At 68.9% G+C, this 54,644-nt stretch carries 64 protein-coding genes (2 of these 64 only partly in view); 43 read left to right on the forward strand and 21 right to left on the reverse strand.

Translation table 11 applies throughout. From position 1 onward, the window contains the following. The 11 genes from ACIRRA_RS19275 to ACIRRA_RS19325 form a co-directional block, all read left to right on the forward strand. A protein-coding gene (locus ACIRRA_RS19275; protein WP_402769560.1) for an NAD(P)H-dependent flavin oxidoreductase crosses the window boundary here: on the forward strand, window positions 1–44 show its end. 916 nt of this gene lie to the left of the window's left edge; only the last 44 of its 960 coding nucleotides appear in the window; the start codon falls outside the window, past its left edge; it ends in the stop codon at window positions 42–44. Window positions 45–171: 127 nt separating this feature from the next. Then, window positions 172–1,401, forward strand: a complete 1,230-nt coding sequence (gene serB / locus ACIRRA_RS19280; protein WP_402769563.1) for a phosphoserine phosphatase SerB — start codon at window positions 172–174, stop codon at window positions 1,399–1,401. A 210-nt stretch (window positions 1,402–1,611) separates the two neighbouring features. Beyond that, window positions 1,612–2,088 (forward strand): protease inhibitor I42 family protein, encoded by a 477-nt coding sequence (locus ACIRRA_RS19285; protein ID WP_402769566.1) that lies wholly within the window; start codon window positions 1,612–1,614, stop codon window positions 2,086–2,088. Window positions 2,089–2,112: 24 nt separating this feature from the next. After that, a complete protein-coding gene (locus tag ACIRRA_RS19290) occupies window positions 2,113–2,856 on the forward strand; it encodes a peptidyl-tRNA hydrolase (RefSeq protein ID WP_402769569.1) in 744 nt (247 codons plus the stop codon). A 123-nt stretch (window positions 2,857–2,979) separates the two neighbouring features. Continuing rightward, window positions 2,980–3,201 carry a hypothetical protein gene (locus tag ACIRRA_RS19295; RefSeq protein ID WP_402769572.1) on the forward strand — a complete coding sequence of 74 codons (222 nt, stop codon included), beginning with the start codon at window positions 2,980–2,982 and terminating at the stop codon, window positions 3,199–3,201. Window positions 3,202–3,226: 25 nt separating this feature from the next. Then, entirely contained in the window at window positions 3,227–4,060 is an 834-nt protein-coding gene (locus ACIRRA_RS19300) for an ABC transporter ATP-binding protein (protein WP_402769575.1), read from the forward strand. 107 nt (window positions 4,061–4,167) lie between these two features. Beyond that, window positions 4,168–4,614, forward strand: coding sequence for a MoaF-related domain-containing protein (locus ACIRRA_RS19305; protein ID WP_402769578.1), 447 nt, complete (start codon window positions 4,168–4,170; stop codon window positions 4,612–4,614). 46 nt (window positions 4,615–4,660) lie between these two features. After that, window positions 4,661–5,515, forward strand: a complete 855-nt coding sequence (locus ACIRRA_RS19310) for an NUDIX hydrolase (protein WP_402769580.1) — start codon at window positions 4,661–4,663, stop codon at window positions 5,513–5,515. Between the two features lie 55 nt (window positions 5,516–5,570). Beyond that, entirely contained in the window at window positions 5,571–6,338 is a 768-nt protein-coding gene (locus tag ACIRRA_RS19315; protein WP_402769583.1) for an enoyl-CoA hydratase-related protein, read from the forward strand. A gap of 47 nt (window positions 6,339–6,385) precedes the next feature. After that, window positions 6,386–7,363, forward strand: coding sequence for a class I SAM-dependent methyltransferase (locus ACIRRA_RS19320; protein ID WP_402769586.1), 978 nt, complete (start codon window positions 6,386–6,388; stop codon window positions 7,361–7,363). A gap of 18 nt (window positions 7,364–7,381) precedes the next feature. Further along, window positions 7,382–8,545: a class I SAM-dependent methyltransferase gene (locus ACIRRA_RS19325; protein ID WP_402769589.1), complete on the forward strand. Its 1,164-nt coding sequence runs from the start codon at window positions 7,382–7,384 to the stop codon at window positions 8,543–8,545. A gap of 81 nt (window positions 8,546–8,626) precedes the next feature. Here the strand turns inward: ACIRRA_RS19325 and ACIRRA_RS19330 are convergent, their stop codons facing one another. Both ACIRRA_RS19330 and ACIRRA_RS19335 read right to left on the reverse strand, forming a co-directional pair. Beyond that, complete coding sequence (locus tag ACIRRA_RS19330) at window positions 8,627–9,025, reverse strand: PPOX class F420-dependent oxidoreductase (protein WP_402769592.1); 399 nt, start codon at window positions 9,023–9,025, stop codon at window positions 8,627–8,629. An 11-nt stretch (window positions 9,026–9,036) separates the two neighbouring features. After that, window positions 9,037–10,083 carry an SMP-30/gluconolactonase/LRE family protein gene (locus tag ACIRRA_RS19335; RefSeq protein ID WP_402769595.1) on the reverse strand — a complete coding sequence of 349 codons (1,047 nt, stop codon included), beginning with the start codon at window positions 10,081–10,083 and terminating at the stop codon, window positions 9,037–9,039. A 125-nt stretch (window positions 10,084–10,208) separates the two neighbouring features. On the opposite strand from ACIRRA_RS19335, the gene ACIRRA_RS19340 reads away from it, so the two are divergent. Beyond that, window positions 10,209–10,643, forward strand: a complete 435-nt coding sequence (locus ACIRRA_RS19340) for a MarR family winged helix-turn-helix transcriptional regulator (protein WP_402769859.1) — start codon at window positions 10,209–10,211, stop codon at window positions 10,641–10,643. A gap of 2 nt (window positions 10,644–10,645) precedes the next feature. Here the strand turns inward: ACIRRA_RS19340 and ACIRRA_RS19345 are convergent, their stop codons facing one another. Next, entirely contained in the window at window positions 10,646–11,107 is a 462-nt protein-coding gene (locus ACIRRA_RS19345) for a MarR family winged helix-turn-helix transcriptional regulator (RefSeq protein WP_402769598.1), read from the reverse strand. 68 nt (window positions 11,108–11,175) lie between these two features. Here ACIRRA_RS19345 and ACIRRA_RS19350 point away from each other — a divergent pair, with 68 nt between their 5' ends. Then, complete coding sequence (locus ACIRRA_RS19350) at window positions 11,176–11,610, forward strand: hypothetical protein (RefSeq protein ID WP_402769601.1); 435 nt, start codon at window positions 11,176–11,178, stop codon at window positions 11,608–11,610. A gap of 223 nt (window positions 11,611–11,833) precedes the next feature. On the opposite strand, the gene ACIRRA_RS19355 is transcribed toward ACIRRA_RS19350, so the two are convergent. Next, window positions 11,834–13,105 (reverse strand): PQQ-binding-like beta-propeller repeat protein, encoded by a 1,272-nt coding sequence (locus tag ACIRRA_RS19355; RefSeq protein ID WP_402769604.1) that lies wholly within the window; start codon window positions 13,103–13,105, stop codon window positions 11,834–11,836. Between the two features lie 205 nt (window positions 13,106–13,310). Between ACIRRA_RS19355 and ACIRRA_RS19360 the strand changes: the two genes are divergently transcribed. From ACIRRA_RS19360 to ACIRRA_RS19370, 3 genes are all read left to right on the forward strand, one after another. Next, a complete protein-coding gene (locus ACIRRA_RS19360) occupies window positions 13,311–14,057 on the forward strand; it encodes an acyltransferase (protein ID WP_356997480.1) in 747 nt (248 codons plus the stop codon). A 69-nt stretch (window positions 14,058–14,126) separates the two neighbouring features. Beyond that, the gene (locus ACIRRA_RS19365; RefSeq protein WP_402769607.1) at window positions 14,127–14,666 is read left to right on the forward strand and encodes a DUF1697 domain-containing protein; all 540 of its coding nucleotides are present in this window, start codon (window positions 14,127–14,129) and stop codon (window positions 14,664–14,666) included. A gap of 135 nt (window positions 14,667–14,801) precedes the next feature. Next, on the forward strand, window positions 14,802–15,236 hold the full coding sequence (locus ACIRRA_RS19370; protein WP_402769610.1) for a cupin: 435 nt from the start codon (window positions 14,802–14,804) through the stop codon (window positions 15,234–15,236). Between the two features lie 96 nt (window positions 15,237–15,332). Here the strand turns inward: ACIRRA_RS19370 and ACIRRA_RS19375 are convergent, their stop codons facing one another. From ACIRRA_RS19375 to ACIRRA_RS19385, 3 genes are read right to left on the reverse strand one after another with little or no spacing between them, the layout of a single operon-like run. Then, on the reverse strand, window positions 15,333–16,595 hold the full coding sequence (locus ACIRRA_RS19375) for a glycosyltransferase family 4 protein (RefSeq protein WP_402769613.1): 1,263 nt from the start codon (window positions 16,593–16,595) through the stop codon (window positions 15,333–15,335). Beyond that, a complete protein-coding gene (locus ACIRRA_RS19380; RefSeq protein ID WP_402769616.1) occupies window positions 16,592–18,145 on the reverse strand; it encodes a 1,4-alpha-glucan branching protein domain-containing protein in 1,554 nt (517 codons plus the stop codon). The genes ACIRRA_RS19375 and ACIRRA_RS19380 overlap by 4 nt, the downstream gene beginning before the upstream one ends. Beyond that, window positions 18,142–18,924: a class I SAM-dependent methyltransferase gene (locus ACIRRA_RS19385; protein ID WP_402769619.1), complete on the reverse strand. Its 783-nt coding sequence runs from the start codon at window positions 18,922–18,924 to the stop codon at window positions 18,142–18,144. Before ACIRRA_RS19385 ends, ACIRRA_RS19380 begins: the two co-directional genes overlap by 4 nt. 191 nt (window positions 18,925–19,115) lie before the next feature. On the opposite strand from ACIRRA_RS19385, the gene ACIRRA_RS19390 reads away from it, so the two are divergent. The 3 genes from ACIRRA_RS19390 (at window position 19,116) to ACIRRA_RS19400 (ending at window position 21,752) form a co-directional block, all read left to right on the forward strand. Then, complete coding sequence (locus ACIRRA_RS19390; RefSeq protein ID WP_326309084.1) at window positions 19,116–19,901, forward strand: electron transfer flavoprotein subunit beta/FixA family protein; 786 nt, start codon at window positions 19,116–19,118, stop codon at window positions 19,899–19,901. A gap of 37 nt (window positions 19,902–19,938) precedes the next feature. Next, window positions 19,939–20,898: an electron transfer flavoprotein subunit alpha/FixB family protein gene (locus ACIRRA_RS19395; protein ID WP_402769622.1), complete on the forward strand. Its 960-nt coding sequence runs from the start codon at window positions 19,939–19,941 to the stop codon at window positions 20,896–20,898. 371 nt (window positions 20,899–21,269) lie between these two features. Next, entirely contained in the window at window positions 21,270–21,752 is a 483-nt protein-coding gene (locus ACIRRA_RS19400; protein WP_402769625.1) for a hypothetical protein, read from the forward strand. A 13-nt stretch (window positions 21,753–21,765) separates the two neighbouring features. Here the strand turns inward: ACIRRA_RS19400 and ACIRRA_RS19405 are convergent, their stop codons facing one another. Continuing rightward, complete coding sequence (locus ACIRRA_RS19405) at window positions 21,766–23,094, reverse strand: FAD-dependent monooxygenase (RefSeq protein ID WP_402769627.1); 1,329 nt, start codon at window positions 23,092–23,094, stop codon at window positions 21,766–21,768. Window positions 23,095–23,141: 47 nt separating this feature from the next. Between ACIRRA_RS19405 and ACIRRA_RS19410 the strand changes: the two genes are divergently transcribed. After that, window positions 23,142–23,669: a CGNR zinc finger domain-containing protein gene (locus tag ACIRRA_RS19410; RefSeq protein ID WP_379437735.1), complete on the forward strand. Its 528-nt coding sequence runs from the start codon at window positions 23,142–23,144 to the stop codon at window positions 23,667–23,669. Then, window positions 23,669–24,610, forward strand: coding sequence for an aminoglycoside phosphotransferase family protein (locus ACIRRA_RS19415; RefSeq protein ID WP_402769630.1), 942 nt, complete (start codon window positions 23,669–23,671; stop codon window positions 24,608–24,610). The genes ACIRRA_RS19410 and ACIRRA_RS19415 overlap by 1 nt, the downstream gene beginning before the upstream one ends. A gap of 16 nt (window positions 24,611–24,626) precedes the next feature. On the opposite strand, the gene ACIRRA_RS19420 is transcribed toward ACIRRA_RS19415, so the two are convergent. Then, on the reverse strand, window positions 24,627–25,067 hold the full coding sequence (locus tag ACIRRA_RS19420; protein WP_402769633.1) for a DUF1707 domain-containing protein: 441 nt from the start codon (window positions 25,065–25,067) through the stop codon (window positions 24,627–24,629). Window positions 25,068–25,141: 74 nt separating this feature from the next. Then, window positions 25,142–25,753, reverse strand: a complete 612-nt coding sequence (locus tag ACIRRA_RS19425) for a TetR/AcrR family transcriptional regulator (protein ID WP_402769636.1) — start codon at window positions 25,751–25,753, stop codon at window positions 25,142–25,144. 76 nt (window positions 25,754–25,829) lie between these two features. Between ACIRRA_RS19425 and ACIRRA_RS19430 the strand changes: the two genes are divergently transcribed. Then, window positions 25,830–26,615, forward strand: coding sequence for an SDR family NAD(P)-dependent oxidoreductase (locus ACIRRA_RS19430; protein ID WP_402769639.1), 786 nt, complete (start codon window positions 25,830–25,832; stop codon window positions 26,613–26,615). Beyond that, complete coding sequence (locus ACIRRA_RS19435) at window positions 26,612–27,103, forward strand: SRPBCC family protein (RefSeq protein ID WP_402769642.1); 492 nt, start codon at window positions 26,612–26,614, stop codon at window positions 27,101–27,103. The genes ACIRRA_RS19430 and ACIRRA_RS19435 overlap by 4 nt, the downstream gene beginning before the upstream one ends. Window positions 27,104–27,113: 10 nt before the next feature. On the opposite strand, the gene ACIRRA_RS19440 is transcribed toward ACIRRA_RS19435, so the two are convergent. Next, the gene (locus ACIRRA_RS19440) at window positions 27,114–27,974 is read right to left on the reverse strand and encodes a LysR family transcriptional regulator (protein WP_402769862.1); all 861 of its coding nucleotides are present in this window, start codon (window positions 27,972–27,974) and stop codon (window positions 27,114–27,116) included. A gap of 112 nt (window positions 27,975–28,086) precedes the next feature. Here ACIRRA_RS19440 and ACIRRA_RS19445 point away from each other — a divergent pair, with 112 nt between their 5' ends. The 12 genes from ACIRRA_RS19445 (at window position 28,087) to ACIRRA_RS19500 (ending at window position 38,874) form a co-directional block, all read left to right on the forward strand. Continuing rightward, window positions 28,087–29,382 (forward strand): NAD(P)/FAD-dependent oxidoreductase, encoded by a 1,296-nt coding sequence (locus tag ACIRRA_RS19445; RefSeq protein ID WP_402769645.1) that lies wholly within the window; start codon window positions 28,087–28,089, stop codon window positions 29,380–29,382. Window positions 29,383–29,459: 77 nt separating this feature from the next. Then, on the forward strand, window positions 29,460–30,077 hold the full coding sequence (locus ACIRRA_RS19450; RefSeq protein WP_402769647.1) for a PadR family transcriptional regulator: 618 nt from the start codon (window positions 29,460–29,462) through the stop codon (window positions 30,075–30,077). Window positions 30,078–30,155: 78 nt separating this feature from the next. Continuing rightward, complete coding sequence (locus tag ACIRRA_RS19455) at window positions 30,156–31,178, forward strand: ATP-binding cassette domain-containing protein (protein ID WP_402769650.1); 1,023 nt, start codon at window positions 30,156–30,158, stop codon at window positions 31,176–31,178. Further along, on the forward strand, window positions 31,175–31,936 hold the full coding sequence (locus tag ACIRRA_RS19460; protein ID WP_402769653.1) for an ABC transporter permease: 762 nt from the start codon (window positions 31,175–31,177) through the stop codon (window positions 31,934–31,936). Before ACIRRA_RS19455 ends, ACIRRA_RS19460 begins: the two co-directional genes overlap by 4 nt. A gap of 70 nt (window positions 31,937–32,006) precedes the next feature. Further along, entirely contained in the window at window positions 32,007–32,696 is a 690-nt protein-coding gene (locus ACIRRA_RS19465) for an SDR family NAD(P)-dependent oxidoreductase (protein ID WP_402769656.1), read from the forward strand. Beyond that, window positions 32,693–33,739 carry an S-adenosylmethionine:tRNA ribosyltransferase-isomerase gene (locus tag ACIRRA_RS19470; RefSeq protein WP_402769659.1) on the forward strand — a complete coding sequence of 349 codons (1,047 nt, stop codon included), beginning with the start codon at window positions 32,693–32,695 and terminating at the stop codon, window positions 33,737–33,739. Before ACIRRA_RS19465 ends, ACIRRA_RS19470 begins: the two co-directional genes overlap by 4 nt. Window positions 33,740–34,047: 308 nt before the next feature. Further along, window positions 34,048–34,896 carry a GNAT family N-acyltransferase gene (locus ACIRRA_RS19475; protein WP_356997507.1) on the forward strand — a complete coding sequence of 283 codons (849 nt, stop codon included), beginning with the start codon at window positions 34,048–34,050 and terminating at the stop codon, window positions 34,894–34,896. Window positions 34,897–34,902: 6 nt separating this feature from the next. After that, window positions 34,903–35,856: a lysophospholipid acyltransferase family protein gene (locus ACIRRA_RS19480; protein WP_402769662.1), complete on the forward strand. Its 954-nt coding sequence runs from the start codon at window positions 34,903–34,905 to the stop codon at window positions 35,854–35,856. 75 nt (window positions 35,857–35,931) lie between these two features. Continuing rightward, entirely contained in the window at window positions 35,932–36,558 is a 627-nt protein-coding gene (locus tag ACIRRA_RS19485; RefSeq protein WP_402769665.1) for a VOC family protein, read from the forward strand. Window positions 36,559–36,804: 246 nt separating this feature from the next. Further along, the gene (locus ACIRRA_RS19490; RefSeq protein WP_402769667.1) at window positions 36,805–37,863 is read left to right on the forward strand and encodes a hypothetical protein; all 1,059 of its coding nucleotides are present in this window, start codon (window positions 36,805–36,807) and stop codon (window positions 37,861–37,863) included. After that, the gene (locus tag ACIRRA_RS19495) at window positions 37,860–38,504 is read left to right on the forward strand and encodes a class F sortase (protein WP_402769670.1); all 645 of its coding nucleotides are present in this window, start codon (window positions 37,860–37,862) and stop codon (window positions 38,502–38,504) included. The genes ACIRRA_RS19490 and ACIRRA_RS19495 overlap by 4 nt, the downstream gene beginning before the upstream one ends. 229 nt (window positions 38,505–38,733) lie before the next feature. Continuing rightward, window positions 38,734–38,874 (forward strand): hypothetical protein, encoded by a 141-nt coding sequence (locus ACIRRA_RS19500; protein WP_402769673.1) that lies wholly within the window; start codon window positions 38,734–38,736, stop codon window positions 38,872–38,874. Between the two features lie 64 nt (window positions 38,875–38,938). On the opposite strand, the gene ACIRRA_RS19505 is transcribed toward ACIRRA_RS19500, so the two are convergent. Continuing rightward, entirely contained in the window at window positions 38,939–39,403 is a 465-nt protein-coding gene (locus tag ACIRRA_RS19505) for a phage tail protein (RefSeq protein WP_402769676.1), read from the reverse strand. A gap of 188 nt (window positions 39,404–39,591) precedes the next feature. Then, window positions 39,592–40,215 (reverse strand): TetR/AcrR family transcriptional regulator, encoded by a 624-nt coding sequence (locus ACIRRA_RS19510; protein ID WP_402769679.1) that lies wholly within the window; start codon window positions 40,213–40,215, stop codon window positions 39,592–39,594. A 162-nt stretch (window positions 40,216–40,377) separates the two neighbouring features. Between ACIRRA_RS19510 and ACIRRA_RS19515 the strand changes: the two genes are divergently transcribed. Continuing rightward, entirely contained in the window at window positions 40,378–40,557 is a 180-nt protein-coding gene (locus tag ACIRRA_RS19515; protein WP_402769682.1) for a hypothetical protein, read from the forward strand. A gap of 24 nt (window positions 40,558–40,581) precedes the next feature. On the opposite strand, the gene ACIRRA_RS19520 is transcribed toward ACIRRA_RS19515, so the two are convergent. The 4 genes from ACIRRA_RS19520 to ACIRRA_RS19535 all read right to left on the reverse strand — a co-directional run bounded on the left by ACIRRA_RS19520 (window position 40,582) and on the right by ACIRRA_RS19535 (window position 43,858). Beyond that, window positions 40,582–40,773, reverse strand: a complete 192-nt coding sequence (locus tag ACIRRA_RS19520) for a hypothetical protein (RefSeq protein ID WP_402769685.1) — start codon at window positions 40,771–40,773, stop codon at window positions 40,582–40,584. Window positions 40,774–41,037: 264 nt separating this feature from the next. Beyond that, entirely contained in the window at window positions 41,038–41,907 is an 870-nt protein-coding gene (locus ACIRRA_RS19525; RefSeq protein WP_402769688.1) for a helix-turn-helix domain-containing protein, read from the reverse strand. Window positions 41,908–42,994: 1,087 nt separating this feature from the next. Then, complete coding sequence (locus ACIRRA_RS19530) at window positions 42,995–43,288, reverse strand: hypothetical protein (protein WP_402769690.1); 294 nt, start codon at window positions 43,286–43,288, stop codon at window positions 42,995–42,997. Between the two features lie 33 nt (window positions 43,289–43,321). Beyond that, window positions 43,322–43,858, reverse strand: a complete 537-nt coding sequence (locus ACIRRA_RS19535; protein WP_402769693.1) for a hypothetical protein — start codon at window positions 43,856–43,858, stop codon at window positions 43,322–43,324. A gap of 107 nt (window positions 43,859–43,965) precedes the next feature. Here ACIRRA_RS19535 and ACIRRA_RS19540 point away from each other — a divergent pair, with 107 nt between their 5' ends. The 6 genes from ACIRRA_RS19540 to ACIRRA_RS19565 all read left to right on the forward strand — a co-directional run bounded on the left by ACIRRA_RS19540 (window position 43,966) and on the right by ACIRRA_RS19565 (window position 50,743). Continuing rightward, window positions 43,966–44,763, forward strand: a complete 798-nt coding sequence (locus tag ACIRRA_RS19540) for a murein transglycosylase (protein ID WP_402769695.1) — start codon at window positions 43,966–43,968, stop codon at window positions 44,761–44,763. Between the two features lie 81 nt (window positions 44,764–44,844). After that, window positions 44,845–46,497, forward strand: coding sequence for an alkaline phosphatase family protein (locus tag ACIRRA_RS19545; protein ID WP_402769698.1), 1,653 nt, complete (start codon window positions 44,845–44,847; stop codon window positions 46,495–46,497). Between the two features lie 288 nt (window positions 46,498–46,785). Then, complete coding sequence (locus ACIRRA_RS19550) at window positions 46,786–48,006, forward strand: cysteine desulfurase family protein (protein ID WP_402769701.1); 1,221 nt, start codon at window positions 46,786–46,788, stop codon at window positions 48,004–48,006. Beyond that, entirely contained in the window at window positions 48,007–49,128 is a 1,122-nt protein-coding gene (gene mnmA, locus ACIRRA_RS19555) for a tRNA 2-thiouridine(34) synthase MnmA (protein WP_356997537.1), read from the forward strand. 35 nt (window positions 49,129–49,163) lie between these two features. Continuing rightward, a complete protein-coding gene (locus ACIRRA_RS19560) occupies window positions 49,164–49,619 on the forward strand; it encodes a hypothetical protein (RefSeq protein ID WP_402769704.1) in 456 nt (151 codons plus the stop codon). 80 nt (window positions 49,620–49,699) lie between these two features. After that, complete coding sequence (locus ACIRRA_RS19565) at window positions 49,700–50,743, forward strand: methionine synthase (RefSeq protein ID WP_402769707.1); 1,044 nt, start codon at window positions 49,700–49,702, stop codon at window positions 50,741–50,743. A gap of 43 nt (window positions 50,744–50,786) precedes the next feature. Here the strand turns inward: ACIRRA_RS19565 and ACIRRA_RS19570 are convergent, their stop codons facing one another. Beyond that, complete coding sequence (locus ACIRRA_RS19570) at window positions 50,787–51,341, reverse strand: TetR/AcrR family transcriptional regulator (RefSeq protein WP_402769710.1); 555 nt, start codon at window positions 51,339–51,341, stop codon at window positions 50,787–50,789. Window positions 51,342–51,485: 144 nt separating this feature from the next. On the opposite strand from ACIRRA_RS19570, the gene ACIRRA_RS19575 reads away from it, so the two are divergent. Further along, on the forward strand, window positions 51,486–52,334 hold the full coding sequence (locus ACIRRA_RS19575) for an SAM-dependent methyltransferase (protein ID WP_402769713.1): 849 nt from the start codon (window positions 51,486–51,488) through the stop codon (window positions 52,332–52,334). A 61-nt stretch (window positions 52,335–52,395) separates the two neighbouring features. Here ACIRRA_RS19575 and ACIRRA_RS19580 read toward each other — a convergent pair whose 3' ends face one another. From ACIRRA_RS19580 to ACIRRA_RS19590, 3 genes are all read right to left on the reverse strand, one after another. Further along, window positions 52,396–52,809 (reverse strand): hypothetical protein, encoded by a 414-nt coding sequence (locus ACIRRA_RS19580; protein WP_402769716.1) that lies wholly within the window; start codon window positions 52,807–52,809, stop codon window positions 52,396–52,398. A 62-nt stretch (window positions 52,810–52,871) separates the two neighbouring features. Beyond that, a complete protein-coding gene (locus tag ACIRRA_RS19585; protein ID WP_402769719.1) occupies window positions 52,872–54,113 on the reverse strand; it encodes an ATP/GTP-binding protein in 1,242 nt (413 codons plus the stop codon). Between the two features lie 158 nt (window positions 54,114–54,271). Then, a protein-coding gene (locus ACIRRA_RS19590) for a PPOX class F420-dependent oxidoreductase (protein WP_356997546.1) crosses the window boundary here: on the reverse strand, window positions 54,272–54,644 show its 3' portion. Its footprint extends 47 nt past the window's final position; the window shows 373 of its 420 coding nt (coding positions 48–420); the start codon falls outside the window, past its right edge; its stop codon occupies window positions 54,272–54,274.

Consider the following 54,644-nt stretch of genomic DNA (forward strand, 5'->3'; position numbering starts at 1 on the left):
TGACCGAAATGTGTTCGGGCGCCGCACGCCTGCTCGGTCGCTGACCTCGGACGGCGTGATGCCCGCCACCGTCGGCGGCGGTCGGCGCTGTCCCGTTCGCGCCGACCTGACAGAATGAGCTGCCGCCGCATGTCGGGCGGGACAGGCAGTCGCATGGAACGGAGTTATCGATTGAGCGCGTCTGACACGACGGTTCTGGTCACGGTCACCGGACCCGACAAGCCGGGCGTCACATCGGTACTTCTGGCTGCTCTGGCCAATCGCGCGGTCAGCCTGCTGGATGTGGAGCAGGTCGTGATTCGCGGTCGGCTCACCCTGGGCGTGCTGGTGTCGTGTCCCACCGATCCCGAGGCGCTGCAGGATCAGCTCGAGGACGCCATGGCCTCCATCGGCATGGATGTCGATGTGGAGATCGGGGCGAGCGCCGTCTCGGGCGCGAAGCTGTCCACCCACGCGGTCGTGGTGCTGGGTTCGCCGGTCACCGCGCGCGCTTTCAGCGCCATCGCGCGCAAGCTGGCCGCGCAGCGGGTCAACATCGACTCCATTCGCGGCATCGCCGACTATCCGGTCACCGGCCTGGAACTCATGGTCACCGTCCCCACCGCCGACGCGGACACCGAGACCGAGCTGCGCACCGCGCTGGCCGCGGTCGCCGCCAAGGAGAGCGTGGATGTCGCCGTCGAGAAGGCGGGCCTGGCGCGACGGGCCAAGCGGCTCATCGTGTTCGACGTGGACTCCACCCTCATCCAGGGCGAGGTCATCGAGATGCTGGCCGCGCACGCCGGTGTCGAGGAGGAGGTCCGCAAGGTCACCGAGGCGGCCATGCGCGGCGAGATCGACTTCTCCGAATCCCTGCGTCAGCGGGTGGCAACCCTGGCCGGGCTGGACGCCTCGGTCATCGACGAGGTCGCCGAGCGGATCGAGCTCACCCCCGGCGCCCGCACCACCATTCGCACCCTGCGCCGCCTGGGTTTCCGCTGCGGCGTGGTGTCCGGCGGTTTCCGTCAGGTCATCGAGCCGCTGGCGCACGAGCTGGAACTGGACTTCGTCCAGGCCAACACCCTCGAGATCCGCGACGGCAAGCTGACCGGCGCGGTGGTCGGGGAGATCGTGGACCGGGAGGCGAAAGCCGTTGCGCTGCGCCGATTCGCGGCCGAGACCGGGGTGGCCATGGATCAGACCGTCGCGGTCGGCGACGGCGCCAATGACATCGACATGCTCAATGCCGCCGGGCTGGGCATCGCGTTCAATGCCAAGCCCGCGCTGCGTGAGGTCGCCGACGCGGCGCTGTCGCATCCGTTCCTGGACGCGGTGCTGTTCATCCTGGGCGTCACCCGCGACGAGGTCGAGGCGGCCGATGCCCGCGACGGCGGTATCCGCCGGGTGCCGCTGCCTCGCTGAGGCGTGTGGCCGCTGCCTCGTTGAGGCGTGTGGCCGCTGCCTCGTTGAGGCGTGTGGCCGCTGCCTCGTTGAGGCGTGTGGCCGCTGCCTCGCTGAGGCATGTGGCCCCTGCCTCGCAGGGCAGGCAACGCGTCCAATTCGGTTGCGGCACTCGCAGCTACGCTCTCGGTACCGTGGTCGGGGAGTCCGGCCATGATCGAAGGAGAATCCGTGCGCGTGCGAATGCCGCTGGCAGTGGTGATGGCCGGGCTGGCGCTGGCCGGCTGCGGCACCTCGGCCGATCCGAACGAGGCGAAGCCGGTGTCGGCCACCAGCGTCGCGGTCACCACCGCGGTGCAGGCGACCCCGTCCGAGCACGCGGCGGTGCAGGTCGGCGCGGACTCCGACGGCAAGGATGTGAGCCTCGCGGTCGGTCAGGGCCTGATCATCACCCTCGAGGCCAACCCGACCACCGGGTACGCCTGGGAGCTGGGAGGCCTGGACCAGAACGTGGTGAAGCAGAACGGCTCGCCGGAATACGAACAGGACCCGAAACCGTCCGGCATGGTCGGGGTCGGCGGTAGATCGGTGGCGAATTTCGTGGCGGTCGCGGCGGGTTCCACCCGATTGAGCCTGGAATACAAGCGAGCCTGGGAACAGGGTGTGGAGCCCGCCAAGACCTTCACCCTGAACCTGACAGTTCATTAGCGGAACAGTTGTGTAGGAGTGGTTGTGTCGAGCGTCGGATCCACCATCGATGCCGGTTTCGTGGCCAGGCACGCGGAATTGGCGCGGGGATACGGCGGCGGAGGCGATCCGGCGGACCCGGCGCTCGTGCAGGCCATGCAGATGGTGCTGCACATTCCGAAGAACGATCCGCCGGCGCGCAGCGCACTTCTGGCAGCCGCCGCCTCGGCGGTGGTGGCGCTGTGCCTCGACGAGCGGGTCGGGCCCGATGGGGAGTGGGAGGAGCGCTATCTGACCTGGAAACACTCGCGTATTCGCAAGGTAGCGCGGCGGGCGCGCGGGGCGCAGTGGCTGGCGGCGCAGGAAGTCGACGGTGTCACAGTCGAATTCGCGGGTGCGCAGGCGCGGGCGCTGGTGCCGGGACCGGTCGGCGAGGTGGATCCGCGCATCCGGCGTCTGCAGATCAGCGGCACCGAGCTGCCGGTGGCGCAGGAGATCGCAATCGATCCGGAGTGTCCGGTGCTATGGGTGAACGCGGAACTGGGTATGACTGTAGGGAAGGCCGCGGCACAGGTAGGGCATGCCAGTATGTTGCTGGCAGGCGCTCTGCCGGTGCAGCGGGCGTATGCGTGGGCCGCACAGGGATTCCGGTGCACCGTCGCGGGGGCCGATCCGGGCCGCTGGGCGGAATTGCAGCGGCGGGTGGCCGAGGGCAGCGCGGTGGCGGTGCGCGATGCCGGTTTCACCGAGGTGGCACCGGGGTCGACGACCGTGATCGCGGTGGCGTAGTGCGAATGTCGCACTAGCGAAACCGGATGGTCGGCGCACTGACCCATATGGGCAGTGCATATCGACTTCCCCGGACGGGTCGGCAAGGATCGATTCACGTTTCCTCGAAAGGAAACCACCGAAATGACAACACTGCTGGTTGTTCTCATCGTGTGGGCGGCGCTCTCGGTCCCGGCGGCACTCGTTCTGGCGCGCATGTTCCGGTCCACGCGGGCGGACGCGCGGGACCGCGGGTTGGCGGGCCCGGAGCGCGAACCATCGGAATTCGACGGCGGCGCACACGAAATCGCTTATCGCCATCGCAATTCCGGAGAGGACACGCACCGAGTTTTCCCACCACGTTGACGATCGTCCAGGGCGGTGGGCCAAGATGGACCCCGTGCCGCAACCGGATCCCGATCTGCTCATCGATTTCAGCGACGTCACCGTCCGACGTTCCGGACATACCCTGGTCGGTCCGGTCACCTGGCAGGTGGAATTGGACGAACGCTGGGTCGTGCTCGGCCCCAACGGCGCCGGCAAGACCTCGCTGCTGCGCATGGCCGCCGCCGAGATGCACCCCACCTCCGGGGTCGCCAACCTGCTCGGCGAGACCCTGGGCCGGGTCGACATCAACGAGCTACGCCCGCGCATCGGCCTGTCCTCGGCCGCCATCGCCAGCCGGGTGCCACTCGACGAGAAGGTCGCCGACCTGGTGGTCTCGGCCGGCTACGCGGTGATGGGCCGCTGGCGGGAGAGCTACGACGACATGGACACCGACCGGGCAGTGGACATTCTGGAAAGCCTGGGCGCGGAACACCTTTCCGATCGCACCTACGGGACGCTGTCGGAGGGGGAGCGCAAGCGGGTGCTCATCGCCCGCGCGCTCATGACCGATCCGGAACTGCTGTTGCTCGACGAACCGGCCGCCGGGCTGGATCTGGGCGGGCGTGAGGAGCTGGTCGAACGGCTCGGCGATCTGGCCGCCGATCCGGACGCGCCCGCCACCGTGCTGGTCACCCACCATGTGGAGGAGATTCCGCCGGGCTTCACCCACGGCATGCTCCTCAATGAGGGCAGTGTGGTCGCGCAGGGTCTGCTCACCGATGTGCTGACCTCCGAGAACCTGAGTGACGCGTTCCGTCAGTCGATTCAGCTGGACCGCATCGAGGGCCGCTACTTCGCACGCCGCAGTCAGCGCTTCGGACGGCACCGCAACCGCTGAAAGCCGCCTCCCGCAACCTGTCTCGCGAACCGCGGCGCGCTGCCATTGCGTCCACGGCCATCACGGGGCAAACTATCCGCAACTGCCGCGGATGGAGGGAGCTGGCTGTGGGCCGGAGTATCGGCGCCATTACGATTCTGGCCATCGCGGTTGTCGCCACCGGCTGCGTGGCCGATCCACCGGCCGCCCAGCGGGTTTCGAATTCGCATGCGGCGGAAACCCTCGGCAGGGCCACGGTCCCGTCGGACCTGGATGGTAGGACGGTGCAGCTCAGCTATGACAGCGGCGCGGGCGGCACCATCGTCTTCTCGGCGGACGGGCGTACCCTGACCTACACCACCGCCGACACCGGACACGGGTCGAGCACGCCGGTCGCGGTCGCATCCATCGAGGCTGGCATCTTCCTGGTTACCTGGACCGACGACACGGGCGCGGTGGTCAGCCAGGTGCAGGACTATCGGACCGGCAAGGTGGAGGGCACCTGGACCCGGCGCGATGGCGCCGGTCGGGCCGTCATCGAAACCCGCACCGGATCAGTCCATCCGACAGACTGACCGGCGAACCCGCAGCGCGCGGTATCGCTTAGCCGGGGCAACGGTTATGGTGCGAAAGGTGAGCGAAGCAATGGCCCAGTCCGAATCCCAGCCCGCGGCCGCGCCCGTCAAGGACGCGTCCACGGTCATGCTGGTGCGCGACGGTGCGCACGGGCCCGAGGTGTTCCTGCAGCGTCGAGTGGGTGGCATGGCCTTCGCGGCCGGCATGACCGTCTTCCCCGGTGGTGGCGTCGACCCCTCCGACGCGTCCATCGCACTGGACTGGGCTGGACCCGAACCCGCCTGGTGGGCCGAGCGATTCGGCATCGACGCCGGCCGCGCCCAGGCGCTGGTCTGCGCGGCGGTGCGCGAGACCTTCGAGGAGTGCGGGGTGCTGCTGGCGGGACCGACCGCCGACAGCGTCGTCAGCGACACCGCGGTCTACGCCGAGGCGCGCGTGCAGCTGGAACGCCGCGAACTGTCCTTCGCCGAATTCCTCACCCGCGAGAACCTGGTGCTGCGCGCCGACCTGCTGCGCCCGTGGGACAACTGGATCACCCCGGTGATCGAGCCGCGCCGCTACGACACCCGCTTCTTCGTCGCGGTGCTGCCCGAGGGCCAGCTCGCGGACGGCGCCACCTCCGAGGCCGAGGTGGTCGCCTGGTGCACCCCCGCCGAGGCCATCGACCGCTGGCGCGAGGGTGTGGACGTGCTGCTGCCGCCCACCTGGACCCAGCTCGCGGTGCTGAACGAATTCGCCTCCACCGCCGAGATTCTCGCGGCCACCCGGGACATCACCCCGATCATGCCGGTGTACGACCCGTCGGGCGGCGGTCCGGCGCTGGCGTTCCCGCACGCCGACCGCTACTTCGCTGAGCTGCCCGACAATTCGCGCATCCGTGGTTCGCAGCGACCCGAGTAGCGCCCGCCCGGGCGGGGCATCCCCGTGCCCGGGGCCCGAAGTAGGGTGATCGGCTGTGGCCGAATTCGTGACCGTGGACCGGGGTGTGGCAGAGCATGTCGCCGTGCTCCGCATCGCACGCCCGCCGATGAATCTGATCGATCTCCAGGTGGCGCTGGAGGTGGCGGCCGCAGCGGAGGAGATCGCGGCCGACGCGTCGATCGCGGCCGTGGTGGTCTACGGCGACGAGCGGGTGTTCTCCGCAGGTGACGAACTGGCCGAACTGGCCCGGCTCACCCCCGAGCAGGCGCAGGCCATGGCCGCCGATTTCCAGTCGGCGCTGAGCTGCCTGGCCCGGGTGCCGCAGCCGACCGTGGCCGCCATCAGCGGATACGCCCTCGGCGCGGGGCTGGAGTTGGCCCTGGCCGCCGACCGCCGCATCATCGGCGACAATGTGAAACTGGGCCTGCCGCAGATCAAGGCCGGGCTGATCCCGCTGGCCGGTATCCGCCGGTTGAGCCTGCTGATCGGTCCTTCACACGCCAAGGATCTGGTGTACAGCGGCCGGTTCGTGGATCCGGAGGAGGCCGCGGCGCTCGGCCTGGTCGACGAGGTGGTCGCGCCCGACGAGGTGTTCGCCGCCGCCCTGCGGTGGGCCGAGCAGTTCACCGATGGTCCGCGCGCGGCCCTGGCCGCCGCCAAGCGGGTGTTCGAGGCGGGCACGCACGGCCACGATCGGGCGCGTCGCGAGTGGACCGATCTGTTCGGCACCGAAGACCAGCAGGTTGGAACACGTTCTTATTTGGTCGACGGTCCGGATGCGACCCGGTTCACCGGGCGTTGAGCAGCCCGATAACACCGTTCACCGGGGTATTCATTAGGCTGCCCTGCATGACAGTTGGTCCTGAAGACCCCGCGCCGAACCCGCACGCCACCGAGGCGGAGGTCCAGGCCGCGTATAGCGACAACAAGCTCGCCCAGGTCCTGTATCACGACTGGGAAGCCGAGACCTACGACGACAAGTGGTCCATCTCCTACGACGAACGCTGCATCGAGTACGCCCGCGGCCGCTTCGACGCCGTCGCCCCGAGCGCCGAGCTGCCCTACGACCGGGCCCTCGAACTCGGCTGCGGCACCGGCTTCTTCCTGCTGAATCTGATGCAGGCGGGCGTCGCCAAGCGCGGCTCGGTCACCGATCTGTCCCCGGGCATGGTCAAGGTCGCCACCCGCAACGGCCAGAACCTGGGCCTGGACGTGGACGGCCGGGTCGCGGACGCCGAGACCATCCCCTACGAGGACGACACCTTCGACCTCGTCGTGGGCCACGCGGTGTTGCACCACATCCCGGATGTGGAGCTGGCGCTCAAGGAGTGCCTGCGCGTGCTGAAGCCGGGCGGCCGGTTCGTGTTCGCGGGTGAGCCGACCACCATCGGCAACCTCTACGCCCGCAAGCTGGGCCAGGTCACCTGGAAGATCACCACCGAGATCACCAAGTTGCCGTTCCTCAGCGACTGGCGTCGCCCGCAGGAGGAGCTCGACGAGTCCTCCCGCGCCGCTGCCCTCGAGGCCGTCGTCGACCTGCACACCTTCGACCCGTCCGACTTGGAGCGCATGGCCCGCGGCGCCGGCGCTGTCGAGGTCCAGGCCAAGACCGAGGAATTCGCCGCCGCCCTGTGGGGCTGGCCGGTGCGCACCTTCGAGGCCGCCGTCCCCGACGAGAAGCTGACCTGGCGCTACCGCATGGCCCAGTACAAGGCGTGGCTGGCGTTCTCGGCCCTCGACGAGAAGGTGCTGCGCCACGTGGTGCCCCGCCAGTTCTTCTACAACGCCATGATCACCGGCGTGAAGCCCGGCGCCTCCGCCAAGTAGGCCGGTCCACGAATCCCCGTGGGCTACGCCTTCTCTCGCGCTGACATCGCCTACCTCGCCAGTCCGGCCGGCGCGGCCGCCCTGGCCGAGGTGGGCGATTTCGCGCTCACCCCCGCCTCGCTCCTGAAGGACCTGGAGCGCCTCCGCCGCGACCACGGCGACCACGCCCCCGTTCTCGTGGAATCGGTTCGCCTGCGCCGCCGCGCCGCCGCCAAACTCGAGGGCGCGGGCGAGTGGCTCTTCACCGACGACGCCCTCCAGCAGGCCACCCCGTCACCCGTGGCCCGCCACCGCGCCCAACGCCTCGCGGGCCGCACCGTCCACGACGTCACCTGCTCCATCGGCGCCGAACTCGCCGCCCTCGCCGATGTATGCCCCGTGGTCATCGGCAGCGACCTCGACGACGTCCGCCTGGCCATGGCGGCACACAATCTCGCTGCGCGACGAAATGTGTTGCTGGTCAAGGCAGATGCGTTGGTGCCGTGCAGTGTCGCTGAGGTCGTGATCGCGGATCCGGCGAGGCGGTCGGATGGGCGGCGGACGCATGATCCGGCGAAGCTACAGCCGCCGCTGCCGGATCTGCTGGCGGCGTATATCGGGCGGGAGCTGGCCGTGAAGTGTGCTCCCGGACTGGATTTCGACAAGCTCGGATGGGCTGGCGAGATCGAAGTCGTCTCGCTCGACGGGGCGGTTCGGGAAGCCTGCCTGTGGTCACCGGGCTTGGCGGAGCCCGGCGTCACCCGCCGGGCCACCGTGCTGTCGTCCACCGGGGAGCCGTGGACGCTCACCGATGCCGACCCGGACGACATCCCCGAGCGCGAGCCCGGGGAGTGGATCGTCGATCCGGACGGTGCGGTGGTCCGCGCCGGTCTGGTCCGCCACTACGCCGCGAAACATGGCCTGTGGCAGCTCGATCCGCGCATCGCCTACCTGACCGGCGACAAGGTTCCCGAAGGCATGCGCGGGTTCCGAATCCTCGAGCGTATGGAATTCCGGGAGAAGCCCCTGCGCGCCGAACTGCACCGCCGCGACTGCGGCCCCCTGGAGATTCTCACCCGCGGCGTCGACATCGACCCGGACGCCCTTCGCAGCCGCATCAAACCCCGTGGCTCCCAGCCACATACCCTCGTCGTCACCCGAATCGGCCGTCAGGCAACTGTTTTCCTCTGCGCCACCCCGTAGGGCCGTATCCGCCGCCCGCGTGCTGCGCCGAAGCTGCCCTCGCATGGCTGAAAGCCGTTGGCGATCAGCGGCTTCGGGAGATCAACCCTGGTAGGTGGTATGGGTCGGCCGCATGACGAGGATGACGCGGTCGGCGTGGTCACCGACCGGCTTCTGATAGTCGAGGTCGTAGCGCTGGGCGAGGACATCGAAGAACTCGCCCTCGGGGTCGGCGTCGATGCGCTCGATGACGCCGCGCACCTCGAGGTAGCGGTAGGGAGCCTCGGGATCGTTGATGCTCACCGCCACGTGCGGGTCGCGAGACGTATTGCGGTGCTTGGCGCGCGTGGTGGTCGTGGTGAAGCGCAGGAACTCACCGTCCCAGATCTGCCAGATCGGGGTGACCTGCGGGGTGCCGTCCGGATTCAGGGTGGCCAGGTGCGCGAAAAGCGGGCGGGTCAGCAGGTCGGTGTACTTCTCGGGGATGACGGGGTGGGTCACGGTGTGCTCCTTCAGAGTTGGGAGATCTCGACGATGCGGAAGCCGGCGGGGACGCCGTCGCCGTAGGGGCCGTTCTTGTCGAACTGGGAGACCGTGACCAGCGCGTGGCCGCCGGTGTGCACGATCGAGGTGGGGATGTCGAGCGCGGGGTCGGTGACGCGGTGCTGCAGTTCGGCTTTCGCGCCGTCGTCGGTGAGGCGCCAGCGGGACACGGCGTTCCCCTTGTTGTGTACCACCCACAGGGTGTCGCCGCGCAGTTCCAGGCCGTCGCCGTCGAGCGCGTCGCCGCCGGTGCGGGCGATCGGGTGCACGGTCGGCTGCGGTCCGGTCGAAACCCGGTAGAGGTCGCCGTTGGTCATGTCGACCACGATCAGATACCGGCCCGCGTCGTCGGCGGCAATGCCGTTGAGGGTCATGGGATTCCGTGCGGCCGGGTCCTTGGCCGCGCCGAGGTCGAGGTAGACCCGCAGTTCGCCGCCGTGCCCGCCGTGCGCGAGCGCGTCGGCGAGCTGGTCCGGTCCGATGCGGTAGACCACGTTCCGCACGCTGTCGGTGACGTAGACGCTGCCGTCGGGTGTGATGGCCAGATCGTTGACGAACGGCTGCCCGGCGGCCGGGACGTCGAAGCGGGCGAGCAGGGCGCGAGTTCCGGTGTCGTACACCGTGATTCCCGCGGTGTGGTCGATCACCCAGAGCCGCCCGGCGGCATCGACCTTCACACCGTTCGCGGTCCGGCGTCCGTCCGCGCCCGCGGCCAGAAAGGTCTCGGCCGCGGTCGCGCCCGGCGTGGCCCGGTAGATCGCGCCGGTGAGGAACGAGCTCGCGTACACGTCGCCGGTGCGCGGATCGACGGTGATGCTCTCCGGATACGCGCGCTCGGGCAGGTCGTACGCGGTGGTGATGCGGTCGGGCACTGAGGTGTTGTGCTGGGGCGCTGAGGTGTTGTGGTCGGGCGCGGCGCCCGGCGTCGCCGCGTCGCCGGTGCTGCACGCCGCCGATGCCAGCAGCAGCGCCGCCGTCACCGCGGGCGCGGCCCAGCGGCGAATCGGGTGGGACATAGATCGTGCCTTTCGATCCCGGTGGATAGAGATGACATATGAGTGCGAGAGCGAAGATAGATTAGAACTCTAATGATCGTCAAGGCTCGAACAACTGCATGAGCTATCATGCCGGGGTGACGTCGATGCCGGTCGAAGAACGCCTGGGGACCTTCATCAAGCGCGCCGAACAGGCGCTGATGGGTGCGAAGAATGCCGCCCTCAAGCCCGCGGGCGTGACGATTCCGCAGTACGCGGCCCTCTACGTGCTGAGTGAGAACCCGGGCATTTCGGCGGCCGAGCTGGCCCGGCGCTGCGGCGTCACACCGCCCACCATGAACACCGTGCTCACCAATCTGCGCGAGCGTGGCCTCATCGAGCGCACTCCGCACGCCTGGCACCGCAATGTGCTCGAGACCCGGCTCACCGAGGAGGGCCGCGCCGTCATGCACGCCGCCGACAAGCGGGCGGTCCCGGTCGAGCGCGCGCTGGCCGCGGAGTTCACCGATGCCGAGCGGGAGGCGCTCGTGTCCATGCTCGAGCGGGCGGCCACCCTGCTGGATTCGGTGCGGCCGGACTGATCCTAACGGTCGCTGATGGCGCTGAAGTCGGTGACGAATCTGGTGAGCAGCCGGGCGAATTCGGTGCGGTCGCGCTCGCCCCAGGCCGCGGTCGCCTCGGCGAAGACGGCCTGGCGGTTGGCGTGGGCGCGGTGCAGCGCGGTCTGCGCGGCGGGCGTGAGGTGCAGGTGGATGCGCCGCGCGTCGTGCTGGTCGGCGCGGCGTTCCAGCAGGCCCTCGGCGACCGCGCGCGCCACCAGGCGGCTGGCGCGGGGCTGATCCACGCCCAGCGCGGTCGCGATGTCGGTGACGGTGGCCTCCCCGTCGCGCGCCTCGACCGCGTCGAGCACGCCGAAGACGGTCGGATCGACGGCCGGTCCGCCCCCGCGGGCCGCGAATCTATTGAGCGCGCGCCGGGTCTGGCTGCGCCGGATGGCCACCATGGCGCGCTCGATGGCGGCGATCGCGGGGTCGTTGTCCTTCACCCTTGCCATCGTACAATCACTTGCTAAAGTACATGTATATGTAATGTGACAACTGTTAGGAGACCGCCATGACCGACACCCCGAAGCCGATCGGCTACTGGTTCAAGCACATCGACAGGACCCTCGAAGACAATTTCGCCGCCCTGCTCGCCACCGAGAGCCTGCGGCGTCGCCACTGGCAGATCATGCACACCCTCTCCGGCGGCGCACTCGACGCGGCCGGGCTCGATGTCGCCCTCTCGCCGTTCCTGAACACCCAGGACCCCACGGCCGCACCATATGTCGGCACACTGCTCGACCGCGGCTGGGTCGTTCTCGATGCCGCGGGTACCTACGCCCTCACCCTCGAGGGCATCGGCGCGCACGCGAAACTGCTGGAGCGCATCAGGATTCAACGCACGGCGGCCACCGAGGGCCTCAGCGACGACGACTACCGCACGCTGCTCGATCTGCTGCAGCGCGTCTCGGCGAACGTCGACGCGTTCGCGCTGACCTTGCGGTAGCCGACGCCGGTCGCGGGCGCGGCGGCACCCGCCCGACCCGGGGCGTGGCGCACCTTCCGCACTGTCACCCCCGCGTAGGCCGCCGGCCCGCTGATGGTGAGCATGGCTTCAGACTGCCTCGGGCGATCTTCCGGCGGTAGGCGACCATCGCGAATCCATCGGCCACGACGAGGATTCCGGCGCACAGGCCAACGCTGTCCGGGCCGTCGGGCCGGACGCGGTGTTACTTCTCGGGTTTGAACACGAACAGCTCGCCGATGCGGGTGGTCACCACGACCTCGCCCTGATCGCCCACGGCGGTTGCCACGGTCGTGCCCTCCGCACCGGGCAGCTCGTTCGACTGCACCGTGGCGCCGGTCTTCGTGTCGAAGGTCACCAGCGTCAGCTTGTCGCCGATCGGCGCGACCGTGTACCCGGTCCCGCCCGCCGTCTGCACCGGCCGTCCGCGCAGCTCCAGATCCTTGCGCTCCCAGGCGATCTCGGCGCTGCCACCCTTGTCGCGCAGCGCGACCAGATGCCCCTCGTCGCCGGCGGGCACCAGCAGCCCGTCGGACACCGAGATGCCGCCGCGCGCCGGGAAACCGAGATCCTGCACCCATTTGGTGTGCCCGGTGGCGGCGTCCACGGACATCAGCCGGTTGGTGTTGTCGCCGACGTACACCGTGGACCCGTCGGACGACAATGCCGGGCTGGTGGCGCTGCCCTGCTGGAGCACCTGCGCGGTCCAGTCGACGTGAACGTCCTTGCCGCCGTAGGTGAGCGCGATCAGTGCGGCCGCTTTGTCGCCCGGCTTCCACACCGTCGCGTAGAACCGCCCCGACTTCTGGTCCACCGCCGACACATTCGCGATCGGGCACTGCGGCCCGCCGGTCGCGCAGTCCTCCAGGCCCTGCCCGTCCGGCGGCCGGCTCAGCGACGGGTTGGTCAGGAAGTCGGGCTCGCCGAGCAGCTGGAAGGTGGACACCTGCCGATCGCCGGTCTGCCGGCTGAGCACGTCCACCTGTCCGGACTGGGTCACCGACAAGACATTTCCGTCGCCGGTGAACTGGACCGACACCGGTGTCCCGGCGGCCGGGGTCCGCCAGCGCGGCTGCCCGAGATTGTTGAAGGAGTTCACCGCGCCGTCGTCGCCGACGTACACATTGCCGGTGCCGTCCACCGCGGAGCCGCCGTCGACGGCGCTGGGGCCCATGGGATTGCAGAACCGCTTGCGGCCGGTCGGCATCTGGAACGAGAGAATATTGCAGGCATTGGTGCGGGTCGTGACGTACAGCTGCCCGTCGCCGCCGATGGTCACCGGCTGCGCGACCGGACCGCCCACGGGCCGAGACCAATTCAGCGCCAGCTTCCGCGACCCGGTGACCGGACTCGACCCGCTGTTGCGCGCGTCGCGGAAGGCCAGCGGCCACCCCTTGCCCGGGCCTACTCCGATGTCGTCGACCTTGGTGCTGCCGAACGTGCACGCGGTCAGCGTGAACAGCCCGGCGCTCGCCACTGCCAGCACCTTCGCCCCGGTACGGGTGCGTCGTTCACGTCCGGTCCGCCGCCTGCCGTTTCGCACCTGCTGGTGTCCCTTCTGCCAGTACGGAAGTCTGTGGTTTCTCGCCGGGCCGCTACAGCCGGAGCACAGCCTACTTTCACGCCCTGTGAAGGGGGCGGATACCCTCGTTGAAACGACCGGTGAACACAGGGAGTAGTTCGTGACGAGCATGTGGGGCGCACCGTTGCGCTCGCGTTGGCGGGGGTCGCGCCGCCGTGACCCGGAGCAGGCGCGTTTCCTCACCCCCGCGTCCCTCAAGTGGGTTCTCGCCAATCGCGCCTACACGCCCTGGTATCTGGTGCGCTACTACCGGCTCTTCAAGTTCAAGATGGCCAATCCGCACGTGGTGTTGCGCGGCATGGTCTTCCTGGGCCGCAATGTCGAAATCCACGCCACCCCGGAACTGGGCCGGCTGGAGATCGGCCGCTGGGTGCACATCGGCGACGGCAATGCCATTCGCTGCCACGAGGGTTCGCTGCGCATCGGCGACAAGGTGGTGTTCGGCAAGGACAATGTCGTCAACACCTACCTCGATATCGAGATCGGCGAATCCACCCTGGTCGCCGACTGGTGCTACATCTGCGACTTCGACCATGTCACCGACGACATCAACCTGCCCATCAAGGACCAGGGCATCGTGAAGTCCCCGGTGCGCATCGGCCCCGACACCTGGATCGCCGCCAAGGTCACCGTGCTGCGCTCCACCCGGGTCGGCCGCGGCTGCGTGCTCGGCGCCCACGCCGTGGTCAAGGGCGACATCCCCGACTACTCCATCGCCGTCGGCGCCCCCGCCAAGGTGGTCAAGAACCGCAAGGACGCCTGGGACTCCGCCGCCGAGAAGCGCGCCGCCCACCTGGCCGCCCTTGCCGACATCGAGCGCAAGAAGAGCGGCGTCTCCGCTTCCTGACAGATCACCGCACGCAGGCCGGGCCGTGATGCCCGGCCTTTGTCATGCCCGCCCGGTACCTTCAGGCGCATGCACCGCTACGCCGCCTTCCTGCGCGGGATCATGCCCACCAACCCCAATATGCGCAGTGAGAAACTGCGCGGCGTCTTCGAAGGTCTCGGCTTCGAGAAGGTGAGCACCCTGCTCTCCAGCGGCAATGTCGTCTTCCGGTCCGCCGACTCGGATGTCCCCGCCCTGGAAGCCAAGATCCAGCAGGCCCTCAACTCCGAGCTGGGCATCCCCGGCGGCACCCTGATCCGCACCCACGCCCAGCTTCAGGACCTCATCGACTCCGACCCCTTCGCCGGCCTCACGCACGGCCGCGAGACCTACCTGACGGTCACCTTCGTCCGCGACACCCTGAAGTCCCTCCCCGAATTCCCCCGGGGCGAATCCACGGTCCGCCTCGTCCGCTTCGACAAGCCCTGCCGCGCCCTGCTCTCGGTCATCGACAACACCGACCCCAGCACCACGGGTTTCATGGCCGTCGTCGAGAAGGCCTACGGCAAGGACATCACCACCCGCACCTTCCTGACGATCCAGAAGACTCTCAAAAAGATGGACGCCTAACGTATTTCGCTGTGTCGGCCCGGCCTGAACCACGGCCGCCGGGTGGCGGTCACGTTCAGGACGGTGCTCCCGGACCCGGTGAGCGGATTTGCGCGTCGGCCCACGGGCCGTCGTGGGGCGCGATACCGTGGGCCGATGACTCTCGGATTTCGAGCTGTGCTGACCGGTGTGGCGTCTGTCGCGCTGGTGGGATCGCTCGCCGCGAATGCTCATGCGACGCCGTCCACTGGCGTCAGTGCGGTGATCCTCTCGCAGACCACCATCGGCGGTATGGACTACATTCTGCGCGAAATCACCGTGGCGCCAGGCGGTTCCACCGGGTGGCACTACCACGATGGGACGCTGTACGCGCTGGTGCGGCAGGGGGAGCTGAGCCATTACGGGTCCGACTGCGCGGTGGATCAGACCGGCGGGCCGGGTACCGCGCTCGTGGAGCGGGCCGGGGCGGGGAATGTGCATCTCGAGCGGAATCTGGGCACCGAGCCACAGGTTCTCGATGTGCTGTATGTCCTGCCGGCGGGCAGTCCGCTGTCCGAGGATGCGCCGAATCCGGGCTGCCCGTTCGACTGATCGTGTGCCGGGGCCCGGCAGTCCACCGACCCCGAATTAGAACTCGTTCCAATTCGGGGCGCAGGGATGTCCCAGGGTGAATTCGAGCCGGGGGGCTCAGTACGGCTGGTTCGGGTCGCGTTCGGGGAGCGGGCGTTCCGCGATCACGGGACGGCCCAGCGGTGTCCGGACCCGGCGCTTGGCGGCCTGGTAGACCAGGGCGGTCTCCTCGGCGACCACGTCCCAGGCGAAGTCGGCGGTCAGCCGCTCGCGGGCGGACCAGGCGCGATCCTGGGCGGCGGCGGGGTCGTCGAGCACCGAAATCACCGCGTCCGCAACGCCGTTCACGTCGGCCGGTTCGAAGGAGGCGCCGGTGACGTCATCGGTGACCAGGTCGCCGAGCCCACCGGCGGTGGAGGTGACCAGTGGCGTGCCCGCAGCCGCCGCCTCCAGCGCGACGATGCCGAAGGGCTCGTAGCGGCTGGGCAGCACGATGGCGTCGGCGCTGTGCAGCCAGCCGAGCAGATCGGTGTGATCGAGCTTGCCCACGAAGTTGACCGCCCGCGCCACCCGATGCGCGCGGGCCCGCTCACGCAGCCAATCGAATTGGGTGCCGATACCGGCCACCGTCAGGGTCGTGCCCGGGTGCGCCTTGCGGATCCGCGGCAGCGCGGCAATCGCGTCCTGGATGCCCTTCTCGTATTCCAGCCGGCCCACGTACAGCAGCCGCGGCGGACCGGAGCGCGGCGCGCGCTCACGGAAGGTCCACGCGCCCACGTCGATACCGTTGCGGATCACCGTCATCGGCACCCGCTCGGCACCGTAGAGCCGGTGCACCTCGTCCTTCATGGACTCCGAACAGGTGATGAGCGCGTCGGATTCGTGCGCCAGCCACCACTCCACCGAGTGCACCTGACGATTCACCCGTCCCGACACCCAGCCGCTGTGCCGGCCCGCCTCGGTGGCGTGAATGGTGGAAACCAGTGGCACGTCGTAATACTCGGCCAGCGTGATGGCCGGGTGTGCGACCAGCCAGTCGTGCGCGTGCACCACGTCCGGCGTCCAGCCCTCGCCGATGCCGGGCTTGTTCAGCGCGATGCCGGCCCGCACCATGGCGTGCCCCATGGCCAGTGTCCAGGCCAGCATGTCCTCGCCGAAATCGAACGACGGCGGATCCTCGGCGACCGCCACCACCAGCACGCCCTCCTCGATGAAGGAGTGCTTCGGGTGGGTGGTGGCGTCGGTGCCCATCGGACGGCGCGCCAGCACGACGACTTCGTGTCCGGCGGCGGCCAGTTCGACGGCGAGGTGATGCACGTGGCGGCCCAGCCCACCGACTACGACGGGTGGGTACTCCCACGACACCATCAAGATCTTCATGCGGGTCCTTCTGAAGCGGGGCCGAGCCTGCGCGCATCGAGCGCGGGGAAGAGTCCGTCGGCCGCGTACCATCCTGCCGCCAACTGGCCCGCTTTGGCGAGTTGCCCGGCCGCCACCGCCGCGGCGATCTCGCGCACGGCGTGGGCGTGTTCATGGGCGCGGTCGCGCGCGTATCCGGCCGCGGAATCCTTCGACACCATGAACGCCCAGTCGCTGGAGACGGCGAGGATCGCCTCCCGCAGCAGCTGGTCGGCAACCGTGTCGCGGAGCCCGAATCGATTGTTGTAGAGCGACCCGGCGTCCACCCGCATCTTGTCGAGGGTGTCCAGGGCCAGCCGCACCACGTCGGCGTTGAGCTCGACCAGATCCGCGACCTGGTCCCCGGCCCACACCCGCCAGTCCTTGCCCGAACCCCAGGAGGAGTCGGCCAATTCGACGCGTTCGCCCACGTAACCACGGGCCCGCGCATCGGCGAGCGTGCCGACGGTGACCCCCGCCTCGGGCAGCGCGCGCAGCACCTGTTCGAGCCACTGCGGGCCCTCGTGCCACCAGTGCCCGAACAGTTCGGTGTCGAACGCGGCCACCACCAGCGCCGGGCGACCGATTCGTTCCGACTCCGAGATCAGCCGCTCCCGCACGGTCGCCACGAAGTCCGCGACGTCCTTCTCGATGGCCGTGGCGGCGAGTTCTGGATCGTAGGGGGCCTTGTCGGGGCCCGCGACGGTCTTGCCGGTGACGCGCGCCGGCTTCAGTCCGGTGGCGTGATCGTAGTGATGGAAATCACGGTAGTAGGGCTGCCCCGGGTACCCGGATTTCGGCGACCACACCCGGTAGCTGACCGTCAGATCGCGGCCGAACGCCACCACATCCGAATCCCACACCGGCCGACCGAGCGTGGTGTCACCGCGCAGTGCGGGACCGTCCACCATGAAGTGCGAGATGCCGACCTTGTCGTAGGTCTGTTCCATCCCGGGCGTGAACCCGCACTCGGGGGCCCAGATGCCGGCGGGCGTGTGCCCCCATCGGGCCCGCGCGTCCGCCAGTCCCTCGGTCAGCTCGTACTCGCGCAGCCGCGGATCCAGCAGCGGCTGGAACGGATGCGACAACGGCCCGCCCAGCAATTCGATGGCTTCGGCGTCGATGAGCTCGCGCCACACCGGCGAGGCCCCGTGCATCCAGCGCGTTTCGAAATCGTCGAGAGCCGTTGTGGCGAGCCGGTGTTCGTGCCCGCCGAGTGCGGTATTGCCCGCCATGGACGCCTCGTCGGCGCGTAGCCGCCAGTTGCCCAGCCAGTGGTGCATGCCCTTCAGGCAGTGCGGGTCATCCAGCTGCGCCGCCAGCACCGGCGTGATGCCCAGGCTGATCAAGTGTGAACGGCCCTCGGCCGCAAGGGTTCTCAGCACCTTGGCCACGGGCAGGTAGGACGCCGCCCACGACTGGTACAGCCACTCCTCACCGACCGGCCAGCGCCCGTGATGGGCCAGCCACGGCAGATGTGAGTGCAGGACCAGGCTGAACTGTCCCGGCACCGGGGAAAGCTCGTCCGTCACGGCTTCACCGCGATGGCCAGCAGATCCAGGCTGGTGTCGATATCCCGCTCGGTGTCGGCGACCAGTTCGAAATCGTCGATGCGCACGGCGGCCACGTCCGCCGTCAGCTCCGCCGGCCACGGCTCGCCCGCCAGCGCCCGGTCGATCTGCGCGTCGATGATCGATCCGCCCCACTTCGCGTCCAGCGCCACCAGTTCGGGCCCGTGGAAGATGCCGGCCATCAGCTCCACGGTGAAACCGGCCTCGACGAGAAGTTCGGTCATCTCGGCGGCATTCAGCTCACGCGTGTGAAAAGGGTTGAGCGGCGTATCGCGTCCGGGGGAGAAGGTGATCCGGTTGGGCGTGGAGATCAGCAGCTTGCCGCCGGGCCGCAGCACTCTCAGGCATTCACGCAGGAACTGCGCCTGGTCCCAAAGATGCTCGATCACTTGGAAGTTCACCACGATGTCGACCGAGGCGTCGTCGAGCGGCAGCTCGGCCAGATTGCCCTGCACCATCCGCACCCGCGGGTACTTGGCGCGCACGTGCGCCACCGCGCTGTCGTCGTAGTCCAGGCCGGTGACCTGCGCGGCGACGCCGGCGATCATATTGGCGCCGTAGCCTTCTCCGCTGCCGGCCTCGAGCACGACCCGGTCCGCGCAGTGCTCCAGCATGCGCACGTAGGCGATCTCGTGCCGCCGGAACCAGTAGTTCTCCTCGGCGATGCCGGGCACCGTCCGCTCACCGGTCAAAGGCAAGGGATCGGTGGGGTTTTCAACAGGACTCACGGCCTCGCTCATTGCTCCGACGTTAGCGGTTGTCCATATCACACCCGCGACCGGATCAGCCGATGCAGAAAGTCACACGCTAAGTTACCCACGAGTAACTTAACGTAGGGTAATCTCCCGGACGAGCTACTTGTGGACGTACGTGACGAACTCGTGCGACCGCCATACCCAGTGCCACCAGAACAGGAGGTCGACGAAGACCAATGCCGAACATCGTCGTACTGATCAAGCAGGTTCCCGACACCTGGTCCGAGCGCAAGCTGACCAGCGGTGACTACACCCTCGACCGCGAGGCCGCCGACGCCATCCTCGATGAGATCAACGAGCGCGCCGTCGAGGAGGCGCTGTTGATCAAGGAGGCGCAGGGCGGCGAGGTCACCGTGCTGGCCGCAGGCCCCGACCGGGCCACCGAGGCCATCCGCAAGGCCCTCTCCATGGGTGCGGACAAGGCCATCCACATCAACGACCCGGCCATCCACGGCTCCGACGCCGTGCAGACCGCCTACATCCTGGCCGCCGCGCTGGGCCAGATCGAGGGCATCGAGCTGGTCATCGCGGGCAACGAGGCCACCGACGGTCGCGCCGGCGCCGTTCCGGCCATCATCGCCGAGTACCTGGGTCTGCCGCAGCTGACCCACCTGCGCAAGCTCACCGTCGACGGCGAGCGCATCGCCGGCGAGCGTGAGACCGACGAGGGCGTGTTCAAGCTCGAGGCCACTCTTCCGGCCATCGTCTCGGTCACCGAGAAGATCAACGAGCCGCGCTTCCCGTCCTTCAAGGGCATCATGGCCGCCAAGAAGAAGGAAGTTCAGACCTTCACCCTGGCGGATCTGGGCGTCGACCCGGAGACCGTGGGCGTTGCGAACGCCGGCACCCAGGTGACCGGTGTGACCCCGAAGCCGGCGCGCACGGCGGGCGAGAAGATCGTCGACGAGGGCGAGGGCGGCAACCAGATCGCCACCTACCTGGTCGGCCAGAAGATCATCTAAAGCCCCCGAGCCCAACGACTTTCAGGAGATAGAAAAAATGGCAGAAGTTTTGGTGCTCGTGGAGCACGCTGACGGTGCGCCCAAGAAGGTGACCACCGAACTCCTCACCGCCGCCCGCTCGCTCGGCACCCCGGCCGCCGTCGTGCTCGGCCCGGCCGGCACCGCCGACAAGCTGGGTGACGCCCTGGCCGCCGCCGGCGCCGAGAAGATCTACGTCGCCGAGGGCGACGACGCCGAGGGCTTCCTCGTCACCCCCAAGGTCGACGTGCTCGCCGGCCTGTCCGAGTCCGCCGCCCCGGCCGCGATCCTGGTCGCCGCCACCGCGGAGGGCAAGGAGGTGTCGGGTCGCCTGGCCGCCCGCATCGGTTCCGGTCTGCTGATCGACGCCATCACCGTGAACGGTGACGGTTCGGTGCAGCACTCCATCTTCGGTGGCGCGTTCACCGTGGACGCCAAGGCCACCGGCGACGTGCCGGTGATCTCGGTGCGCCCGGGCGCCGTCGAGGCCGCCCCGCAGGCCGCCGCCGGCGAGAAGGTCGTCGTCGAGCTGCCCGCCCAGGAAGAGGGCGTCACCAAGGTCGTCTCGCGTGAGCCGAACGTGGGCGGCGACCGCCCCGAGCTCACCGAGGCCGCGATCGTGGTCTCCGGTGGCCGTGGTGTCGGCTCGGCCGACAACTTCGGCAAGGTCGTCGAGCCGCTGGCCGACGCCCTTGGTGCCGCCGTCGGTGCCTCCCGCGCCGCCGTCGACTCCGGCTACTACCCGGGCCAGTTCCAGGTCGGTCAGACCGGTAAGACGGTCTCCCCGCAGCTGTACATCGCCCTCGGCATCTCCGGCGCCATCCAGCACCGCGCCGGCATGCAGACCTCGAAGACCATCGTGGCCGTCAACAAGGACGAAGAGGCCCCGATCTTCGAGATCTCGGACTACGGCATCATCGGCGACCTGTTCAACGTCGCCCCGCAGCTCACCGAGGCCGTGAAGGCTCACAAGGGCTGAACACCCCTGCGGTGAAACGCAATCGGCTGTCCCCCGGCCCGAGTGGCCGGGGGACAGTCTTGTGTCCGGCCGGTGCGCTCATCCGGGAGCGTGGACACCCTGAGCCAAGTCTCCTGAGTTGGAGTCCCCAGGGGCAGCGGAAGCGCCGAACTCCTGACGATCTTCCCCACCGGCAGCGCGGACCTCGCAGCCGGGAATGTGAGCGCAGCGTTCCTGGACGCGCTCATCACGATCGACTGCCTGATGCTGGGCTGTGGCGACGGGCCCCGCAACGGGTAAGAGCAGCGGAATCCAGCCGATCGAAAGACAGATGACAGAGGGGGAGGTGGGCGCTGTTGCCCGGGTGGCGCGGGGTCGGGCAGGCTTGGCCGGTGCTTGGGCGATTCGATCCGCGGCGGCGGCAGGTGGAGGCGGTTGCCGTCGAGAAGGTCGAGACGGCGGGGGACGCCGATCTGGCGGGGATTGTCGCGGGCTTGCATTTCGATCTGGCCGAATGGCTGGGGACGGACGCGCCGCCGAAGGTGTTCGATCGGGTTTCCGCGGCGTTGGATGTGCAGTTCACGTCGGTGGTGACGACCGGGGAGCCGGTGGACCGGGAGACTTTTCTGCAGGGGCTGTGGGGTGCGCGGAATGCGGTGGCGGGGTTGGAGATCGAGGTTTCCGAGGTGCGGGAGATCGCTCGGAGCGGCCACCTGATCGTGGTCAGGTTCGTGGCGGAGAATCGGGTTGGTGGGGCCGGGACACGGCGATCGGTCACGGCGGTCCTGGCCACCGATGGACGCACCTACCTCTGGCGGACCGTCCACGAAACCGCGATGCCGGATTCCGAAAGTCCCTCTCCCGCAGCGGGGTAGCTCAGCGGGCGACTCATCCGTAGACGCGGGCCGCGATGTGGCCGTCCGGGCGGATCAGCAGCGCGGTGGTGGGGGAGAGGTCGCACGACTTCCGGAGTTGTTCGGGGAGTTGGGATCCCGTGAGGAGGACGTGGCCGGGGCCGATCAGGTCCAGGGTGGAGCGGCCGTCGGGGAGCCAGGCGTGGGGGAGGCGGGCGCCGACGGTCGCTGAGGGGGTGTGGGCGCCGGTGGCGATCGTCGTGCCGGTGTCGAGGTAGGTGGTCCCGAGCAGGAGTCCATCGTCGATGCGATAGCTGGCGCGGTTGCGAGCGTTCGCGGTGGAGATGTCGATGACCTGACGAGCGAGTGGGCGGCGCTCGGATTCGTATGTGTCGAGCAGGGATCCGGGGGACGCGCCCGTCAGGACGGCGGCCAGTTTCCATGCGAGGTTGTCGGCGTCGCCGATGCCGAGGTTCATGCCATGGCCGCCGGTGGGCGGGATTGCGTGCGCGGCGTCGCCGGCGAGCAGTACCCGGCCGGATCGGTAGGCGGCGGCCAGCCGCGCGTCCATGCGCCAGGTCGCGGTATCCCGGATGGTGATCTCCAGATCGGGTAGGCCGGTGCCGTTTCGGATCAGGGCCATCAGGTCGAGGTCGCCGGGTTGCCTGCCCTGGAGAGGATGCTGGTAGATCCACTGGCGGTCGTTGTCGATGGCCAGGAATCCGCCTCCGCCGGTGAGGAAGTAGGAGGTACTCGCGCGATCCGCGACCAGTTCGCCCAGGGGTGCGTCGAAGCGGACGCTGAGGAATTCGTTCAGGCCGGTCGGGCCGTCCATGGTGATGCCGGCGCCGGCTCGGACGGTACTGTGCGCACCGTCGCAGCCGATCAGCCAATCCGCCTGCAGCGTGGACTCTTCCCCGGTGTGTTCATCGCGCACGGTCGCGGTCACCCCGGGATCGGACTGCTCGTACGAGATCAGTCGCACGCCCCGCCGCACCGTATCGCCCGCGTGTGCGGACAGGACTCGCTCGAGCGCGTCCTGGGAGCAGACCAGGCCGGGTGCGGGCGTGTGGCCGGTGTCGTCCGAAACCGGCAGGGTGCGAACGTAATCCGGATCGTCGAGGGTGCGGCCGCGGAAGAACGCGACATGGTCGGCGGGCAGTCCCGCCGAGCGGATCTCCGCCTCGAGTCCGAGACGTCGGAAGATCTCCATCGAGCGGGCCGAGATACCCCGCGCTTTCGGGTGCGGGGACGGCTCGGTGCGGGCCTCGATGACCTGATGGCCGATGCCCGACCGCGACAGCAGGATCGACAGGGTCAGCCCGACGGGGCCGCCGCCGATCACCAGAACCGAGGTACGCATGATCCTCCTGTAACGCCAATTGTTTGAATTGACGTTACACTGTGGGCGTGGCGGATGACCAGAACCCGAGAGGGCTGTACTTCCTGGCCGACCTGGCGAACGCCGTGCGGGCCGGAAGCGGGGACGAGGATGTGCGGCGAATCCTGCGCGAGCACCGAGCCCCCGAGCGCTACCGCACCGCCGAACCAGCCGAGATCCGCCCCGCGGCCGCTCGCATCGCCGACATTCTCGAGCTCACGGATCCCGATGACGCGGCGCGGGAGATCAATGCCCTCCTGGCCGACTATCCCGCGCGCCCGCTGCTCGTCCAATTCCCCGGCCGCCCTTGGTCCATGCATTCGCGCCCGCCCGAGGACGCCGACCCCGAATACTGGCTGCTGGCCAAGGCGGCGCTGGCGCTGGGCCTGTGGTTGAGCGACCGCGGCCGATGCGCGTGGGGCCGGTGCGCCGCCACCGACTGCGGCCGCTTCTTCATCGACACCGGGCGGCGGCAACCTCAGAAGTACTGCGGAACCACCTGCGCCACCAGAACCAGGGTGGCCGCGCACCGGCAACGGTCCGGCAGGATGGACTGATGCCGATCTCGTTGCCGCCGAATGTGGCGGAGACCATCGCGGGGAGTTTCGGGAAGCGGGGGGCGGAGTGGCTGGCCGCGCTGCCGGGCATGGTGGAGAAGCTTTGTGCGGCTTGGGAGTTGGAGCTGGCCGGGGACAGCTTCGGTGGCGGGACGCATTCATGGGTTGCGCCGGTGCGGCGGCGGGACGGTTCGCTCGCGGTGTTGAAGGTGCCGGTGGTCGACGAGGAGAACTACGGGGAGCCGACCGGGCTGTACTGCTATGGCGGCGACGGGGCGGTGCGGTTGTTCGAGTTCGATCCGGGGACGGGGGCGATGCTGCTCGAATGGGCGCGGCCGGGGACGGAACTGCTGTATCAGCCCGGTTTCCCGAGTCTCGAGGGGCGGCCGGAGAACATCGCCAGGGTCGAGCAGGCGTGCGGGTTGTACCGCAGGCTGCAGCGGGAGCCGGTGGCGGCTCCGGTGGGCTTTCCGGAGCTGCCGACCGCCGCCGGGATGGTGGCGGGGTGGGAGGGGATGTTCCTCGAGCCGGAAGACGGTGTCGCCGAGGTGATTCCGGCTCGGCTGCTGGGTCGGGCGGCGGAGCGGTGTGGTGAGCTGGCGGTGCCGGACGGGCCGCTGCTGGTGGTGAACAGGGATACCCATCTGGGCAATATCGTTGCGGCGGAACGGGAGCCGTGGCTGCTCATCGACCCGAAGGCGTATCTCGGGGAAGCGGCGTTCGATGCCGGATTCCTGATCATGATCCAGGTGCAGAGCGATCCGGCGCCGGACCACGCCCGGGCGGTGGTCGAGCGGACCGCCGCGGGATTGGCCGTCCGCGCCGATCGGGCGCGTGCCTGGGCGTTCATGCGGTCGATGGAGGAGATCGTGTGGGCCGTCGAGGACGAGGGGCCCGAGGACCTGCGGTTGCATCTCGCGGTCGCGACCGCGCTGGTCTGATCCTGGCGGCCGAAACCTACAGCGGCCGATACCGTTCGCGGGCCGCCCGCCGCCGCTGCACATCGCGTTGGACCACCATGCCGATGGAGGTGGGAATGAGCAGTGCGAGTCCCCACGGCACCGCAACCCAGATCGGCCAGAAGTAGCCCATCCCGGTGGCCAGCCAGATCACCACGCACATGAGGTTCACGAAAACCCACGGCGCCCAGATGATCTTGACCCAGATCGGCACGCTGCCGCTGTCGCCGGGACGGCCCGCGGGCCGTCCCGGACCGCGTACGGCCGGTAGGTCGGACATGATCGGCGCCAGTTCCCCGTAGGTCCGGGCCGAGTACACCTGCTGCAGTCGTTCGTCGAACTCGTGCAGCGTGATGCGCCCCTCGCCCATGGCCACGCGTAGCCGGTCGACGATCTGTTCGCGGTCCCGGTCGGAGGCCCGCATGTTCTCCTGCCCCACGATGCCAGGGTAATTCGGTTCCGCCCGGTGTGTCGGCGGTATTCGGCCGGGCGTCCGCGGCTTTCGCGCCGCGGTCAGGTGTCGGCGAGCAGTCCGGCGAGGCCCGCCACCAGCGCCCGGGCGTCGGAGCGGGCGGTCGCGGCCCACGGCGCGCTCGATTTGTGGATGCGCAGGGACGCCACCCCGTGCACGGCGCACCAGATGCGCAGAGCGGTGGCGCGGCGGGCCTGCAGGTCGGTGCCGGGCACCTGCGGGTCGATGTCGGGCAACAGCCGGGCCAGCCGATCGAGCAGATCCAGCCCGGGGCCCTCGCCCTCGGTATCGAGCGGATCGGGCCGCTCGAACAGCAATTGGTATGCGCCCGGGTGGTTTTCGGCCCAGGTCAGGTAGGCGCCGAGCAGGGCGTCGAGTCGTTCGGCGGGGCTCGCGGCTTGCGGGTCGGCGGCGTCGAGTTCGGCGCGCAGTCGGCCGAACAGCTCGGTGATCACCGCGTAGTTCAGCGCGTCCTGGGAGGCGAAGTGCATGTAGACGGCGCTGGGTGCGACGCCGCAGGCGCGGGCGATGGCACGCAGTGACGGCGCGGGCAGCGGCTGTGGTTCGAGCAGCAGGTCTATGGCCGCGGTGACGAGTTCGGCGCGCAGCCGCTCGCCTTCGCCGCGGGTTCGGCGCTGTCGGGTACCCGGCACGAAGTCCTCCTTGACAGAGATGACTGAACAGCTGTTAAGTATACATAGCTGAACGCCTGTTCACCTAGGAGGAGAAATGACCGAGTGGTATCCGGCGACCGCGGTCGTCACCGGCGCGAGCAGTGGCATCGGCGCGGCCTTCGCCACCGCCCTGGCCGCCCGCGGCTGCGATCTGATCCTGGTGGCCCGGCGCGAGCCGCGGCTGCGGGACCTGGCGAAGGAATTGGAAGCCGCGCACGGGGTTTCGGTGCGCGTACTCGCCGCGGACCTCGCGGATCCGGCCGGCGTGGCCCGGGTCGCCGAGGTCTGCACCGATCCGCTGCATCCCGTCGGCATCCTGATCAACAACGCCGGTTTCGCCACCCACGGCGCGCTGGCCGACCATGCGGCCGGGAAGGTGCGCGAGGAGATCGCGGTCAATGTGGCCGCGCTGGCCGAACTCACCCACGCCGCGCTGCCGGCCATGGTGACCCGCGATCGCGGGGTGATCGTCAATATCGCCTCGACCGCGGCCTTCCAGCCGATTCCGTTCATGGCCGTCTACGGTGCGACCAAGGCCTTCGTGCTCTCCTTCACCGAGGCGCTGTGGGGCGAACTGGAGGGGTCGGGCGTCACCGCGCTGGCGGTGTGCCCGGGCGCGACCGACACCGAATTCTTCGATGTGGCAGGCGAAGCGGCGAGTGTCGGCAGCCGGCAGACGCCGCGGCAGGTGGTGGCCACCGCCCTGCGGGCCCTGGATCGCCGCAACCCGCCGCCGAGCATCGTGTCCGGCGCCGCCAATGCGGTCTCGTCGGGTCTGCCGCGAATCCTGCCCCGCCGCACCACCATCCGCGTGACCAGGCGTCTGGTGGGGTCGAAATGATGTTCGCGTTGCGCCCGAGCGAACTCGGCGATATCGATGCCATGCGCCTGCACCTGCACAGCGAGCGCACCGTGGCGGCCTCGGCGGCGCGCACCTTCGAGATCCTCACCACGGGCGAGGGGCAGACCGAGTGGGCGAACGGCTATCGCGCCACCACCTGGTACTCGAATGCCCATGCCGCGGGCGCGATCCGCGATATCCACCTGCGCTGGATCACCGTGCGGGAACGCTTCCTGGCCTGGGAGCCGGCCGCGCGCTTCACCTTCGGCGCGGACGCCATGTCGATTCCCCTGGCCCGCCGCATGATCGAGGACATCTCGTTCACGCCGATCGACGCCGGGCGCTGCACCCTGACCTGGCAGGTCCATCTGGATCCGGCCCCGGCGCTCGCGCCGTTCGGGGCGCGGTTCGTGCGGTCGATGCTGACTCCGATGTTCGAGTCCTTCGCGGCCGGTCTCGCCGAGTTCGCCGCCGCGCATCCCGGTTAGGGGCGATGCGTCACGCGCAGTGCAGCGCCGCCAGCAGGGTGGTCACGATGGGGGAGGTGCGGCCCTCGCTGCGGGTCACGGCCGAGACCGGGATGCGCAGCGGGTGCCCCGTGAGCCGCAGGGTGGCGATGCCCTCGGTCTGGCTGTCGGCGTAGAGGATGGTCCAGGCGTCGGGCCGGTTGATGAGTTCCATGGTGGCGGTGTGGTCCGGCGGGATGGGCGGGCCGAAGACCGGCCCGGTGGGGAGGTCGGCGAAGGCGGCCCGCACCACATTGTGGAGCAGGACCTGTTCCGACTCGGGCGGGAGCAGCAGCGGATAGTCCCCCAATTCCGCGAGGGTGACATCGCCGCCGCGCATGACCAGCGGGTGCGCGGTGGAGGTGGCGATGACCGGATCCTCGTCCCAGAGCTTCTCGACGGTCAGTCCGGGCTGGTCCACACTGCCCCGGATGAGAGCGAGGTCACAGTCGCCGTCGGCCACCGCCTGGATGCGCTGCCGGAAGGGCTTGATGACGAATTCGATCTCCGCACCCGGATGCGCCTCGCGCGCGCCGGCGATGGCGGACAGTGATCTAGTTGCGAAGCTCATGTTTGCCGCCAGGCGAATACGCGGCCCGGAGGCCCGCACAGCTGCGCGAATGGCCGATTCCAGGCTCAACATTTGCTTCGCAAGGGGAAGTAGCCGAGTGGTCGCGTCCGTCGGGACGACCGAGCGTGTGGACCGTTCGAAGAGGTTCACGCCGAGGTCGCGTTCCAGCCGGGCGATCTGATGACTGATAGCCGACTGCGAGATGAAGCATCGGCTCGCGGCCCGGCTGAAGCTCAGCTCCTCGCAGACCGCCACGAAGTAGGCCAGTTGGCGCAGCTCCACGGCATTCTCCAATTCATGATCAACGTAGATAAGAGTCATCTTGATTATGCGCCCTGACGCGTGGAACAACCGCGTTCCGAATCACGGTTAGTCATGACGGAAGGGAGCAGTCATGCAACACGTGGAGGCGGGAATCGAAACCGCCGATGTCGTCATCGTCGGATCGGGCTTCGGTGGTCTCGCCGCTGCGAAGCAGTTGAACAAGTCGGGTGTCCGTTACGTCCTGATCTCGGGTACGCCCGAGCACCTCTTCCAGCCACTCCTCTATCAGGTAGCGACGGGTGTACTGGCCTCGGACGAGATCGCGCCTCCCATGGCCAATATCCTGCGCAACCACAAGAACGGCGAGGTGCGGCTGGGCAAGGTCACCGCCATCGACGCCCCCAATGCGGTACTCACCTATGAGACGTCCGAGGGTCCGTGCCGGATCCGGTACGGCAAGCTCATCGCCGCCACCGGCGCCAGCCAGTCGTACTTCGGCCGCGACGACTTCGCGGACAAGACGTTCTCGCTCAAGACCATCGACGATGCCCGCAACCTGCGCGCGCAGATCCAGCGCGTCTTCGAGCAGGCCAAGGATGCCGACCCCGAGACCCGCCGCCGGTTGCTGAGCTTCGTGGTGGTCGGCGCGGGCGCGACCGGCGTCGAGGTCGCCGGTCAGCTGAAGGAACTCGCGAAAAGGTATTACCACCAGGAGGACACCGTCACCCTGGTGGAGGGTGCGGGCGTGGTGCTGCCGCCCTTCGGCGGCGGGCTGTCGGAGTACGCCAAGGAGTCGCTGGAGCGCAGTGGCGTCGAGGTGCTGGTCGACACCTTCGTGACCGACATCGAGGACGGCAAGGTCACCGTCAAGAGCAAGGACGGTGTGGAGCGCCGCATCGCCGCCGAGACCGTGGTGTGGTCGGCGGGCGTGCAGGCCGGCGGCTTCGCCCAGGTGCTGGCCGAGGCCACCGGCTGCGAGACCGACCGCGCCGGACGTCTGCTCGTCAACCCCGACTGCACCGTCGGCGGTCACGCCGACATCTTCGCCATCGGTGACATGACCTACCTCAACGGCTACCCCGGCCAGTCGCCGGTGGCCATGCAGGAGGGCCGCCACGTCGCCGACATCATCCGCGGCAAGAAGCCCGCGGCCACCCCGTTCAAATACTGGGACAAGGGCTCGATGGCGGTGATCAGCCGCTTCAGCGCGGTCACCAAGCTGAACGACAAGGTCAAGTTCACCGGCCTCATCGCCTGGGTGGCCTGGCTCGCGGTGCACATCTACTACCTGGTCGGCTTCCGCAACCGCTTCGCCGCGGTGCTGTCGTGGCTGGTCGCCTTCATCGGCAGCGGCCGGCCCGGCTTCAACGAGGTCGAAAAGGTTCCTGCCGCAAAGACTTCGGAGAAGGTGCCGGTAGCGGTCTGACCGCACGAACGAAACGAGCCGCCCGGTCATCGCCCGGGCGGCTCGTTCCCGTTGCGGGGCAAGGTTAACCTGCGACCATGGCTGTTCCTACAACTCGATTGCTGGTGCTGGCGGTGGTCCGCCTGCTCCAGCCCGTGCACGGCTACGACGTGCGCCGCGAATTGCTGTCCTGGCATGCCGACGACTGGGCCAATGTGAAGCCCGGCTCGGTGTACGGGGCGCTGAACACGCTCGAGCGGGACGGGCTCATCTCGGTGGAGGGTGTGGGGCAGGAGGGGGCGCGGCCGGAGCGGCGCACGTATCGGCTGACGCCGGAGGGGGAGAAGGAATTCGGGGAGATGCTGCGGGAGTCGCTGTTCGCGGCCGACCAGATCAAGCATCCGTATTTCGCGACGGTGTCGCTGTTTCCGCACGCGCCGAAGGTGGATGTGATTGCGGCGCTTCGCAGCCGGATCCTGCAGTTCGAGGCCGGTCTGGTGTTCCTGGAGCGGGAGGAGGAGCGGATTCTGTCGGGTAGTGGGGATCCGCGCGAGTCGGAGCCGCATCATGTCGCCGATGCGATCAATCTTGCTGCGGCGCATGTGCGTGCGGATCTGGAGTGGTCGCGCCGGACCCTGCGGCGGATCGAGAGCGGGGAGCTGGACGTCTGGTCGGGGACCATGGGCGGGGCCCCGATTCCGCCTCCGGTGAAGTAGTTTCGCCGCTCCGGTGAAGTAATCAAGTTTTAATAGTCAAGCTTGACTATGTGGGTTGGTCGTTTCTACCGTTGAGACGTGGAAACGACATCACCCGTCCGCGGCGCACCCATCGACCCGGTCATCCGGGTGCGTGGGCTGGCCCGGACCTTCAAGACCAAAACCGGTGACGTGCAAGCGGTCACGGGCATCGACTTCGACGTGCGCTACGGCGAGATCATCGGATTGCTCGGCCCCAACGGGGCGGGCAAGACCACCACCCTGCGGATGATCTCGACGCTGCTGGCGCCCACCGCGGGCGAGGCCACCGTGGTCGGCGCGGACCTGCGCGCCGAGCCGCGGACAGTGCGCTCCCGCATCGGCTACGTGCCGCAGGGTGGATCGACCAACGAGGCCGAACTGGTCGAGCACGAATTGATCCTGCAGGCAAGGCTTTTCGGGCTGTCCAAGGCCGAGGCCGAGCGCAATGCCGCCGACCTGGCCAAGGCCCTCGAATTCGACGGGCTGGGTCGCCGCCGGTGCGGGCAGCTCTCCGGCGGGCAGCGCCGGCGGGTGGACATCGCGCTCGGCCTCGTGCACCGGCCCACCCTCATCTACCTCGATGAACCCACCACCGGCCTGGATCCGCAGAGCCGGGCCAACCTGTGGGACCACATCCGGCGGCTGCGTGACGAGGGCACCACCGTCGTGCTCACCACCCACTATCTGGAGGAGGCGGACGCGCTCTGCGATCGCATCCTGGTGATGGACCACGGCACGATCGTCGCCGAGGGCACCCCCGACGAGCTGAAGCGACGCATCTCCGGCGACGTGATCAGCCTCGAAATCGATTCCAGCAGTGCGGATCTGGCCTTGGAGGTCGCTGCCGAGGCGCTCGAGCTGCGGTCCCGGCTGCGCACCGAGGGACACGAGAACGGTCATGCCGGAAAGAGTCTCGTGCATCTCACCGTCGAACACGGTGACGCCGCGGTGGTTCCGCTGCTGCAGGCGCTCGGCGACAAGGGCATCACGCCCGGCTCGCTCACCGTCAAGCGCCCCAGCCTCGACGATGTGTTCCTCACGCTCACCGGGCGTTCACTCCGGGAAGGAGACCGGTCATGACATTCCTGCGCGACACCGGACTGATCTACTGGTCCCAGGTCCGGGCCAATCTGCGCAATCCGGTCTGGGTGATCATCGGACTGATGCAACCGATCATCTACCTGGTCCTGTTCGGCCCCCTGGTGAAGGGCGTCGCCCCGTCGCTGGGCCCGGGCGCGGACCCGTGGAAGATCCTCACCCCGGCGCTGGTCATCCAGATCGGTTTGTTCGGAGCGTTGTTCGTCGGCTTCGGCATCGTGGCCGAATGGCGCGCGGGCGTGATCGAACGGCAGCGGGTCACCCCCGCCTCGCGTGGCGCGCTGCTGCTGGGCCGGGTGCTCAAGGACATGACGGTGCTGCTGGTGCAGGCCCTGGTGCTGGTCGGGGTGGCCACGGCGGTATTCGGGCTGCGGCCGAATCCGGGCGGCCTGGTGCTGTCGCTGCTGTTGATCGCGGTCATGGGCGCGGGTCTGGCGTCCGCGTCCTATGCGCTGGGCCTGTGGGCGCGCTCCGAGGACACCCTGGCCTCGCTGCTGAACTCGGTGTCGGTGCCGATCATGCTGCTGTCGGGCATTCTGCTGCCGATGACGGTGGGACCGGAGTGGCTGCGGGACATCGCGAAGGTGAATCCGTTCTCGCACACCGTGGACGCAGCGCGGGCGCTCTTCCGCGGTGACTTCGGGGCACACGAGGTCTATGTCGGCACCGCCGTCACCATCGTGGTCTCGCTGCTGCTGATCCTGGTCGCCTCCCGCAGCTTCGCAAGGGAGAACGCCTGACCCGGGCGGCTCTTCGCTTCCGGCGAAAAGTCATTGACCTGAACAGTGGTTCAGGTTTCACGATGGCTGTATGCCTGAGAACACGAAAAGGGCCCTGATCACCGGGGCGTCGGCGGGCTTCGGCCGGGCGGTCGCGCTCGCGCTCGCCGAACGGGATTGGGAGCTGATCCTGGTCGCTCGCGGCGCGGATCGGCTCGACAAGGTGCGGGTCGCGACCGGCGCGCACGCCATCGCGGGGGATGTCGCCGATCCGGTGGTGCGCGAGCGCATCGCCGAGGCCGTCGGCCCTCGCCGGCTGGATCTGGTGCTCAACAATGCCAGCGCACTCGGCCCGAGCCCGCTCCCGACCCTGGACCGCTACCCGCTGGACGAACTCGCCACCGTCCTCGACACCAATGTGATTGCACCCCTGGCGATTCTGCAGCTCACCCTGACCGCGCTCCGGGCCTCCGACGGCGTGGTGGTGGACATCAGCTCCGACGCCGCCGTCGGCGGCTACGAGGGCTGGGGCGGTTATGGCGCCTCCAAGGCCGCGCTGGACCAACTCACCAATGTGCTCGCCGCCGAGAATCCCCAGCTGCGCATCTACAGCTTCGACCCCGGCGACATGCGCACCGAGATGCACCAGGCCGCCTTCCCTGACGAGGACATCTCCGACCGCCCCGAGCCGGAAACCGTTGTGCCCGCGCTGCTGCACCTCCTCGAGTCGCGCCCACCGAGCGGCCGCTACCTCGCGTCCGAACTGTCGGTGGCGTCATGACCCTCGGCCTGGAGGAGCTCGCGTTCACCCTGCCCGACGAGCTGTCGGCGACCAGCCCGCCCGAGGCGCGCGGCCTGGCGCGCGACGAGGTCCGGATGCTGGTGTCCGACGCCGGGACGGTCACCCACGCGCGGTTCCGTGAGCTGCCGACCTTCTTGCGCGCCGGAGACCTTGTGGTGGTGAACAATTCGGCCATGCTCAGCGCCGCCGTGGACGCGCGGTACGGTGATGCGGCCGCGGTGCTGCACTTCTCGACCTGGCTCGACGACGGGCGCTGGGTGGTCGAACTGCGCGACCCGGCGGGCGTGCCGTGGCGCGGGCGGGCGCTGAAACCCGGTGCGCGCATTACCCTTCCGGCCGACCACGCCGCCGTCGTGCGCACCCGTTGGCTGCCCGGCGGCGACCGCCTGTGGACCGCTGATATCGAAGCCGGGGCGGGGGCGGATGTGCGGGCGCTGCTCGCACGGTACGGCCGCCCGATCTCCTACTCCTACCTCGCGGGGCGATGGTCGGCCGCCTACTACCGGACGGTCTTCGGGTTCGAGCCGGGCAGTGCCGAAATGCCCAGTGCAGGACGGCCTTTCGCCAATGCACTGGTGACCGAGCTGGTCGCGGGCGGGGTGGGGTGCGCGCCGATCACGCTGCACACCGGGGTGTCCTCGCCGGAGTCCGGAGAGCCGCCCAGTCCGGAGCGGTTCGCGGTGCCGGAGATGACGGCGCGGCTGGTCAATGCCACGCACGCGGCGGGCGGCCGGGTGGTGGCGGTGGGGACCACGGTCACCCGGGCGCTCGAAACCGCCACCGGCGCGGACGGTCTGGTGCGTCCGATGGCCGGCTGGACCGAACTGGTGCTCGACGGCGATCGTCCCGCGCGGGCGGTGGACGGGCTGATCACCGGCTGGCACGCGCCGGGCGCCTCGCATCTGCATCTGCTCGAATCCGTGGCGGGCGGGGCCGTGGTCCGGGAGGCGTACCGGGTGGCGCTCGACTCCGGGTATCTCTGGCACGAATTCGGCGATTCCGCCTTGCTCTTCCGGAACTGACCCGTCGTCGTTCCGGAAGTGGACCCCCGCGATGCTGAGGCTCGCACGGGGGCGTAGGCTGATTTCTTCCGCGTTGCCGACCGCTCGCGGACGCGGGTCCGGGCTCGCCGCAACGTCTTCCGGGCTCGCCGCGCGGCCTTCCGGAGCCGCCGGTACCCCGCCGGGATACGAGCATTTGTCCTGGTAGAGAACGTTGCGAGGCGGTCGGATGAACTCCCGGTGCGGTCTGCGTCGCGTTCACCGGACTGGCATCGGCAGGTAATCCGGCGGTCGCTCCAGCGCAGTCTGGGACTGGCTTGATCAAGCCTATGACCACCATGGCCGCGTCGAATTCCAGCCTGCTGGCAGCCGCGTCGAAGCCCGCCCCGGAAGCGCCCCGCACCACCGGACGGTCCCAGTACTCCCTGGTCGTCTCCTCCGATGCCGAGCACCGCGAGGCCGCACAGCGGCTGCGCTACCAGGTGTTCGCCAACGAGCCGGGCTTCACCATTCCCGACAACGGAACCGGCCTGGACGCCGACCGTTTCGACGACCACTGCGATCACCTGCTGGTGCGCGACGAACTCACCGAGCAGTTCGTCGGCTGCTACCGCATGCTGCCCCCGGACAAGGTGACCGCCGCCGGCGGGTATTACACCGCCACCGAATTCGACTTGGCCGCACTGGATCCCGTCGGTCACCGGATCGTGGAGATGGGCCGCGCCTGCGTGGTGCCCGATCACCGCAACGGTTCGGTGCTGACGCTGATGTGGGCGGGCATCCTGCACTACATCCAGCTCACCGGATACGACTGGGTGATGGGCTGCGTGTCGGTGCCGATGCGGATGACGCCCGAGGACGAGCCCGGCGTGAACGTGCGCGGCGTGCGCGACATGCTGCTGCGCAAGCACGCGCTGGAGACGGAACGCCATGTGCGCCCATACAACCCGGTGGTGGTGGACGGCCGCACCCTCGACGAGCTGGAAGCCCCCGCCCGCCCCAAGCTGCCCCCGCTGCTGAGCGGCTACCTGCGCCTGGGCGCGCAGATCTGCGGCGAGCCCGCCCACGACCCGGACTTCGCGGTCGCCGACTTCGTCGCCCTGCTCGGCCTCGAGACCATCAACACCCGCTACCTGGAGCGCCTGCAGGGCGCGGCCAACAGCCTGGATGCCCGGTGATGCCCCATGATGCCCGCACTGCTCTCCCCGGACACCGGATCGCTCTCGTGCCCGCCGGCCGAGGCCTCCGCTCACGCCTGGATACCCCACAGTCCTTGTGGCCCTTCGTGTGTCGATGCTCCCGCTGAGGCGGGCACGCTGCGGGTGGCGGCCCGGATCGCCGGCATCGCCGGAGTCCTGCTGAGCTTCCCGATCGCGCACTACGCCACCCCGCGCCGCCGCCGCGCCGGGGTGCAGCGCCGCTATGCGCGAGCCCTGCTGGCCTGCTGTGGGATTCGCGTCCGCATCGTCGACAACCGCGCCCCCGAGGACCGTCGCGAAGGCGGTGTGCTGATCGCGGCCCGCCACATCGGCTGGACCGACATCGTGGCCCTCACCGCCGTCGAGCCCGTGTCCTTCGTGGCCCGCGCCGACCTGGTCGAGTGGCCGATGCTCGGCGATGTCGCCAAGCGGGTCCGCGTCATCCCCATCGAACGCGAACGACTACGGCAGCTGCCGTCGGTCATCGCGACCATGGCCGACCGCCTGCGCGCCGGCGAGCGCGTCACCTTCTTCCCCGAGGGCACCACCTGGTGCGGCCGCGCCCACGGCAGCCTGCGCCCCGCGCTGTTCCAGGCCGCCATCGACGCCGATACGCCGGTGCAGCCCATCCGCCTGCGTTACCTCGACCGCGACGGTGGTCTGTCCACCATCCCCGGCTTCGTCGGTATCGACTCGCTGGCCGACTCGTTCCGTCGTGTGCTGCGTTCCAAGGGCGTCGTCGCCGAGATCGCCCTGCAGCCGCAGCTGCTCCCCGACACCGACCGCCACGAGCTGGCCCGCCGCTGCGAGCGGACCCTGGAGGGCGACACCGTCGCCCGCGCCTTCACCGACGTCATCCACGGCTCCGAGCACCTCGAGGCCGTCGGCACGGGTGCGGTCCGGCGGGCGGAGGCACCGCGGGCGACCGTCGGGAAGTGACTCGCCCGCGAGTGGCCCGGGACTGATCAGGAATCGAGAAGCGCTGGTCAGTGGCGCGACCGTAGCGTTGCTGACATGACTTCCATCGAGAACATCACACTCGACGTCGCGGACATCGAAGCCGCGGCCGCCTTCTACTCCACCGCGTTCGGGCTGGACTCGCAGCTGCTGGGATTTCGGGTCGCCCAGGAACCGAGTACGGGATTTCGGGGCTACACGCTGTCGCTGACCGTGGCCCAGCCGGCCGACGCCGACGCCTACCTGGATGCGGCGCTGGCGGCGGGTGCGACCTCGCTCGAGCCCGCGGCCAAGTCGATGTGGGGTTACGGCGGCGTGGTCCAGGCCCCGGACGGCGCGATCTGGAAGGTCGCGACCTCTTCGAAGAAGAACAGCGGTCCGGCCGCCAAGCGCTTCGACTCCATGGTGCTGCTGCTGGGTGTGGAGAACATCGGTGCGAGCAAGCGCTTCTATGTCGACCACGGGCTGCCGGTGGCCAAGAGCTTCGGGCCCATGTACGTGGAGTTCGACACCGGCTCGAGTCCGGTGAAGCTGGCCCTGTACAAGCGTCGCGCTCTGGCCAAGGACGCCGGGGTCTCCTCCGACGGCAGCGGGTCCCACCGTCTCGTCGTCGGCGGCGCTGCGACCTTCACCGATCCGGACGGATTCGCCTGGGAGACCGCGTCCCAGCCTGCCGCCCGCTGATTCGTCACCGTTTCTACGGGCGGTCGTCCGACGTACCCGAACGCCGTCGGCTTAATGGGCGAAGCGGGCAAATTAGGGGCTTCGGGTGGCGGACTCGATGCATTAGGGACTTGTGCAGGCGTCCAGTTTCAAATGCGCCTGAACCGGCATAGTTCTCGCGGTCAGGGGCGACTTGTCGGTAACACACTGGTCCGTCTGTTCGACGGGAAGGCAACCGAACAACAACGTCTGGAAGCGAATTCGAAAATGTCGGCTAGGACATTCCCGGTCATGATGGTCGCCGCGGCCGCAGTCGCACTATGGGCGCCGCTGGCCGGCGCGGACCCGACCGCGACGACAGCGCCCGCCCCGGGCGCCGGCCTCGGTGTGGACGTCGGCATCGGACCCGGAGGGGTGAACGTGGGCGTCGGCGTCCAAGGCGGAGGCGGCGGCAATGCCGGTGCGTCCGTGCAGCCGAGCGCCGGCGCGAATGCCGGCGGCGGTGTGCAGGTCGGCGGTGGCACGCAGGCCGGTGGCAACACGGGCGGCGGTGTGCAGGTCGGCGGGGGTGTGCAGACCGGCGGCAATGCCGGTGGTGGCGTGCAGGTCGGTGGCGGTACGCAGGTCGGCGGTGACGCGAATGGTGGCGTGCAGGTCGGCGGAGGAGTCCAGACCGGTGGCAATGCCAATGGTGGTGTGCAGGTCGGTGGCGGTACGCAGACCGGCGGGGATGCCAACGGTGGTGTGCAGGTCGGTGGCGGTACCCAGACAGGCGGGGATGCCAACGGTGGCGTGCAGATCGGCGGCGGCACCCAGGTCGGCGGTGACGCGAATGGTGGCGTGCAGGTCGGCGGAGGCGTCCAGACCGGTGGCAATGCCAATGGTGGTGTGCAGGTCGGTGGCGGTACGCAGGTCGGCGGGGATGCCAATGGTGGTGTGCAGGTCGGTGGCGGTACGCAGGTCGGCGGGGATGCCAATGGTGGTGTGCAGGTCGGCGGCGGTACGCAGATCGGCGGCAATGCCGGTGGTGGCGTCCAGGTCGGCGGCGGTACGCAGATCGGTGGAAACGCCGGTGGCGGAGTACAGGCGGGCGGGAACACCGACATCGGCGGTAGCGCACTGGGCGGCATCGACCTGGTGACGGCCGGCGCGGCGGCGGCCGGTGCGGACACCGCGTACGGCATGGCGATTCCGGTGGGCGCGACCACGGGCATCCCGGGCGGTACGGCGGTTACCGATCAGGTCCCGCCGGGCGGCTACGTGATTCCCAAGGGTGCGCCCGACACCGGCGCGGGCGGCATGGCCGCCCAGGTGAGCGCGCAGTGAGCACCGCGGACGGAAATGCCCTGGGCGCGTTGAGAATCCGTCGATCACTACGCGGTGCGCTCGTCGCCGTGGTGGCGATCATCCTGGCCCTGGTGACCGGTTGTTCGTCCTCCGGCTCGACCCATTCGGCCGCGAGCACGACCACCGCGGCCGCGTCCGCCTCCGGGGTGAAGACGGCGGCCGCGATCAGCCGGTCCACTCCGGTGTCGTTCGACATCGCCTCGATCAAGGCCTCGGGGTCGCTGATCGCGGTGGGGCTCAATGCCGATGGCTCGGTCCAGGTGCCTTCCGACTACCTGCAGGCCGGCTGGTATCAGCAGGGTCCCGCGCCGGGGGAGCAGGGCTCGGCGGTCATCCTCGGCCACGTCGACTCCTACAAGGGCACCGGCGTCTTCTTCTATCTGAAGAAGGTGAAGCCGGGCGACATGATCGACGTGAAGCGCGCGGACGGCAAGACCGCGCACTTCAAGGTCACCGATGTCCGCATGTACCTGAAATCCCAGTTCCCCGACCAGCTCGTCTTCGGTCCCCGCGGTGGTGCGACGCTACAGGTGGTCACGTGCGGCGGCCAGTTCGATCAGGCTGCCAAGAGCTACGAGTCCAACGTGGTGGTCTTCTCGTCCCTCGATTCGGTGACCTAGCCGCGCTCCGGGTGCGCGGCGGTCCTGTGAGTCTGCTGTGGCCTTGATTGTCCGGATGTCGGCGTGTCGCGCTGTCGCGGCCGCTGAGCCTCGGCGATGTTGTTGGCAGAGAACAGGTTTCGGTGCATCCGAGGGCGGCCGATCACGCCACACCGGATTTGCCGGTGGTGCCACGGATTGGCTACGTTCCTGTGCGCACCAATCGGATCGATCGACAGCGGAGGCGGACATGCAGACGTTTGCGCAGAACCTCGGAACGATCGGCTACGACGCGTTGTCGATCGGGCAGGGAATGCTCGTGATGCTCACCGACATCATCGGTATGGGTAGCGCCGGCGATGCCGGCGCCGGTCAGTACCCGTTCGGCTGATCGAGCAGTGGCCGAACCGTCCCGCAGGTCTTCGTCGGCTGCGGGGCGGTAAGGCGCACCGGGGTCAGTACTCGCCCTTGATGACGAAGTACGAGCCGCGAATGGTGCCGGCCAGCTTCGACTTCTGCCGCGCGAACTTGAACTGCGAAGCGAGCTCCGCGGGGACTTCCATCCCGTCGGAGAGCTTGAACCCGACCGCTCGTTTCTTGGCGTCGTCGACGGTGTACATCACGTTGATCGACAGGCCGTTCTGATAGAACACGTAGGCGATTCGAATGTTCTCGACCTGGAAGGCTGTCGCCTCGAGGGGCTTGGAGGAGATGACGAGGGCCCGCTCCTCCTGGAGGATCCGGTTCACCCAGTCGATGGTCTGCCCGGCGTCCTCCGCGGGCTGCACCGTGAAGACATGGTCGTACTTGTTCTTGAAGTACCGGGCCTCGTTCGCCCGCAATCCGGCGAGCGCGGGTGCGACCGGCGACGACTCCAGTCCCTCGGTCGAAACGTTCACGAAGTCAACAACATACGGCATGGCGAATTCCTTCACACGAATGTCCGATGAGGTCGGACGGTGCTCTCGAACAGGCCGCCGTAATCCTAGCCGCGGCCGCCCGGCCGATGAGTAACCCGAAGGCGTCACGGGCGTTTCGCGGATGCTTCCCATTCGAAGCCGTCCGGGTCGACGATAAATTTCGGCCGGGCCGGCGACATCCGTGGCGATCACGGATCCCGCCACTGATTCAGTGCGCCGCGATCGGGGTGCGGCACCCACAGTCGGATGACACGCTCCAGCAGCACCGTCAAGTGCACACCGGTGGACTCGATGCGCAGGCGGTGACTGCGCGCCAGCGTCACCAGGCCGTGCACGGCGGCCCAGAACACCTCGGTGTCGGCGTCCGGATCGATGCCGCCGGGGGATTCCCTGATCACCGACCGCATTTCGTCGAAGGCGCGGCGCAACTGCTCGGGCGTCTCGGCGCTGCCGAAGGCGAGATCGGTGGCCTGGACGAACATGGCGTCGTAGAGCGCCGGCTGGGACAATCCGAATTCGACATAGGCGGTGGCCAGGGCGCCCAGGCGCTGATCGAGGGTCTCGCTCCCCGCGCACGCGGTGTGCAGATCGTCGGCCAGATCGGCGAAGCCCTGCACGGCCACCGCCTCCACGATGGCCTCCATACTCGTGAAATGGCTGTAGAGCACGGGCTGGCTGTATTCGATGCAATCGGCCAGCCGGCGCGTGGTCACCGCGGCCCATCCATCGTCCTCGGCGAGTTTGCGGGCGGTGTCGATGATCAGCTGACGCCTGGCGGCTCGCTCCCGCTCGCGCCGTTCCCGGATCGTCATCGCCTCATCGTATCGGCGGTAAAGATATCTAGCTACAGCCTCTGATCATATCGACGGCACAAGTTCTAACATCGCTAGAATCACCGCCGCCGAGCATGGGGAGCCGTTGTGGCTTATCAGGCCATGGCTGAGGCGAACCATCTGTCCGAAGGGGAAACACACATGCGGACAAGAAAACTCGGCACCCAGGGCTTGACGGTCTCCGCGCACGGGCTCGGCTGTATGGGCATGAGCGTCGCCTACGGCGCGGCGGACGAGCGGGAGAGCATCGCCACCGCCCGCCGTCCTCGAGCCGATCCGACGCGCATCGTGCACGCCGGACGGCGGACAGCGGGATGGTGACCGGTCGAGGTCACCGCCCGGCCATCACCGGGCCTTGCTCGTGGACGGGGTGGTGGTCGGCACATCGATCACATCCGGTATCTGGCCGCCGCCGAAAACCGGTACCGAGGTCGTCGAAGTCGGCGGGGTGAGCGGACTGCTGTGGTGGCTGCCGCAGCCGGCGACGGCCACCACTGCCAGCGCAATCGACGCCACTGTGATCAGGTGCTTGGGCACGTATCGACCTTTCGTGTGGGATCGGTCGCGGCCGCGCCCCACACCACCCCATTGCCCATGTCTCGGTGCGTGTGCGGTCGACCGCGTTGAAAACCAGGGCCGGTCCGCGAGTCGGCTTCGGCCGCACCGATTCTGGTGCACCCGGTCAGGCACCGCACCACCGGTGCCCGAAATCGGCACGCGTGGTCCGCAGTCTGGCACTTTCCGAACCCCCGGGATGGCCCGCGGCGGGAACGTGTTCGGTGTGGTCGATCCGGGTGCGGGCTACGCGGCCGCATCACGCGGCGCGGTGCTCCGGATCAGGTGGACGACTTCGTACGGGCGCATCGGCTGGGTCGGTCGCAAGGATCGGTAGGTATACCGATCGACCGTGCCCTGCTCCAGGTTTCGCACCAGCAGCGCGTCGCCGTCCCGTTCGTCCTCGACGGGATCGGTGGCGAAGAATCGTTTGAAGTCCTTCGGCGATCGGGAATAGCAGACGTTGAAGATCTCGTCGAGGCGCTGCTGCGGAACGATGCCGGGACCCATGACACGCAGGGCATGGATCACGCGAACGGCGACGTCGCGCCAGTTGACCAGCAGCTCTCGTGCGGCCTCGGTCATGATCCATTCGACCAGATTGACCGGATGGGCCGGACCGAGGTCGGCCGGCGTCAAGCTCGGAATCAGTTGGCGCGCGGGCCCGTTGGCGGCGACGACGTCGAAATGGGGGAGTCTGATGAAAAAGGCGGGCCCGGAGAACGACTCGAGATGATCGAGATCCTCGCGGCCGATGGTCTGGGGCCAGGGTTCCGTGCGCAGCGTATCCATGTCACCGAGCGCCAGCGACATGATCTTGCGCAGCATCCAGTCCGGCGGATTCAGCGCGCGGCACCAGGCCGCCAGACCTTCGGTGCTCGGGTTACGCAGACCCGCCTCCCACTTCCGCAGGGACGACAGCGTCGTCGACGCGGCCAGGGCTACCTCCTCCTGGGTCAATCCCAGCGCTTCACGTTGGCGGCGGAGATGGCCCCCGATCTCCGGTCGCTCGCAGACCCACGAGAGCCGGCCGGCGCCGCGACGGACCTGGGTGGGTGGGATCGGGGGAAACGCCGACTGGCCGGGGTGGGGGAGCGAAGGTGCGGCGATCTGCACGGCCAGCCTCTCTATCGAATGTCCTGCGAAGCCTTGCGCGGCCGAGCGGTGTGAATCGGATTCGCTGAAGAACTTTTACCCGACGGGTCGAAGCGCCGCACTGTCGGAAAGATCACAGCGTTTGCAACATGAATATTGGCTAATGCCAACGGTTTTCCGACACCTTTCATGCACCGTCTGTTCACTGAAATTTGGGTAATGGGGCAAATGGTGAACGGAGCTCCGGAGCTCATATGTCGTGCCGCTTCGGTTGTGCGGCCGATGGGTGTGGGTGTTCGGACGGCAGGTGTGACAATTTGTGTCGCTCGGTCAAGTGATCAACTCGCGTTCTTGCTGCCGAACAGAGATGAAACATGTTTGTGTACAACAACTTTGGCGAGACCTGACGTGCGCGTTCGGGCGATGACCCGGTTCTGTCGATCAGTGGTTGCTGTGTTTTTCCTCGGCGGTTGCTTCTGCTGAATCCTTCGAGGTGCCGATTGGCCGATCCATCCCGCCGTGGCGTTCGATTACCCCTGGTACACAGAGATATACGCCTGATCTCCGGCATGCTGTCGCTGCCCTGTTGCGGGGCGCCGGCGCGTTGTGGTGTGCGGTGCGGGGCTGAGTTGCGTGCTGTCCGAGTGCATTGGCACAGTCTGGATCGCCAGAAAGCCGTTTCATAACGAGTTTTGAATTTCCGGCCCCGGTGGCCATCCAGTTCGTCCTCCGCATGGGCACTGGTGTGGCGACTTATCGCGGAGAAAGAATCCACAGTGGGGACAGCCTTGGACAGCAACGAACCCGATCGGGACGACTCGGACATGTCCGAACCGGCCATCGAGCCGAACGCCGATGCCGTCGATCCGGCGGCGACCGAATTCATCGAGGCCCCGGGGAAACTCGTCGAGGCCCCGGGGAAATGGCAGCTGATGGCTCGGCTGATCGCGTCGCGTCCCGTCCGCCGCCATCTGCCGAAGGTGGCGGCCGGCGCCGCGCTGGCGAGCCTCGTCGTCGGCGTGGTCGCCGCGGCCGAACCGCGGGGAACAGATCAGGCGGCGGCGAGTGCCGCGTCGACCGAAACAACGAAGGCATCGGATTCACAGAGCTACGCCGATCTGACCGCGGCGCAGGCCGGGTCGACCACGCCGGAGATCGGTCTCGCCGACAGCTCTGTGACGCCGAGCGACGTTCCGGTCCCCACCGACGGCTCCACGCCCGACGCTACGGGCGACCCGGTCGCCTCGACCGATCCGGGCACCGACGCGGCGTCCGCGACAACGGATCCCGCCCAGGCGACCACCACCCCGGATACGACCACCGGCGTCCCTGTCACGACCACGGATACGCCGGTCACGACCACGGATACGCCGACAACGCCCGCCGCTCCCAGCCTCTCCATCGACGCGAGCGCGACCCTCTCGTTCCAGGCGGATCAGTCTTCCGATCCGAGCCAGACCGTTCCGCAGTCGGTGACTCCCACATCGGACCCTGCCACCACCACGACGACCGTCACGGTGACCACTGACCCATCGGCGACGACCACCACCGTCCCGCCCACCACCACAGTTCCGGTCACCACCACAGCTCCGGACACCACGCCCCCGTCGACAACGACGACGGTTCCGGTGGACACCACGACCACGGCGCCCACGACGCCATCGCCTGTGACGACCACGGTTCCCGTGACGACCACGCCGACGGTGACGACCACGCCGACGGTGACGACCACGCCGACGGTGACGACCACGCCGACGGTGACGCCCGGCCCGGTCACGACGACCGCCCTGCCGCCGACCTCGCCCCACTGCATCGCAACGGCGCCGCGGAATCCGACGCAACCGCTGGCGTCCACCCTCGTGCATCCGCCGACCGTGAAGCCGCTGCCCGCGCCGCCGGCCGCCCCGGCGCCGAAGCCGCCCGTGCCCGCGACGTCGAAGCCCCCGGTGCCCGCGACGTCGAAGCCGGCCACGCCCCCGACATCCAAGGCGCCGACGCCCCCGCCGCCGCCCGCCCCTCATCCGTGCGGCTAGGCGTACGGAGTGAAACCTCGTTCGCACCAGTGAATTTCGCGGAACCATGACGAATTCGTACGTGCCCGGCACAGGTGGCCGGGCGATGGGCGGGGCTCGGTTGCCCTTGTTCATCGCCGCGGTCGCGCTCACCGTGGCCGGGTGTGCCGCCGGGCCGGGCCGGGCGCCGGAACCCGCCCCGCCGGGCTCCGGCGGCCCGATCCCGAAAATCCGGCTCGACGCGATGGACAACAAGCTCGACCAGCTCCGCGAGTGGGCCCGCCCGCGGTCCGACAGGGACGGCATTCCGCTCCGCGCGCTGGAGGCGTACGGATACGCCACGGTCGTGCTGGCGAAGGCCCAGCCCGGCTGCCACCTCGGATGGACCACGCTGGCGGGGATCGCCCGGGTGGAAAGCGATCACGCTCGTTTCGGCGGCGCCACCATCGGGGCCGACGGCCTGGTGCAGCCGCCGATTCGCGGCGTGGCCCTCAATGGCACGGGCGGCAATGCCGTCATCCTCGATCCCGCCTCGACCGCCCGGGCCGGGCGCACCGTCTACGCCCGCGCCATGGGCCCGTTCCAGTTCATCCCGGACACCTGGAAGCACTGGGGCGTTCGCGCCGGTGCCGACTATCGCGCCCTCGCCGATGCGCTCGAGGCCGCCAAACCCGTTGCTACCGTCGACCTGTCGGGCAACCCGGACAATATCGACGACGCTGCGCTGTCCGCGGGCCGCTACCTGTGCGCCGCCGGCGGCGATCTGGCCACCGCCGCGGGCTGGCGTCAGGCCATCCTCGCCTACAACCACTCCTCCGTCTATGTCGGCCAGGTGCGAACTGCCGCAACCGGTTACGACAACTGATCCCCCTCCCCCTCTCGAATCAATTCATTCGCAACAACACCTTGACACAAGAGTTTTGTGTCGTGTGATCAGGAGGAATCCATGTCCCGCAAGAGCATTCGGGTCGCCGCTGCCGCCGGCGCAGTGGCGCTGGTCTGTACCGGTGCCAGTATCGCCCATGCCGCCCCCGGCGGAAAGACCGGTCAGGGCAAGGACGCCGACCATGTGCTGCTGATCTCGATCGACGGGATGCACCAGGCGGACCTGGCGTGGTACGTCAAGCAGCACCCGAACTCCGCGCTGGCCTCGCTCGCGAACAATGGCGCCCAGTACACCAACGCGCAGACCACGAACCCGTCGGACTCCTTCCCGGGCATGGTCGCGCAGTTCACCGGCGCTACCGCGGGACAGTCGGGCGTCTACTACGACGACACCTTCAATCACGACCTGCTGCCCGCCGGCACCACCGACTGCGCGCACACCCCGAAGGGCGCCGAGGTCGCGATGACCGAGGCGATGGACAAGAACCAGAACTCGATCGACGCCGGCCAGGGCCTGCCGGGACTGCCGGGCAGCATCCTGGGCATGACGGGCAACCCGGCGACCCTGCTGAACACGGCGGCCATGCCGGTCGACCCGGCCACCTGCAAGCCGGTCTACCCGAGCCAGTACCTCCAGGTGAACTCGGTCTTCGACGTCCTGCACGCCGCGGGCAAGCTGACCGCCTGGTCGGACAAGCACCCCGCCTACTCGATCCTCGAGGGCAAGGCCGGCAACGCCATCGACGACCTGTTCACCCCGGAGATCAACTCCAATTCCCCGATCGCGGGCCAGGACTGGACCAAGGACGACAAGTCCACCCAGCAGTACGACGGCTACAAGGTGCAGGCCGTCCTCAACGAGATCGACGGCTTCGACCACAGCCACACCAAGCAGGTCGGTGAGCCTGCCATCTTCGGCATGAACTTCCAGACCGTCTCGGTCGCGCAGAAGCTGCCGACCTCCGACGGCATGACCGGCGGCTACCAGGCCGACGGCGTGACCCCCGGCGCGCTGCTGTCCGGTGCGCTCGACTACGTCGACGGCCAGCTGGGCAAGCTGCTCGGCGAGCTGAAGACCAAGGGCGAGGACAAGAACACCACCGTCATCGTCTCCGCCAAGCACGGCCAGTCGCCCACCAAGCCGAGCGACCTGACCCGCATCGACGACGGCCCGATCATGACCGCCCTGAACGCCGCCTGGAAGGCCAAGCACCCCGAGGCCACCAAGGACCTGGTCGCCTTCAGCGTGAACGACGACGCCATGCTGCTGTGGCTGAACGACCGTTCGCAGGCCGCCGCTGATTTCGCCGAGCAGTGGCTGCTGGCCAACAACGGCACCGGCAACGACATCAGCGGAAACCCGAAGGCGTACACCAAGTCCGGCTTGACCGAGGTGCACGCCGGCGCCGGCGCCGCCTCGTACCTGGGTGCCCCGGAGAACGACCCCCGCCACCCCGACCTGGTCGGCGTCGCGCAGGTCGGCACCGTCTACACCGGTGGCAAGGGCAAGATCGCCGAGCACGGCGGCGCGAACCCGGCCGACCGCAATGTCCCGCTGATCGTCTCCGGCCCGGGCGCCAAGAAGGCGGTCGTGACCGAGGCCGTGCAGACCACCCAGATCGCGCCGACCATCCTGAAGCTGCTGGACGAGAACCCGCAGAAGCTGGACGCCGCCAAGGCCCACGGCGTGCGCGAGCTCCCGAACCTGGGCTGATCCGATTCGGATAGCCCGACCGAAGACGGCCCGCCGGTCCGATCCGGCGGGCCGTTTCGCGCTCGGTCGCAGGGGTGAACCATCGGGCCGGTCGGGACGCGGGCGAACCCGGCCCGCCGCCGATTCGTGCCTTCATGGAGGACTCGAGCGGGGCGGTCGGCGGCGCGAGGCCGGCGTCGGGAGCGGAGGCGGAGCGTGCGGGCGCGGTGGTCGCGACAATGGGGGCGCGAGCTGCTGCGGGCATGGCGGGAATATCGTCTCGACGGCGGCGGCTATCCTTTGGTGGTCATGAAGTCGGCTTTCCCGGGTCCGGTCGGTGCCCAGACGGTCTACCTCGATCACGCGGCCACGACACCCATGTTCCCGGTCGCTGTCGAGGCAATGTGCGCTGCGCTGGGTATGACGGGGAACGCGTCGTCGTTGCACGGGTCCGGGCGAGCCGCCCGGCGGGTGCTGGAGGAGGCGCGGGAGTCGATCGCGGCGGGGCTGGGGGCGCGGCCGTCGGAAGTGATCTTCACCTCGGGCGGGACCGAGAGCGACAATCTCGCCGTCAAGGGCATCTACTGGGCGCGGCGTGACGCCGATCCGCGGCGGAACCGAATCCTGGTGAGCGCGGTGGAGCATCACGCGGTGCTGGACACGGTCGAGTGGCTCGAGCAGCACGAGGGCGCGCGCATCACGTGGCTGGAGTGCGATGCCCAGGGCATCGTGTCGCCGCGCACGCTGCGCGACGCGCTGGCCGAGCACGCCGCCGAGACGGCTCTGGTGAGCGTCATGTGGGCCAACAACGAGGTCGGCACCATCCAGCCGATCCAGGAATTGGCCGCGGTGGCACAGGAATTCGACGTGCCCATGCACAGCGACGCGGTGCAGGCCGCGGCGCAGCTGCCCATCGACTTCGCCGCCAGCGGGCTGGCCGCGGCCAGTTTTGCCGGGCACAAGGTCGGCGGGCCGCACGGCGTGGGCGTGCTGCTGCTGGGGCGGCAGGTGCCGGCGGTGCCGCTGCTGCACGGCGGCGGGCACGAGCGGGATCTGCGCTCGGGCACCTCGGATGTACCCGCGGCGGCCGGCCTGGCCGCCGCGATTCGTGAGACCGTGGCCGGCCTGGCCGTGCGCGCGGTGGACCTGGAGCTGCTGCGGGACCGGCTCATCGAGGGCGTGCGCGCCGTCGTGCCGGACGCGGTGCTCAATGGGGCGACCGGCGCGCAACGCATGCCGGGCAACGCCCACTTCACGTTCCCCGGCTGCGAAGGCGATTCACTGCTCATGCTGCTGGACGCCGCCGGGATCGAATGCTCGACCGGATCCGCGTGCAATGCCGGTGTGGCCGGACCCTCCCATGTGCTGCTGGCCATGGGTGTGGAGCCGGCGCTGGCGCGCGGATCCCTGCGATTCTCATTGGGACACAATTCGACCGACGCCGATATCGATGCCCTGCTGGCCGTGCTGCCGCAGGTGGTGGAACGGGCGAAGGCGGCCGGACTGGCCGGAGCGAAGGGAGGCTTCTAGATGCGAGTACTTGCCGCGATGAGTGGTGGCGTGGATTCCGCCGTGGCGGCCGCCCGTGCCGTGGACGCCGGACACGAGGTGGTCGGCGTGCACCTGGCGCTGTCGGCGAGCCCGGGCACGCTACGCACCGGATCGCGCGGTTGCTGCTCCAAGGAGGACGCCGGTGACGCCCGGCGGGCGGCCGACGTGCTCGGAATCCCGTTCTACGTCTGGGATTTCGCCGACCGCTTCAAGGAGGACGTGATCGACGACTTCGTCGCCGCGTACGCCGCCGGTGAGACCCCCAACCCGTGCCTGCGCTGCAACGAGAAGATCAAGTTCTCGGCGCTGGCCGACCGCGCGGTGGCGCTGGGCTTCGACGCCGTCGTCACCGGGCACTACGCGCGGCTCGCGGACGGCGTGCTGCGCCGGGCCGTGGACGAGGACAAGGATCAGTCCTACGTGCTGGCCGTCCTTACCGCCGAACAGCTTTCGCGAGCCATGTTCCCGGTCGGCGACACCCCGAAGCCGCAGATCCGCGCCGAGGCCGCCGAGCGCGGGCTGGCGGTGGCGGGCAAGCCCGACAGCCACGACATCTGCTTCATCCCCTCCGGCGACACCCAGGCCTTCCTGGGCGCGAAGATCGGCATCCGCCCCGGCGCGGTGCTCGACGCCGACGGCACCAAGCTCGCCGACCACGAGGGTGTGCACGGCTTCACCATCGGCCAGCGCAAGGGCCTGGGCCTGCCCGGCCCGGCCGCCGACGGCAAGCCGCGCTACGTGACCGGCATCGACCCGGACACCGGTACCGTGCACGTGGGTTCGGCCAAGGATCTCGAAGTTTGGACGGTGCGCGCGGACCGCGCCATCTGGACCTCGGGCGAAAGTCCTTCCGGCCCGGTGGAATGCGTGGCCCAGGTGCGCGCCCACGGCGGCACGGCCCCGGCCGTCGCTGAGGCCGTGGACGGCGGCCTGGTGGTGCGCCTGCGCGAACCGCTGACCGGTGTGGCCCGCGGCCAGGCCGTGGTCCTCTACCGCCCCGACGCGGCGGGGGACGAGGTGCTGGGCAGCGGCACCATCTCCGGTACCGAACGCGAACCTCATTCGTACGCAAGCGAACTGGTCTCGGATAGCGCCCGGTGAGCAGCCGTCATTCGCGCAGTGGCGCGAAGTCATATATGGCGCAACAGGTCCGGCCGAAACTCGGGGGACGCATCGTGTGGCGTACCGGCCTGGCGCAACCGGCGAAGCTGCGCCCGCGACGCGGTCCCGGCAAGGCCCGCCTCGGTAGGGGCGGCGCCGCCAACCGGACCGCCGCCGAACAGACGAGCCAACCCGCCCGGACCGACACCGGCGAATTCCTGCCGGGTGAGGCACAGCCGAGCCCGGAAGGTCCGCACGACGCGACGGCGGGCAGCTTCGGCGAACGCACCGACCACTCGGGCCGCAAGCGCCAGGTCGTCCGGGTCGCCCCCTATGCCGAGCGCGGCGGCCGGGGCACCACCGGCCCGGCCCTGCCCGGCGAGGGCAGCGAGCGCGCGGGCAAGACCTGGGACTGGTTCGTGAACACGACCTGCTGGGACTGGTATGCGAATTCGAGTGGCCGGGCCGATCGCGGCGATGCCGACGAGTAATCGCACGTGGCGCGGTGTCGAGTTCGGTGGTGAGCCGGGGTTTCCGGAATCGTACGGCCGAGTGATTCGGGGTGGCTCAGATGACTGACGACACGAAGACGCCGGTGCTGCGTGGCGGCATCGCGACCGGGGTCGGCTCGTGGCCCGGGACCGATCCGCGGGAGGCTGCGGCGACCGTGGTGGGAGAGCTGGGGCAGCTGCCGCATCTCGTCGAACTGCCCGACCGCGGCGTGGGCGCGGACATGATCGGACGGGTGTCGGGCCTGCTGGTGGATATGCAGTTCGACAGCACCACGCGCGGATATCGGCTGGCGGCGCGGCCGGGCGCGGTCGCGCGGCGGGCCCACGATCTGCTGCGCACCGATCTGGACGCGCTCGAAGAGGCCTGGGAGACCGGCGGTTTCGCGGGGTCCGGCCATCCGGTGAAAGTGCAGGTGGCCGGACCGCTGTCGGTGGCGGCGGAGGTGGAGCTGCCGGGCGGGCATCGCGTCCTGACCGATTCCGGTGCGCTGCGCGATCTTTCGGAGTCGCTGGCCGAGGGCATCGCGAATCATGTGGCGGAGGTGGGCAAGCGGCTGGGCGCGCCGGTCGTGCTCCAGATCGACGAGCCACACCTGACGGCCGTGCTGACCGGCACGCTGAAGGGCGTGAGCGTCCTGAACACCGTGCGCGCCATGCCCGAACCCGAGGCACTGCACATCCTGGACATCATCGCGGAAAGCCAGTCCGTGCCGGTGCTGGTGCACACCTGCGCCGACCGGCCCGCGCTGGGCTTCCTGCGCAAGAGCGGGGCGGCCGCGGTCGGCTTCGACATGGCCGCCATCGGCACCCCCGACCTCGACCGGATCGGCGAATTACTGGACAGCGGAAAGCATCTGGTGCTCGGGCTGGTGCCCGCCACCGCGCCCGTCGCGCCCGTCACCTGGCGCGATATCGCCGAACCCGGTGTGCGGCTGATGGATCGGCTCGGTTTCCCTCGGCGCCTGCTGGCCGAGCAGATTCTGGTCTCCCCGGCCTGCGGCCTCGCCGGAGCCCCGCTCTCCTGGGCGCGCCGCGCGCTGAGCCTGGCCGCCGAGACCGCGCGTGCCTACGCCGAGGAGCCGGAGTCGCTCACCTTCGAGTGACGCCGTGTGGCAGTGTGCCGCAGACTGTTTCGGCGGGCGCGGCTCACATCCGGGCCAGGATGTCCAGCGCGATCGCCACCGCCGCCTGGTTGCTCTCCTCGTCGGGGAGTTCCAGATCACCCATCATGGACAGGCTCCAGCTGATGGCCAGCAGCGCCTGCCGGGCATGAAAGGTGGCCAGCGGCTCCGTGCTGGGCGCGGTCATGAGGTCGGCCAGCACCCGGAACTGGTAGCGCAGGCTGGTGCCGAAGCCGAGGTCCCGGAAGGCGGGCTGGTTCTCGTGCCAGAACCGGATCATGTCCTTGCCGAGGCTGTGCAGCAGCGCGCCGTAGCGAATCACGATCTCGCGGGCCCGTTCCGGCCCCGGCGGCGTGGCCTCGGCCCACCGCACGATCTCGTCTATGCCGCCACGCAGATCCTCCGACAGGCTGGCGACAATGTCTTCCTTGGTCCGGAAGTGGTAGTAGAGCGCGGCTTTCGTGACGCCCAGGCGCTCGGCGATCTCGCGCAGCGAGGTCTTCTCATAGCCGCGTTCGGAGAACAGCTCCATGGCGACGGACCGAATCCGCTCCCGCGTATCACTGCGACGCCCGTCCATCGAGTCCTTCCCTCGGTACCCCGGCCTTCTTCCTGACGGTCGGCCGCCTTTTGCTTGACGACCGGCAAGGGGAAGCCTAGCGTCTCCATCACCGGCAGATACCTAGCCGGTCGGCAAGTTACTTTGCGCAGTGGGGAGCAAGACATGACCGAGACAGCAGCGACAGTGCCGGTCGACGGCGTGGCCGTGACCGCCATCGGGGTCGCCATCATCCGGGCGCGGGAATCCGAACGCGACGATCGCCTCTACGACGACCCGCAGGCGAAGGACTTCGTGACCGCGGCCCGCAAAGGCTTCGACCCCGAACGCTGGGCGCGGATGGAAGCCCTGGCCGACCAGTTCTACGACGGCCGCAGCATCGGCGTGCGCCTGGTCGACGAGCGCTTCCGGGAGGCGATCGAGGCCGGCTGTGGCCAGTTCGTCCTCCTGGGCGCCGGTTTGGACACCCGCGCCTACCGCCTCGACCTCCCGCCCGCCCTGCACGTCTACGAGATCGACCTCCCCGAACTCTTCGCCTTCAAGGAACCGGTCCTCGCCGCCACCGCCGCCATCCCCACCTGCCACCGCCACGTGGTCATCGCCGACCTTCGCGAAAACTGGCGAAAAACCCTGCTCGACACCGGCTTCGACCCAACCGTCCCGACCTACTGGGTCGACGAGGGCTCACTCGGCTATCTCAACCAGGACTGGAACCGCCAGGTAGTCCTGACCCTCACCGAATTATCCGCCCCCGCAAGTCGTTTCGGCGCAGGACGTACGACCATCGACCCCGAAGCCCCTCGGTACCGAGACCTACGCCGCCTCGTCTCCGGCGACAACACCCCACAACCGCCTGCACCCACCCGCACCCCCGACTCCGACATCGAACACTGGCTCGACACCATCGGCTGGACCACCGAATTCCGCAGCTGGAACGACATGACCGCCCACCTACCCCGCCCCACCACCCCGCTCGACCCCCGCATCGGCACCATCGCCGCGATCCGCCGCTGAGCGCCTGACGCTGGCCGGGCCTATCCCCGGCGTGCGGCACGGAACGGAAACCGAGGTCCGTTCAACCCTGGTCCTTCGGGCGTTTGGAGCCGAAGTAGGGGCGGGCGCCGGGGTGGTCGAGTTGCCATTTGTCGGGCTTGCCGGAGCGGTAGGCGACGGGGATCTGGTCGCCGATGGCGGGCCAGTTGTTCACGTCCCAGGCGAAACGGCCGTAGACCTCATGGGCCACCACGGTGGGGCCAGAGATGCTGCCGGTGATGGTGACGTACTGCTCGCCGAGGTCGTCGGGGCGGGGGCTGACGCCGGTGACGTGGAGGGTGCCGGATTCGAGGCCGGCGGGGGCGGCGTTCCAGGAGGCGGCGAGCGGGTCGCCGGAGAAGGCTCGCGAGCTGCCGCCGTTGCGGCGACGGTAGTACACCAGGGCCGCGGCCAGTGCGCCGCCGATCAGCAGGACGAACATGAGCTGCAGGAGCATGAACTCCATGCTAGGCGGCGTGGAGTTCATGCCCGGCCGGGGCCGCGTGACGGCGGGTGCGGCTAGTGGGCGGTGAGTTCGGAGACGCCGTTGTGGCGGCGCAGCTGCCAGACCGTGGTGCGCTTGGACTGGGAGCGGCCGTTGCCGCGGTCGATGAGGGTGCGGTTGGCGGTGGTGAAGACCAGTTGCGCGCCCTGGGTATTGGTTTCGGGATTCTGGAACAGCTGGATGAGGCTGTCGGCCGTCTCGGGAGTGAGGGCGGCGTCGATATCGTCCACCGCCAGCACGCCACCGGTGTCGAGGGCATCGAGCATGGGCGGCAGCAGGCGCAGCATGGCCAGGGTGGCGCCGGACTCGTCGGTGATGTCGAAGGCGGTTTCGATGCCCTCGTGGGTGAGGCCCAGGCCGACGCCGCGGCGGGCCACCATGCGGGAGTACAGCGCGTCCCGGGCGGCGTAGAGGTTGGCCAGTTCGCGCTGCAGCAGGGTGACGGTGATGCCGTGCTCGAGGAACATCTCCTCGGCGTAGTTCGCCGAGATGGTGCAGGACTCGATTTCCTTTGTGGTGGAGGCGATATCGGCGTCCAGGTCACGCAGGTAGTCGGCGTACATGGGGTCGTCGGACGGCAGCAGCAGATCGGTGATGCCGAGGTCGGCGGCGCGCAGCAGGGTCAGCAGCCGCACCGCGTGGTCAGTCGAGCGGGAAATGTGCGAGCCCACCCGGTGCGCCACCTCCTGCGGATCCGGCTGCCCGCACTGCACTTCCAGCAGTGACTGGAACCAGCGGTAGGCCGGGACCAGCGGCTCGGCGTACAGCTGCCCGGACAGGCTGAGCAGCAAGGCATTCGGGCGCACCAGCGGCACCACGGCGCCCAGCCCGTACCGCGCGGCCTCGAACATGGGTCCGATTCGGATGTCGTCGCCGGCGCGCTCGAACACCACGCGCTTGCGATTGTGCGGATGCGAGTGCAGCCATTCCGCGGCCACATCGGCGTTGTCGAGCCGGAACCCGTAGGTGTACGGGCACCCCTCGGCGACGAAGTTCGCGACGAATTCCGAAGGGCGATCGGAGAATCCGAGGTGCGGCGTCCGAACCGGCCCGGAGTAGGGATCCCACCCGGTGACCGAATTCAGCACGGCGTCGCGCATGCGATCGAGTGCGTCGATGAGGCCGGTCTTGCCGGTGGCGGCCGTCCCGTAGACGGCGGTGACCGGTGTGGCGACCGGCCCGCTACCCCGGGTCAGCCGCAGTTCCTGCGGTTCGGCGAGTGACCGATGATTCGACACCTGAAAACTACGCAACACCCTGGACATCCTGCCGGTCGCGGGTCGGAAATGCGACTCACCTTATTCGGGTATTCCGCGGGGGTGGCACTCGGAGGGCAACTTTCGCGATATCCGGGTTCGAAACCGGTGTGATCGGCACGGATCGTGCCGCGGCCGAATGACGGTGTGCGCGAACTTCAGCGGAGCAGGCCGTACGCGCGGGCGGGAGCGAGGCGGACGACGGCGCGGCGGTCGGCGACCATGGCGCGGCGGTAGTCGTCCCAGTCGGGGTGCTCGCCGCTGAGGGCGCGGTAGTAGGCGACCAATTCGTCGACTGTGGCGTCGTCGGGATCGGCGGCGACGGGGGAGACCTCGGCCTCGCCTTCGATGACCGCGTACGACCAGAAGTCGTCACTGCTCATGTGCAGCGCGGCCCACGGCTCCCGGACCAGATTGTGGTACTTGGCACGGTCTGCGGTGATGGAGATCCGGATGATGCCGTCCTCGCCGGCCCAGTGCAGCACATTGGACAGCTGCGGACGGGTGTCGCGGCGAATCGTGGTGAGCACC

Source organism: Nocardia sp. NPDC101769, assembly GCF_044766925.1.
Classification (GTDB): domain Bacteria; phylum Actinomycetota; class Actinomycetes; order Mycobacteriales; family Mycobacteriaceae; genus Nocardia.

Excerpts from the sequence above, each read along its gene's own strand:
- ACIRRA_RS19465 (WP_402769656.1), top strand. The coding sequence starts at position 32,007 with ATGCCTGAGAACACGAAAAGGGCCCTGATCACCGGGGCGTCGGCGGGC.
- ACIRRA_RS19350 (WP_402769601.1), top strand. The coding sequence starts at position 11,176 with ATGACCGACACCCCGAAGCCGATCGGCTACTGGTTCAAGCACATCGAC.
- ACIRRA_RS19530 (WP_402769690.1), bottom strand. The coding sequence starts at position 43,288 with ATGGAGAGGCTGGGAGCGGCGGGCGTTGTCGGCGTATCCGTGGTCGTG.
- ACIRRA_RS19445 (WP_402769645.1), top strand. The coding sequence starts at position 28,087 with ATGCAACACGTGGAGGCGGGAATCGAAACCGCCGATGTCGTCATCGTC.
- ACIRRA_RS19395 (WP_402769622.1), top strand. The coding sequence starts at position 19,939 with ATGGCAGAAGTTTTGGTGCTCGTGGAGCACGCTGACGGTGCGCCCAAG.
- ACIRRA_RS19460 (WP_402769653.1), top strand. The coding sequence starts at position 31,175 with ATGACATTCCTGCGCGACACCGGACTGATCTACTGGTCCCAGGTCCGG.
- mnmA (WP_356997537.1), top strand. The coding sequence starts at position 48,007 with ATGCGAGTACTTGCCGCGATGAGTGGTGGCGTGGATTCCGCCGTGGCG.
- ACIRRA_RS19300 (WP_402769575.1), top strand. The coding sequence starts at position 3,227 with ATGGACCCCGTGCCGCAACCGGATCCCGATCTGCTCATCGATTTCAGC.
- ACIRRA_RS19365 (WP_402769607.1), top strand. The coding sequence starts at position 14,127 with ATGCACCGCTACGCCGCCTTCCTGCGCGGGATCATGCCCACCAACCCC.
- ACIRRA_RS19510 (WP_402769679.1), bottom strand. The coding sequence starts at position 40,215 with ATGACGATCCGGGAACGGCGCGAGCGGGAGCGAGCCGCCAGGCGTCAG.
- ACIRRA_RS19475 (WP_356997507.1), top strand. The coding sequence starts at position 34,048 with ATGACCACCATGGCCGCGTCGAATTCCAGCCTGCTGGCAGCCGCGTCG.
- ACIRRA_RS19370 (WP_402769610.1), top strand. The coding sequence starts at position 14,802 with ATGACTCTCGGATTTCGAGCTGTGCTGACCGGTGTGGCGTCTGTCGCG.
- ACIRRA_RS19390 (WP_326309084.1), top strand. The coding sequence starts at position 19,116 with ATGCCGAACATCGTCGTACTGATCAAGCAGGTTCCCGACACCTGGTCC.
- ACIRRA_RS19560 (WP_402769704.1), top strand. The coding sequence starts at position 49,164 with ATGGCGCAACAGGTCCGGCCGAAACTCGGGGGACGCATCGTGTGGCGT.
- ACIRRA_RS19545 (WP_402769698.1), top strand. The coding sequence starts at position 44,845 with ATGTCCCGCAAGAGCATTCGGGTCGCCGCTGCCGCCGGCGCAGTGGCG.
- ACIRRA_RS19540 (WP_402769695.1), top strand. The coding sequence starts at position 43,966 with ATGACGAATTCGTACGTGCCCGGCACAGGTGGCCGGGCGATGGGCGGG.
- ACIRRA_RS19580 (WP_402769716.1), bottom strand. The coding sequence starts at position 52,809 with ATGCTCCTGCAGCTCATGTTCGTCCTGCTGATCGGCGGCGCACTGGCC.
- ACIRRA_RS19485 (WP_402769665.1), top strand. The coding sequence starts at position 35,932 with ATGACTTCCATCGAGAACATCACACTCGACGTCGCGGACATCGAAGCC.
- ACIRRA_RS19320 (WP_402769586.1), top strand. The coding sequence starts at position 6,386 with ATGACAGTTGGTCCTGAAGACCCCGCGCCGAACCCGCACGCCACCGAG.
- ACIRRA_RS19490 (WP_402769667.1), top strand. The coding sequence starts at position 36,805 with ATGTCGGCTAGGACATTCCCGGTCATGATGGTCGCCGCGGCCGCAGTC.
- ACIRRA_RS19375 (WP_402769613.1), bottom strand. The coding sequence starts at position 16,595 with ATGAAGATCTTGATGGTGTCGTGGGAGTACCCACCCGTCGTAGTCGGT.
- ACIRRA_RS19480 (WP_402769662.1), top strand. The coding sequence starts at position 34,903 with ATGATGCCCGCACTGCTCTCCCCGGACACCGGATCGCTCTCGTGCCCG.
- ACIRRA_RS19415 (WP_402769630.1), top strand. The coding sequence starts at position 23,669 with ATGCCGATCTCGTTGCCGCCGAATGTGGCGGAGACCATCGCGGGGAGT.
- ACIRRA_RS19430 (WP_402769639.1), top strand. The coding sequence starts at position 25,830 with ATGACCGAGTGGTATCCGGCGACCGCGGTCGTCACCGGCGCGAGCAGT.
- ACIRRA_RS19570 (WP_402769710.1), bottom strand. The coding sequence starts at position 51,341 with ATGGACGGGCGTCGCAGTGATACGCGGGAGCGGATTCGGTCCGTCGCC.
- ACIRRA_RS19450 (WP_402769647.1), top strand. The coding sequence starts at position 29,460 with ATGGCTGTTCCTACAACTCGATTGCTGGTGCTGGCGGTGGTCCGCCTG.
- ACIRRA_RS19340 (WP_402769859.1), top strand. The coding sequence starts at position 10,209 with ATGCCGGTCGAAGAACGCCTGGGGACCTTCATCAAGCGCGCCGAACAG.
- ACIRRA_RS19505 (WP_402769676.1), bottom strand. The coding sequence starts at position 39,403 with ATGCCGTATGTTGTTGACTTCGTGAACGTTTCGACCGAGGGACTGGAG.
- ACIRRA_RS19405 (WP_402769627.1), bottom strand. The coding sequence starts at position 23,094 with ATGCGTACCTCGGTTCTGGTGATCGGCGGCGGCCCCGTCGGGCTGACC.
- ACIRRA_RS19295 (WP_402769572.1), top strand. The coding sequence starts at position 2,980 with ATGACAACACTGCTGGTTGTTCTCATCGTGTGGGCGGCGCTCTCGGTC.
- ACIRRA_RS19565 (WP_402769707.1), top strand. The coding sequence starts at position 49,700 with ATGACTGACGACACGAAGACGCCGGTGCTGCGTGGCGGCATCGCGACC.
- ACIRRA_RS19335 (WP_402769595.1), bottom strand. The coding sequence starts at position 10,083 with ATGTCCCACCCGATTCGCCGCTGGGCCGCGCCCGCGGTGACGGCGGCG.
- ACIRRA_RS19500 (WP_402769673.1), top strand. The coding sequence starts at position 38,734 with ATGCAGACGTTTGCGCAGAACCTCGGAACGATCGGCTACGACGCGTTG.
- ACIRRA_RS19575 (WP_402769713.1), top strand. The coding sequence starts at position 51,486 with ATGACCGAGACAGCAGCGACAGTGCCGGTCGACGGCGTGGCCGTGACC.
- ACIRRA_RS19470 (WP_402769659.1), top strand. The coding sequence starts at position 32,693 with ATGACCCTCGGCCTGGAGGAGCTCGCGTTCACCCTGCCCGACGAGCTG.
- ACIRRA_RS19515 (WP_402769682.1), top strand. The coding sequence starts at position 40,378 with ATGCGGACAAGAAAACTCGGCACCCAGGGCTTGACGGTCTCCGCGCAC.
- ACIRRA_RS19435 (WP_402769642.1), top strand. The coding sequence starts at position 26,612 with ATGATGTTCGCGTTGCGCCCGAGCGAACTCGGCGATATCGATGCCATG.
- ACIRRA_RS19310 (WP_402769580.1), top strand. The coding sequence starts at position 4,661 with ATGGTGCGAAAGGTGAGCGAAGCAATGGCCCAGTCCGAATCCCAGCCC.
- ACIRRA_RS19550 (WP_402769701.1), top strand. The coding sequence starts at position 46,786 with ATGAAGTCGGCTTTCCCGGGTCCGGTCGGTGCCCAGACGGTCTACCTC.
- ACIRRA_RS19385 (WP_402769619.1), bottom strand. The coding sequence starts at position 18,924 with ATGAGCGAGGCCGTGAGTCCTGTTGAAAACCCCACCGATCCCTTGCCT.